General features: G+C 62.9%; 55 protein-coding genes. 26 read left to right on the forward strand and 29 right to left on the reverse strand.

The genetic code is table 11. The features are described 5' to 3' along the window. Nucleotides 1-632: 632 nt before the first annotated feature. Together AC1RPL_RS07760 and AC1RPL_RS07765 are read right to left on the reverse strand one after the other, a co-directional pair. Nucleotides 633-890 (reverse strand): hypothetical protein, encoded by a 258-nt coding sequence (locus tag AC1RPL_RS07760; protein WP_493068670.1) that lies wholly within the window; start codon nt 888-890, stop codon nt 633-635. A gap of 115 nt (nt 891-1005) precedes the next feature. Beyond that, entirely contained in the window at nt 1006-1302 is a 297-nt protein-coding gene (locus AC1RPL_RS07765; RefSeq protein ID WP_493068671.1) for a hypothetical protein, read from the reverse strand. Nucleotides 1303-1668: 366 nt separating this feature from the next. Between AC1RPL_RS07765 and AC1RPL_RS07770 the strand changes: the two genes are divergently transcribed. Continuing rightward, nucleotides 1669-1872, forward strand: coding sequence for a hypothetical protein (locus AC1RPL_RS07770; protein ID WP_493068672.1), 204 nt, complete (start codon nt 1669-1671; stop codon nt 1870-1872). Between the two features lie 223 nt (nt 1873-2095). Here AC1RPL_RS07770 and AC1RPL_RS07775 read toward each other — a convergent pair whose 3' ends face one another. Then, nucleotides 2096-2419 (reverse strand): hypothetical protein, encoded by a 324-nt coding sequence (locus AC1RPL_RS07775; protein ID WP_493068673.1) that lies wholly within the window; start codon nt 2417-2419, stop codon nt 2096-2098. A gap of 657 nt (nt 2420-3076) precedes the next feature. Further along, a complete protein-coding gene (locus AC1RPL_RS07780) occupies nt 3077-3475 on the reverse strand; it encodes a hypothetical protein (protein ID WP_493068674.1) in 399 nt (132 codons plus the stop codon). Between the two features lie 150 nt (nt 3476-3625). On the opposite strand from AC1RPL_RS07780, the gene AC1RPL_RS07785 reads away from it, so the two are divergent. Then, entirely contained in the window at nt 3626-3964 is a 339-nt protein-coding gene (locus AC1RPL_RS07785; protein WP_493068675.1) for a PilZ domain-containing protein, read from the forward strand. Between the two features lie 542 nt (nt 3965-4506). Here AC1RPL_RS07785 and AC1RPL_RS07790 read toward each other — a convergent pair. From AC1RPL_RS07790 to AC1RPL_RS07800, 3 genes are all read right to left on the reverse strand, one after another. Continuing rightward, nucleotides 4507-5799, reverse strand: coding sequence for a GGDEF domain-containing protein (locus AC1RPL_RS07790; RefSeq protein ID WP_493068676.1), 1293 nt, complete (start codon nt 5797-5799; stop codon nt 4507-4509). Nucleotides 5800-6074: 275 nt separating this feature from the next. Further along, entirely contained in the window at nt 6075-6302 is a 228-nt protein-coding gene (locus AC1RPL_RS07795) for a hypothetical protein (RefSeq protein ID WP_493068677.1), read from the reverse strand. A 438-nt stretch (nt 6303-6740) separates the two neighbouring features. Continuing rightward, on the reverse strand, nt 6741-7094 hold the full coding sequence (locus tag AC1RPL_RS07800) for a hypothetical protein (protein ID WP_493068678.1): 354 nt from the start codon (nt 7092-7094) through the stop codon (nt 6741-6743). A gap of 305 nt (nt 7095-7399) precedes the next feature. Between AC1RPL_RS07800 and AC1RPL_RS07805 the strand changes: the two genes are divergently transcribed. Further along, entirely contained in the window at nt 7400-8401 is a 1002-nt protein-coding gene (locus tag AC1RPL_RS07805; protein ID WP_493068679.1) for a methyl-accepting chemotaxis protein, read from the forward strand. Between the two features lie 69 nt (nt 8402-8470). After that, a complete protein-coding gene (locus AC1RPL_RS07810; RefSeq protein WP_493068680.1) occupies nt 8471-9427 on the forward strand; it encodes a PAS domain-containing protein in 957 nt (318 codons plus the stop codon). A 514-nt stretch (nt 9428-9941) separates the two neighbouring features. Here the strand turns inward: AC1RPL_RS07810 and AC1RPL_RS07815 are convergent. Beyond that, entirely contained in the window at nt 9942-11708 is a 1767-nt protein-coding gene (locus tag AC1RPL_RS07815) for a sensor domain-containing diguanylate cyclase (protein WP_493068681.1), read from the reverse strand. Nucleotides 11709-11897: 189 nt separating this feature from the next. Between AC1RPL_RS07815 and AC1RPL_RS07820 the strand changes: the two genes are divergently transcribed. The 3 genes from AC1RPL_RS07820 to AC1RPL_RS07830 are packed head-to-tail and all read left to right on the forward strand — an operon-like array spanning nt 11898 to nt 14130. After that, a complete protein-coding gene (locus AC1RPL_RS07820; RefSeq protein WP_493068682.1) occupies nt 11898-12407 on the forward strand; it encodes a hemerythrin domain-containing protein in 510 nt (169 codons plus the stop codon). A gap of 10 nt (nt 12408-12417) precedes the next feature. After that, the gene (locus AC1RPL_RS07825; RefSeq protein ID WP_493068683.1) at nt 12418-13611 is read left to right on the forward strand and encodes a DUF2252 family protein; all 1194 of its coding nucleotides are present in this window, start codon (nt 12418-12420) and stop codon (nt 13609-13611) included. Between the two features lie 27 nt (nt 13612-13638). Then, the gene (locus AC1RPL_RS07830) at nt 13639-14130 is read left to right on the forward strand and encodes a DUF421 domain-containing protein (protein ID WP_493068684.1); all 492 of its coding nucleotides are present in this window, start codon (nt 13639-13641) and stop codon (nt 14128-14130) included. Between the two features lie 156 nt (nt 14131-14286). On the opposite strand, the gene AC1RPL_RS07835 is transcribed toward AC1RPL_RS07830, so the two are convergent. Then, nucleotides 14287-14577 carry a hypothetical protein gene (locus tag AC1RPL_RS07835; RefSeq protein WP_493069101.1) on the reverse strand — a complete coding sequence of 97 codons (291 nt, stop codon included), beginning with the start codon at nt 14575-14577 and terminating at the stop codon, nt 14287-14289. Between AC1RPL_RS07835 and AC1RPL_RS07840 the strand changes: the two genes are divergently transcribed. Further along, complete coding sequence (locus AC1RPL_RS07840) at nt 14506-15408, forward strand: NAD(P)H-hydrate dehydratase (protein WP_493068685.1); 903 nt, start codon at nt 14506-14508, stop codon at nt 15406-15408. The two genes, AC1RPL_RS07835 and AC1RPL_RS07840, sit on opposite strands and share 72 nt — an antisense overlap. Nucleotides 15409-15611: 203 nt before the next feature. Here the strand turns inward: AC1RPL_RS07840 and AC1RPL_RS07845 are convergent, their stop codons facing one another. Next, entirely contained in the window at nt 15612-18194 is a 2583-nt protein-coding gene (locus tag AC1RPL_RS07845; RefSeq protein ID WP_493068686.1) for a sensor domain-containing phosphodiesterase, read from the reverse strand. Between the two features lie 73 nt (nt 18195-18267). Between AC1RPL_RS07845 and AC1RPL_RS07850 the strand changes: the two genes are divergently transcribed. From AC1RPL_RS07850 to AC1RPL_RS07870, 5 genes are all read left to right on the forward strand, one after another. Continuing rightward, entirely contained in the window at nt 18268-18705 is a 438-nt protein-coding gene (locus AC1RPL_RS07850; protein ID WP_493068687.1) for a MerR family transcriptional regulator, read from the forward strand. Nucleotides 18706-19811: 1106 nt separating this feature from the next. Beyond that, nucleotides 19812-20636, forward strand: a complete 825-nt coding sequence (locus tag AC1RPL_RS07855) for a PilZ domain-containing protein (RefSeq protein WP_493068688.1) — start codon at nt 19812-19814, stop codon at nt 20634-20636. A gap of 23 nt (nt 20637-20659) precedes the next feature. Then, nucleotides 20660-21217 (forward strand): ABATE domain-containing protein, encoded by a 558-nt coding sequence (locus AC1RPL_RS07860; protein WP_493068689.1) that lies wholly within the window; start codon nt 20660-20662, stop codon nt 21215-21217. A 492-nt stretch (nt 21218-21709) separates the two neighbouring features. After that, nucleotides 21710-22108, forward strand: a complete 399-nt coding sequence (locus AC1RPL_RS07865) for a BLUF domain-containing protein (protein ID WP_493068690.1) — start codon at nt 21710-21712, stop codon at nt 22106-22108. 402 nt (nt 22109-22510) lie between these two features. Continuing rightward, nucleotides 22511-22906 (forward strand): hypothetical protein, encoded by a 396-nt coding sequence (locus tag AC1RPL_RS07870; protein ID WP_493068691.1) that lies wholly within the window; start codon nt 22511-22513, stop codon nt 22904-22906. Between the two features lie 1094 nt (nt 22907-24000). Here the strand turns inward: AC1RPL_RS07870 and AC1RPL_RS07875 are convergent. After that, complete coding sequence (locus AC1RPL_RS07875; protein ID WP_493068692.1) at nt 24001-24411, reverse strand: low affinity iron permease family protein; 411 nt, start codon at nt 24409-24411, stop codon at nt 24001-24003. Nucleotides 24412-25149: 738 nt separating this feature from the next. Here AC1RPL_RS07875 and AC1RPL_RS07880 point away from each other — a divergent pair. After that, nucleotides 25150-25407, forward strand: coding sequence for a GlsB/YeaQ/YmgE family stress response membrane protein (locus AC1RPL_RS07880; RefSeq protein ID WP_493068693.1), 258 nt, complete (start codon nt 25150-25152; stop codon nt 25405-25407). A gap of 1208 nt (nt 25408-26615) precedes the next feature. Here AC1RPL_RS07880 and AC1RPL_RS07885 read toward each other — a convergent pair. Next, nucleotides 26616-26936, reverse strand: coding sequence for a hypothetical protein (locus tag AC1RPL_RS07885; RefSeq protein WP_493068694.1), 321 nt, complete (start codon nt 26934-26936; stop codon nt 26616-26618). Between the two features lie 722 nt (nt 26937-27658). Between AC1RPL_RS07885 and AC1RPL_RS07890 the strand changes: the two genes are divergently transcribed. Both AC1RPL_RS07890 and AC1RPL_RS07895 read left to right on the forward strand, forming a co-directional pair. Beyond that, entirely contained in the window at nt 27659-28012 is a 354-nt protein-coding gene (locus AC1RPL_RS07890; RefSeq protein WP_493069102.1) for a CGNR zinc finger domain-containing protein, read from the forward strand. A gap of 681 nt (nt 28013-28693) precedes the next feature. Next, nucleotides 28694-28873, forward strand: a complete 180-nt coding sequence (locus AC1RPL_RS07895) for a hypothetical protein (protein ID WP_493068695.1) — start codon at nt 28694-28696, stop codon at nt 28871-28873. Nucleotides 28874-28939: 66 nt separating this feature from the next. On the opposite strand, the gene AC1RPL_RS07900 is transcribed toward AC1RPL_RS07895, so the two are convergent. From AC1RPL_RS07900 to AC1RPL_RS07940, 9 genes are all read right to left on the reverse strand, one after another. Then, entirely contained in the window at nt 28940-29440 is a 501-nt protein-coding gene (locus tag AC1RPL_RS07900) for a DUF1543 domain-containing protein (protein WP_493068696.1), read from the reverse strand. Then, nucleotides 29437-31116: an FAD/NAD(P)-binding protein gene (locus AC1RPL_RS07905; protein ID WP_493068697.1), complete on the reverse strand. Its 1680-nt coding sequence runs from the start codon at nt 31114-31116 to the stop codon at nt 29437-29439. Before AC1RPL_RS07905 ends, AC1RPL_RS07900 begins: the two co-directional genes overlap by 4 nt. A 370-nt stretch (nt 31117-31486) precedes the next feature. Continuing rightward, nucleotides 31487-31753: a hypothetical protein gene (locus AC1RPL_RS07910; RefSeq protein WP_493068698.1), complete on the reverse strand. Its 267-nt coding sequence runs from the start codon at nt 31751-31753 to the stop codon at nt 31487-31489. A gap of 11 nt (nt 31754-31764) precedes the next feature. Beyond that, nucleotides 31765-33108: an HlyD family type I secretion periplasmic adaptor subunit gene (locus tag AC1RPL_RS07915; RefSeq protein ID WP_493068699.1), complete on the reverse strand. Its 1344-nt coding sequence runs from the start codon at nt 33106-33108 to the stop codon at nt 31765-31767. After that, a complete protein-coding gene (locus AC1RPL_RS07920; RefSeq protein ID WP_493068700.1) occupies nt 33105-34934 on the reverse strand; it encodes a type I secretion system permease/ATPase in 1830 nt (609 codons plus the stop codon). The genes AC1RPL_RS07915 and AC1RPL_RS07920 overlap by 4 nt, the downstream gene beginning before the upstream one ends. Beyond that, nucleotides 34931-35803, reverse strand: a complete 873-nt coding sequence (locus AC1RPL_RS07925; protein WP_493068701.1) for a hypothetical protein — start codon at nt 35801-35803, stop codon at nt 34931-34933. The genes AC1RPL_RS07920 and AC1RPL_RS07925 overlap by 4 nt, the downstream gene beginning before the upstream one ends. A 63-nt stretch (nt 35804-35866) precedes the next feature. Next, nucleotides 35867-36127: a hypothetical protein gene (locus AC1RPL_RS07930; RefSeq protein ID WP_493068702.1), complete on the reverse strand. Its 261-nt coding sequence runs from the start codon at nt 36125-36127 to the stop codon at nt 35867-35869. A 250-nt stretch (nt 36128-36377) separates the two neighbouring features. After that, nucleotides 36378-37286, reverse strand: a complete 909-nt coding sequence (locus AC1RPL_RS07935) for a helix-turn-helix domain-containing protein (RefSeq protein WP_493068703.1) — start codon at nt 37284-37286, stop codon at nt 36378-36380. A 64-nt stretch (nt 37287-37350) separates the two neighbouring features. Further along, on the reverse strand, nt 37351-38121 hold the full coding sequence (locus tag AC1RPL_RS07940) for a Crp/Fnr family transcriptional regulator (protein ID WP_493068704.1): 771 nt from the start codon (nt 38119-38121) through the stop codon (nt 37351-37353). 178 nt (nt 38122-38299) lie between these two features. Here AC1RPL_RS07940 and AC1RPL_RS07945 point away from each other — a divergent pair, with 178 nt between their 5' ends. Genes AC1RPL_RS07945 through AC1RPL_RS07955 form a run of 3 tightly spaced genes read left to right on the forward strand, consistent with a single transcriptional unit; the run spans nt 38300 to nt 41619 of the window. Then, nucleotides 38300-39250 (forward strand): ferritin-like domain-containing protein, encoded by a 951-nt coding sequence (locus tag AC1RPL_RS07945; RefSeq protein ID WP_493068705.1) that lies wholly within the window; start codon nt 38300-38302, stop codon nt 39248-39250. Nucleotides 39251-39275: 25 nt separating this feature from the next. Continuing rightward, nucleotides 39276-40268: a ferritin-like domain-containing protein gene (locus AC1RPL_RS07950; protein ID WP_493068706.1), complete on the forward strand. Its 993-nt coding sequence runs from the start codon at nt 39276-39278 to the stop codon at nt 40266-40268. A gap of 1 nt (nt 40269) precedes the next feature. Next, the gene (locus tag AC1RPL_RS07955; RefSeq protein WP_493068707.1) at nt 40270-41619 is read left to right on the forward strand and encodes an Nramp family divalent metal transporter; all 1350 of its coding nucleotides are present in this window, start codon (nt 40270-40272) and stop codon (nt 41617-41619) included. 318 nt (nt 41620-41937) lie between these two features. Here the strand turns inward: AC1RPL_RS07955 and AC1RPL_RS07960 are convergent, their stop codons facing one another. Next, a complete protein-coding gene (locus tag AC1RPL_RS07960; protein WP_493068708.1) occupies nt 41938-42639 on the reverse strand; it encodes an anti-sigma factor in 702 nt (233 codons plus the stop codon). Continuing rightward, nucleotides 42632-43177, reverse strand: coding sequence for a sigma-70 family RNA polymerase sigma factor (locus tag AC1RPL_RS07965; protein WP_493068709.1), 546 nt, complete (start codon nt 43175-43177; stop codon nt 42632-42634). Before AC1RPL_RS07965 ends, AC1RPL_RS07960 begins: the two co-directional genes overlap by 8 nt. 407 nt (nt 43178-43584) lie before the next feature. On the opposite strand from AC1RPL_RS07965, the gene AC1RPL_RS07970 reads away from it, so the two are divergent. The 4 genes from AC1RPL_RS07970 (at nt 43585) to AC1RPL_RS07985 (ending at nt 47797) form a co-directional block, all read left to right on the forward strand. Continuing rightward, nucleotides 43585-43869 carry a hypothetical protein gene (locus AC1RPL_RS07970; RefSeq protein WP_493068710.1) on the forward strand — a complete coding sequence of 95 codons (285 nt, stop codon included), beginning with the start codon at nt 43585-43587 and terminating at the stop codon, nt 43867-43869. Further along, a complete protein-coding gene (locus tag AC1RPL_RS07975; protein ID WP_493068711.1) occupies nt 43869-45119 on the forward strand; it encodes a YihY/virulence factor BrkB family protein in 1251 nt (416 codons plus the stop codon). Before AC1RPL_RS07970 ends, AC1RPL_RS07975 begins: the two co-directional genes overlap by 1 nt. Before the next feature lie 439 nt (nt 45120-45558). Next, on the forward strand, nt 45559-45849 hold the full coding sequence (locus AC1RPL_RS07980; protein ID WP_493069103.1) for a PEP-CTERM sorting domain-containing protein: 291 nt from the start codon (nt 45559-45561) through the stop codon (nt 45847-45849). 16 nt (nt 45850-45865) lie between these two features. Then, nucleotides 45866-47797 carry an acyltransferase family protein gene (locus tag AC1RPL_RS07985; protein ID WP_493068712.1) on the forward strand — a complete coding sequence of 644 codons (1932 nt, stop codon included), beginning with the start codon at nt 45866-45868 and terminating at the stop codon, nt 47795-47797. A gap of 244 nt (nt 47798-48041) precedes the next feature. Here the strand turns inward: AC1RPL_RS07985 and AC1RPL_RS07990 are convergent, their stop codons facing one another. Together AC1RPL_RS07990 and AC1RPL_RS07995 are read right to left on the reverse strand one after the other, a co-directional pair. Then, the gene (locus tag AC1RPL_RS07990) at nt 48042-50072 is read right to left on the reverse strand and encodes an ATP-binding protein (protein WP_493068713.1); all 2031 of its coding nucleotides are present in this window, start codon (nt 50070-50072) and stop codon (nt 48042-48044) included. 679 nt (nt 50073-50751) lie between these two features. Further along, nucleotides 50752-51021: a hypothetical protein gene (locus AC1RPL_RS07995; RefSeq protein ID WP_493068714.1), complete on the reverse strand. Its 270-nt coding sequence runs from the start codon at nt 51019-51021 to the stop codon at nt 50752-50754. Between the two features lie 183 nt (nt 51022-51204). Here AC1RPL_RS07995 and AC1RPL_RS08000 point away from each other — a divergent pair, with 183 nt between their 5' ends. Then, a complete protein-coding gene (locus tag AC1RPL_RS08000) occupies nt 51205-51531 on the forward strand; it encodes a hypothetical protein (protein WP_493068715.1) in 327 nt (108 codons plus the stop codon). A 6-nt stretch (nt 51532-51537) separates the two neighbouring features. Here AC1RPL_RS08000 and AC1RPL_RS08005 read toward each other — a convergent pair whose 3' ends face one another. Continuing rightward, on the reverse strand, nt 51538-52131 hold the full coding sequence (locus AC1RPL_RS08005; protein ID WP_493068716.1) for a hypothetical protein: 594 nt from the start codon (nt 52129-52131) through the stop codon (nt 51538-51540). Between the two features lie 61 nt (nt 52132-52192). After that, nucleotides 52193-52621: a hypothetical protein gene (locus AC1RPL_RS08010; protein WP_493068717.1), complete on the reverse strand. Its 429-nt coding sequence runs from the start codon at nt 52619-52621 to the stop codon at nt 52193-52195. 172 nt (nt 52622-52793) lie between these two features. Between AC1RPL_RS08010 and AC1RPL_RS08015 the strand changes: the two genes are divergently transcribed. Beyond that, on the forward strand, nt 52794-52991 hold the full coding sequence (locus AC1RPL_RS08015) for a hypothetical protein (protein ID WP_493068718.1): 198 nt from the start codon (nt 52794-52796) through the stop codon (nt 52989-52991). Nucleotides 52992-53548: 557 nt separating this feature from the next. Continuing rightward, nucleotides 53549-53947 (forward strand): hypothetical protein, encoded by a 399-nt coding sequence (locus tag AC1RPL_RS08020; RefSeq protein ID WP_493068719.1) that lies wholly within the window; start codon nt 53549-53551, stop codon nt 53945-53947. A 196-nt stretch (nt 53948-54143) separates the two neighbouring features. Here the strand turns inward: AC1RPL_RS08020 and AC1RPL_RS08025 are convergent, their stop codons facing one another. Continuing rightward, the gene (locus AC1RPL_RS08025; protein WP_493068720.1) at nt 54144-54380 is read right to left on the reverse strand and encodes a hypothetical protein; all 237 of its coding nucleotides are present in this window, start codon (nt 54378-54380) and stop codon (nt 54144-54146) included. A gap of 271 nt (nt 54381-54651) precedes the next feature. Further along, the gene (locus AC1RPL_RS08030; RefSeq protein ID WP_493068721.1) at nt 54652-55623 is read right to left on the reverse strand and encodes a mechanosensitive ion channel family protein; all 972 of its coding nucleotides are present in this window, start codon (nt 55621-55623) and stop codon (nt 54652-54654) included. Nucleotides 55624-55705 lie beyond the last annotated feature (82 nt).

Here is a 55705-nt window from a genome sequence, read left to right on the forward strand (position 1 = left end):
GCTATGTGCGCCAGCTTCTGAAGCTTCGAGCCCTCCTCTAATCGTGCTGCCAACCACGTGGCGTGATAGCTATGGCTGCCAAAACCTTCGGAGGCTTTGACGGCGCCGTCCATGTTTTCTCGGGCGTTCTCTGTCGGCTTCGCGCCTAACCCGGAATGGGGTGCGATAGTGATGGAGGAATTCGATGCCGGCTCGTCCGCAATCCTCGGCCACTGGGGGCGGAAGTCAAAATCGAAGCTTCAATCCGCACTTTCCCGGCCGCCGCCTCGGTGAAGCAGCGCGGGTCCTGACGGCAAGCCATGACCGCAAGCTGTGTCTATAGCGACCCGACCCCATCAGTGACCGAGATCGCTGGAGATCGGGCGTATGAAGCTGTTTAAAACGCTGGAGGAAGATCCACGGCGTGGACCGAAAACCCTATCCGGCTTCTGGCTCATTCAGCCGCTATGGCTTCGCATTTCCGTTGTCGCGGCCGCTACCACGATCGTTGGCTATAATTTCCTTCCAGAGCCTATCCCAAGGGTACTGGCATTCATGCCGTTTTTCTTGTGCCGCTTCTATCAGCAATCTTCATGTTGCTGGATAGAATGCATATGTGAGCGGGACGCGAAAGCTGTATGCCTAAGCGCGTCTCAGGCGAATGGGCTCACCCTATTGAATGCCGCCAAACTGGTCGTCACGGTCTGCAAGTCGCTCCAGGTCCTCGGACAGCTCTCGTAGTGCAGACTGGTCAGGGTCAGCTGAAGGATTTCGTGCTCGCCCGTGCGCAACTGCTCCGTCGTTGTTGGGTATTTGAGTTGGAGAAGCCCGCGCATTGGCGACGCGCCGACGCGCCAGCCCTTCAAGGGGCAGACCAGGATATCCCCGTCGGACGTCATCCAATCGTCCATTTCTCGCCCTTCCCTCGTGTGAGATCAAGAGCTTAGCCTAAGGAAGCCCAGCCAAGGAAGGGGACGGCACTGCCGATGGTCGACGCCATGATTACGACGAGCGCGCCCGCTCGCGTCAGGAGGGCAGCATCGGGCCTTGTTTGAACTGGGTCGCGGCGATCACGACGTCGATCTGATCGAAGAGCCTGTCGAGATGATCGGCAGCCTGCGCAAATAGCAATCGGCTGATCTCCCGATCTTCATTGTTCCCCGGCGCCGGTTGATCAAGAAGCTGCCGCTTCATTTCCTCGCGAACCGCGTTAGATGCCGCCATAGGGTCGGCTTCCCGCAGGAATCGGCTGGCATAAATCTGGGCGATCGCAATGCGCGAGGCGAGCAATGCCCCCGCCATTTCCAACCCGAAATCGTTCATCATACCCTCCTCACTCTTGATCCGCGGCCTTCGGGGAAGCCGAACGTCCAACATGACCTTCTCCCACAACGCTGGTTCCGAAGGATTTGCCCAAATGCGGAGCGGCAATCGCTTACCGATTCATGGCGTGGCCAAGACCCACGACGGCGCAACCTGTTCGAATGTCCCGATCGGCGAATGCGCCGCTTGCACCGATGCGCCCCTTCGAGACTTCCGGTGCACTCCATGGCCCTCATGATGTAGATCAGCATCGCAGCTGCAACGTCAGTCTAATGCACCGGCTCGTCGCAATCATCCACTCTATCGCGATCTCGCTCGCACCGAATTACGCTGGCAGCGGGTTGTACAGGCCGAAGGAGAGCATACATGGCAACTACCCCCCCGAATGAAGAGCCCGGCTTCGAACGCGATGAGGATGAGCTGCCCGACGATCGGGACAACGCCTCGCCGGACACGCTTGAAGACGGCCCGACCGAGGACGATAATGCCGACGGTACCGATACCGGCGTCGATACTGACGAGGCGCGGGACCGGGATACCGAGCAACCGCAGCAAGGCGGCTACCAGTGAGGGAGCGGCGAGCACCAAGCTCGTAGTGTTCAGCTTTTTCGCTTCAATAGGCAGATTCGCTTCAACAGACAGACAGGCGCGCCGCTCTCTCACAGGGCGGCGCGCTTCGCGTGCTGCCCGAGCCGCAGAAATCCTACTCGGCCAACTTGGGCGTGGGCGCTGCGGTAGCGGATTTAGCGTTCAACTATTGTCGCCGGAATAAGCTGCGCAAAATCCCACAATATCAGTGGCTAGGTGGAGCCTGATCCTTCGTTTCCGTCGAGCGAGCGATGTTCTCGGTGTCGGCGGCGCCCTCCTGCTCGACGGTCACGGCGTCCGACATGTCATCTCGGGATTCGTTCTCCAGCGTCTCGCGGCGGGCGCCATTGGCGTAGGCTGCATCCGAATTGAGGATCTGAGCCTCTTCCGCGAGATGTGTGGCACGCGTGTCCGCATCCTCGATCGTTTCATCGGCGGCCACGGCCCCATTTGCCGCGGTCTGGTCGGCATCCGGATGATTGCATGCCGAAAGCAAAAGCGCTCCTGCCAGGAAGCTCGTAATGCGCAATGATAACACTGGCGCCCTCGCTTTTAGTGCTACATAGGCGTTGGGAGGCGTGTACACGTGTCCTGTCCGCAACCTCGGGACGATAAGCATTAAAATGCTTGAAAAATCATGACGATGTCCCTGCGGCTCATCTGCCCCGCGCTGAAGCATGTGTACGTAGTTTGGCTGGCACCGACTACGGCGAGACTCGGTTGCGTTAGCCTAGCAAAAGGGGGATCCCGGCCCTTCTCAATTGCCGCTCTTTGAATGCGCAGTAAAGCTGAGCGATGGATGACACGCGCAAGTTCAGGAAGTCGGGTGGCCTGCCTCGGCAGTTTCGAGTTCCTCCGCCTACCGTGAATGGAGCCATTGCGCTTCCAGCGCGACGGCGGATTGCTGGAACGCGCTTTCCCGCGCCAAAAATGTCGAGAAGGGTGGCTCGGGGTTCGAGTGTATTCCATACATCAACGAGGGCGGCGTCATAGTGCGCGATCCGCATGGGTGTGAGGTCACAGGCATCCATGATAATTCGGAGATCATCATCGACAAGGAGGGCAGTCGAGCGTCTGGGATATCAACCTGGGGCGCTCAACCTGCACATGAGCGCATTCATTCGTTATATTGACATTCGTTATATTGATTTAGTCACTGAGGCACGAAGTGGCCCCCGGCTCCTGATCAAGGTCGCTCGCGATTGCCGGCCTTGAGCCACACCACGATTTCCTCCGCGTGCCGACGATCGCAGTTCGGCTCACGAGCGAGGGTGATCACGGCTCTCATATGATCCTGCGCGGCAAGCACCGCCAGTTCGTCCAGCGACTTGGGATACCTGCGCAGGACGAGAATGGCTCGCATGCGCAATCCCTTCTCCTCCTCGACCCGCATGACCAGCGCGCGCTTGTGGATCACTGCGGCCCTGGCCATGCTAACGCCGAGCGCATCCCCGATGGCGTGGTAAGTCGCGCCTTCCTTGCGCATCTGAAGCGCTGTCTCGTATCGCTCTATCATCCGGCCTTTATAGATGGCTGGGCAATGTGTGTGTTGGGATAGTATCGCCGTGGCGGTGCCAACCGTCACCAAGCCAGCGCCCTGGCTCTGCTGCGTCTCATCCAACGGGTGGGCCGCCGCCAGACCGTGACTTTAAGCCTTCGGCAATATCGAAGGCATATGCCAATTTGAGCGACGGCGTTCTCACAACCGTTCAGCACCTGATTACGAAAGACGCGAGTGGAACATTTCAATCCGGCCCAGGCACTACGTGCGAGCAAGCTGACACCGCACGGCCTGGACGGCCGAAATGGACTCCGGTTGCGCGTCGAACTGGAAGTGGTCCTGAGCGGCTCGCGAATTGGGCGAAAGACGGTCGAGCTGCGCGACCTCTCTTCCTCGGGCTGCCGGATTGCATGCGTTTCGAACTACGCGGTGGGAACGAACGTGATTGTTACCGTGCCGGGCCTATCGCCAATCGGCGCGCAGGTCCGATGGTGCGACCTGGCTTCCTGCGGACTCCAGTTCAATCGGCCGATGCATCCCTCCATCGTCGAGCGCATCGCAGAAAAGACTTAGGCTCAGCGGCGAGCGGCGCGGGGGCGCCCGTGGGTTAGACCGGAAATCTGGCGACGCTGGTAATAACCAGCGCCCCATATGGTCAGAATGGCCGGTTCTCATCATTCTGATTGTTCTTGCGGGCGGGACGTTCTCGCCTGGCAGCCCGCTCATTCCTCCGCGTCCAATGATTGTATCGCACGTACCAGGCGGTAGCGACGGCCGCGACGATCAAAATGGCGATGATCGCATACGCGATCTCCTGTCGGGGCTCGATGGTAAATACCTGGCTTGTGAGGACTAAAAGCGAAAAACGCATAACCCTGGTACAGTGTCCATGCAGCCGACGAATTACTCCGGTGCGACTCCGGCAAACCTGTTCGCCTCCCACTATGTTCGGCGCTTGCCGTGTTGATTGGGGTTGGCGAGTTTTTTGCCCGTTTCAGGCTTGTACCGTGTCCTCCGAAGGGAGACCCCGCGAAGTGATGGCTGCTGACAGAAAGCACCGGATCGAGCTTCGGTGCAGGGTCCGCCCCAACCGCAGGTATCGACGGCAACGATTGTCAGGAAGCCATCGCCAACTGGCCAGGCGGCGGGAGGAAGGCATGCGTGATTCCATCGATCACAGTCGCGCCGCAGATGCGATTTCGGCCGCTATGCTTGGCGGCGTAGCAGGCCTCGTCCGCACGCTGCAGAAGCGAAATCAACGAGTCTCCCGGCCTCCATTCCGCAACGCCGCCGCTAAGCGTCGCTCGTGGGAGCCCGTTCTGGGCACTCGCCAAGGCGACTCGGATGACCTCGGCTTTGAACCAAGCCGCATCGTGTCCGAACCCCGGAAGCATCAGGGCAAACTCCTCGCCGCCGATGCGACCCACCACCGCGCCTACGGGTGCCATGCGGCGCAACAGTTCACCGAAAGAAGCGATCAGCGCGTCGCCTATGGCATGGCCGTGGTCGTCGTTGATCCGCTTGAAATGGTCCAGGTCGAAGAGCACCGCACACAGCTGAAACTGCCCCTCGCCGGCGCGAGGGATCAGAGTTCGGGCGCGGCGATCGAAGCCGCGGCGGTTTGAGAGCATGGACAAAGCGTCCGTCTCGGACGCGCTCTGTTCGTCTCCCACCGCCTTCTGCATACACAAAAGAAGGATCCCCAGCCCCGCCGCGACCAGCAAAACAGCGGTGCTTGCCTGGGACAAGACTGCATAGGGGCTGTGCACATAGTCCGTAGCGGTTTTCCCCGAGCCGAAGGCTATGGCGATGAAAGGCTTGATGAGAAACTGGATGGCGATTGCCGCGAACAGCCATGCCAGCGCCGTGCGCAACGTTGCCTGACGCCAGAATCCCGCAGCCGTGCGCGCGGCTAGCAGGGCAGCAAGCGTGAAAGGCAATTGGTAGGCCAAATCATAGGCGAGCGTGTTGCGAGTGCCATGCCAGATTCCTACGCGCAGCAACAGGCCTGACAGGAGAATGACGAGAAAGGCTTTCCAGGGCCGAGGTTCCCCGTAGAGCGCCGCGAGCCCGATCGGGATTAGCAGCGGCCCCCCGAGAAAGCTCGCATAGCTCGTAAATGCGAGGACTTCCGGGGACGGAGAAAGAGGCAGCAGGAATTCGCTCAGGGGCGTGAGAAGTCCCACCCCATATGCCCCGGCGAACCACAAGGCTGCTCGCTCGCCCGATGCGATGAGCGCGATGGCGATGAAGGCAAGGGCGAAGAATCCGGTAACTAGGACGTTGACGAGCAACAGCAATGCAGCGCCGGTCATTGGAAAATCCACGCAGAAATTTGCCCCGCCCTTCTTTCCCACGATCTCGTTACCGCTTTGTAAAGAAGGCATGCGAAGCAGCGGCGGCTTCACTCGTGGCCCGGCCGCGGCAGCGCCCCCCCTTCAGCCTTCACATTTACATGATTGCACATGCGGGATTTTATCCCATATGCGAGTTCGGGCATGTTTCCAAATCGCATGGAGTCCCGCGGATTCTCCCTGTCGATCCTTGTAGAAGTCGCGGTTCCGGCCTGAAAGCCTCGCCGAAATGGGACCCGCGGCGCATCTCTTCAATTGGAAAGCCGATGCTAAGCTTCAGGCCGCTACCTTGCCGGGATCATTCAGGGTTGCGCATAATTGGCGCCGCATCAACGAAGCGTCCGCGTGACTAGGGCGCCACGATCGGCGTCGGTTGCGCGGGGCCCTTGGTCCCCGCTTAAGGAGCGGCCGATCGCCTTGAAGATATTGCCGACTGCCTTCACCTGCTTGGACAGAATGACGCTTGGCGCACGCAAGGTTCCGCCGACTGCCACAGAACCGGGCAGGCGCAGCACGGATTTCTGCTTTGGAGCGCCGGTTAGCGTCAGCGCCAGCATCTCGCCGGGAAAGCTTAACGTACCGGTGCCAATCGATTGACTGAGTGTCGTGTCTATAGTCAGGTCGGCCCGCCCCCGTGCCATCATTGACCACGAAGCGGGCGACGGCACAACGCAGCCCGGCTCGCTTGTCCTCACCGGTCGTCACCCCTCGCGCGATGTCGAAGCCGAGTAGCGAAGCGATTTTGGCAGGCAGCGCGCCGTCGCGTGCAGCGCGCCCGATCGTGCCATGGGCGTTGCCGACCGCTTCGCGGATCGTGCGGCCGGGCCCGGTCAGCCGGACGCGACCGTCAGCCGGGCATCAACATCGCTGCCGCCGGCCAGCGCGCCGAGAGTGCTGTTGCGCATGGCCAGTCAAGCGTGACCACCGGGACCGTGCGCGCGCCTCGCTGATCGACCGTCACTGTCCCGGCGATCATACCCCGCTTCAGGCAATAGTCAGCGCACCGTCATAAACCGATGGTCGATCGTCACCTTGCCCGCCACGCTGGTGAGCGAAGACGATCGCCGCTCGTTGACCAATTGTCGCACCGCGAATCTGATCGTGCCATCCGTGTTATTGAGCTTCCCGAGGTTAATGTGTGTATTGGGCACGATCTTGAGCCCTTGTGACTGTTCCAACGCAACCGCCCGGGCATAGCCGGCACCGAAAGCGAAATCGTCTAAGCTCGCCCGATTTGAGATGACAGTCCCCTCAAGCTTCGCCCGCCTTGCCAATATTTCAAATCGCCGGCGCGATTTTATTTCATCGGAATGATCCAGGTTATCGTATTGCGGGATCGATTCAGGCACTGTCCGCCCAGCCCGCCCCAGAGGCGTGTGGCCGGAAGTCCCTCCTCCCATTGCTCCGGCCACTGTTCCCGGCACTGTCCGTGGAGCCGCTTTCAGATCGGCTCGAACAGACGCTGCACGGGCGCCGACCGCCGCTCCCCGCACCGAATGAGCTAATGCAATCGCCGCTCGCCATGCGCAAGCCGGCCGCGACGTATCGCGCAGGCCGCCAACGCGATGGTGAAAATGAATTAACCAAGTAATGTTAGGTGCTTAGCGAATCAAGAAAGCACCATATGCCTCGACGTATTTCCCGCCTCCTCACGATGCTTCGCGACGAAGTCCAGCAATTCGCGGCCGAAAGCGAGGAGATTGCCGGCCGCACGAACCTGCTCGCCTTGAACGCAGCCATCGAAGCCGCGCGGTCCGGTGAAAGCGGACGCGGCTTCTCTGTCGTGGCGCAGGAGGTCAAGGCGCTGGCCGGGCAGGCAAAGGTCTCCTCTGTCAAGTTTCGAGACCAGGTCTTGCAGCGACTGGCCCTGGGCTCCCACATTGCCGAAGAACTCGTCGCGGAAGTGGAAGGCGCACGGTTGCTGGAACTGGCGCAGTCCATCATCCAGACGATCAGCCGCGCATTATACGACCGATCGATAGATATCCGCATGCTGGCTGACGATCCCGCCGTCGTGGCAGGAGCATTGGAAGGCGACCGCGATGCGGCGAGCGAGCAGGCCGCCCTATCGCGCCTGCGGGCTCTGCTCGGCCACTCTCCCTACTTCCTCAATGCATTCATTACCAACCGGAAGGGCGACATACCGGTCTGCGCGCACGCAAATGCCGCGGTCCGCGGTGAGAACCTCGCTGGCGCCCCGCAATTTACACGTGCGCTTCATGCGGCTCCTGATGAACATTGGTTCACCGACGCGGTCTGGGCCAATCCCTGGTCGGGCCACCGAAAGGTCCTGATCTACGTGGCGCCGATCCGACAAGATCGTGAAGTAGTCGGAGTGCTCTATCTCGAATATGACTGGCAAGGCCAGGCGGAAGAGATATTGTCCGCAGTCCAGCGCAAGACATCCTCTGACATGACCGTTTCGATCGTCGATACCGCAGGTGGCGTCGTCGCGACTACCGGCCCCTATCTGTTCGAGCAGAAAATCCCGGGCCGCATCGCAGGAGCGCAAGACGAAGGGGCACTGGTCATCGAGGCCGGCGCCGAACCTTATCACGGTTTCGGCGCGATGGGCCTGCGCTGTGTCATCGAGCAGAAATTGCCCGACGCCCAAGCGATCGCCTCGGCCCTGCGCTCTCCGGGCACCTTTGCTTGATCCAGTTACTTGCCGAACCGCCGCAATGGACTAAGCAACACTGATATTTGGGTTTTTTAGGAAGTCGAATTGGCGGTTGCTCAAGGGGTCCCGGGAGAGGAGCGTGAGACGCTGCTCGCAGCGCTGCTGGAGCGGAGCGACGCATGCATTGAACTACTCGACGCCTCAGCGGAGGTGCTCTTCGTGAACGAAACGGGCCGCAACGCCATGCGACTCGATTCTGCCAGAGACGTCATTGGCCGACCCTGGGCGTTGGAATGGCCCGAGGCGGCGCAGCCACTTGCCGAGGCCGCCCTGCGCGAAGCGATGGAAGGGCGTGCCGCCCATTTCTCCGCCTCGCGGCCTGTCGACCTGGAGCCTGTTCGCTGGTGGCATGTCACGATGACGCCCATCCAGGCGCATGGCGCCGTGCGGTATCTCGTGATCTCGCGGGACATAACTGCGGAGAAAACCGAAAAGGACCGCATCGTCGCGATCAATGCGGAGATGCGCCATCGGCTGAGAAACGCCATGACCATCGCTTCGGGAATCGTCGCGCTCGAAGCGCGTGCGCAACCCCAGCACCGGTCCTTCGCACAGGCTGTCAGCAAGCGCTTCGGCCAGCTGGCGCATGTACAGGAACTGGTGCTCGATCCGATGCGCGACAAGTCCCTTCCCCAGGTCCTGCCCCAGCTGGCCGCTGTGTATGGCGGGGACAGCTTGTTGAAGATTGGCTCGCTTCCCGACGTCCGGCTTGGCGATGCTGCAACCCAGGCACTGGCCCTGACCTTCGGTGAACTGGCGACAAATAGCCTAAAATATGGAGCGTTGGGCGCCGCCAGGACCGTGCATGTGGAAGCAGCGCTTGCTGATGGCTCGCTGGAGTTTGCCTGGCATGAGCCGACGGACTTTGGAGTGCCCCGCGAGGGAGCGCAGGGGCTCGGCTTGATGGAGCGCATCGTCGCCGCGGTGGGAGGCAAGGTGGTCCGTCAAGTCGAGCCCGGCCTGCTGGTGGTGCGGGTGTCGTTGCCGGACAAATCGAGCTGAGCAAACTCGCTGCGGAGCGTGCCAAGCGAGTAGGGACGAGGCTCGAGCCCGAAGCCGGAGCCTATGAGCGGTTCGTCGAGCGCTTCCCCTTCGCCGAGACACCCGACCAGGCGCGCACGATCGCAGCGGTGCGCTCGGACTTTGTGTCCGGCAGGCCGATGCAGACCGGGACGGCTCCGCCGCCGGACTGGTTGAGAGAAACGACGCCCGCTGCTCACCGAGGCAATTGCAGACCCGAGCGATCGCCTGGATCGGCTGAAATGAATCCTCGAGTCGTTCCTCCCAATGGACTGAGGCGCTCGTTCGTTGCCGCCAACTGCAGCGAACTGTCCATCGTTTCGTAGGGTGAGCGGTAGCTTGAAAGCACCCCGGGGATGGACGGGTGCGAATTGATGAAGCTCTCGGGATACGCGCCAGGTCCGTCGCCAGCGAGCCCATGGCCAACATCCGGCCTGGGTCAGGGTTGCGCAGCAGGCAGCGGGCTCGCCACTCCTCGACGACACCCAAGGAGACGTCAAGCCGCCAGCGCGAGCCTGTCGCGTCCCCGCGCCTTTGCGTCATAAAGCGCGGAATCGGCATTCGCGAGCACGAGGCTCGGGGTCATCCCCGCGCGATACCGCGTGACGCCGCCGCTGACTGTCACCTGGATCGAGGCATCCTCGAAACGTACGGCCGCCTTGGCGACCGTCGTCCTCAGTCGTTCGCAGATCAGGCGCGCCTGTTCCGGGGAGGCGTTAGGGAGGATGATCGCGAACTCCTCCCCTCCCAGGCGGGCGATGAAATCGCGCTCGCGAATGCAGCTGCGCGCCAGATTGGCGAAGCACTGGAGAACGGCATCCCCGGCGGGATGGCCATGCAGGTCATTCACGCGCTTGAAATGATCCAGGTCGAACAGGGCCACGCAGCCGCCGGTCTCCTCCGCATTTTCGATATGGCCCAGGAGCGCGACATCGAAGGCGCGCCGGTTCGCAAGCGAGGTCAACCCATCGGTCATCGCGGCGTGCGCAAGACGATTCTCCAGCGCCTTGCGGTGGGTGACGTCGCGCACAGTACTGACCACGCCGACCACTTGTTCACCATCCAGCACGGCCCGGCTGTGATTCTCGAACCATCGCGCCTCGCCGGTTGCAGTGACCGCGCGATATTCCACCGTGAACGTGCGATCCGGATGGCGCACAGCTGCCTGATGCGCCTGCCGCGCAGCGTCCACATAGTCGGCATCGACCAGGTCCGCGGCATTGCGTCCGAGCACCTCCTGGACGCGAAATCCCCCGATCTGCTCGATCGAGGGCGAGGCGAACCTGATCGTCCCGTCCACGTCGAGGTTCAGGACGATATCTGTCGAGTTGTCGGCAAGAAGCCGATAGCGCGCCTCGCTGTACTGCAGGCGCCGGAAGATTTCCTTCCGCCTGGCAAGCTCCCCGGCCACCGGAAGCACCGCCAGGACCGTCGCCGCCAGATAGAATTGCAGGAACTGGACGCGCACCCCGAGCGGCGCTTCGATCAGGCTCACTGGCCCTTCACCGCGGAGAGTGAACGAGGCGCCGATGATCGTGAGCACGATCACCGACAGCGCCGCGGATATTCTCCCTCCGCTGAAGGTTGCAAAGATGATCGGGAGCAGGGGCAGGAACAACAGCGGAAAATCCCGTTGGGAAAAGACGATGAGGCTGACGCCCGCCACGAGCGCAAGCAACGCCATGGTCTTCGAGGTGGCTGCCATGCTCGCGCGCCGCAGCCACGCCGCCGTTTCCCCTCTCACGAAATATACCGCGATCGGCGTGAAGGTTATCGCGCCCAGCGCGTGACCCGCAAACCAAGCCAACCAGTTGCCGACATAGGTCCCGGCACCGAAATTGGTGGCAATGGCTGCTGCGGGCAGGCCACTCAGCGCCGGCGCGGCGACGCCCGCGCCCAGGATGAAGGCCAAGAGCCAGGAGTGGTTCTCAAACCCGGCAGCCCTGCCGGCGAGGCGCCGGATGAGCAGCGCGCCGGCCAGGGACTCGGCCAGGTTGGAGAGAGCCATGGGTACCGCGGCGGCCGGGCCGAGACCAACCAGTGCGGTAACGACGACCCCGGCAATCCCACAGGCTGCCAGCGAAGGCCACCAATGGAGCGGCCTCAGCACCAATAGTCTGGCAAGAAGGAGCGCATTGGCCACCCAGACAAAGGCAACGCCGCCCTGGAAGCGGGTTGCCAGGACCGCCGTGGCAGCCAGCGCGAAGTATGCAAGACCAGTGACAGCGCACACCCGGAGCTGATATTTCGCTACGGAATTCATGGGTCCAGCTTGGACGCCGCAGGTAAACGGCACGTTTATCCGCATGTGCGGTGAACTACCGAAGCTCGCACGTCGACCCAGAGCAAGCATTTGGAAACGTACGAACTCTTGGTTCTTGCAATCGATTCGCAAGCGGAACCGTTACCACCCTCCGTGATTGGTACGCAGGTGGTGGACGGGAGACGGATCATGGCTGAATTCATGGATGCGATCGCGTTGCTAAAGGCTGATCACCGTAAAGTCGAAGCGTTGTTCGAAAAATACGAGCGCGCCAGCGGTGCAACTACAAAGAAGAAGCTTTCCCACCAGATCTGTGTGGAACTCAAGATCCATACTATGCTGGAGGAAGAAATCTTCTATCCGGCCTATCGCGGCAAGATCGAGGACGACATGCTCGACGAAGCCTATGTCGAGCATGACGGCGCCAAGGTGCTGATTAACGACATCGAGGCCGGCAGCCCGGAGGACGATTTCTACGACGCCAAGGTGAAGGTGTTGTCCGAAGAGATCGCGCATCACGTCCATGAGGAGGAAATGCCCGCCGAGGGCATGTTCGCCCAGTGCCGCAAGGTCGAGGAAGTCGACCTGGTGGCGATGCGCGACGCGATGCTTGCCCGCAAGGAAGACTTGCTCGCGCAGGAGGAAGCAAACGGGCTGCCGCCGGCCGAGCCGCGTGCAATCAACCTGCTCACTGCCTGACGGTCATCCCATGCTCGCACCGACTGATCCCGCCGACCGACTTGAGCAACTCGAGGCGTGCCGGCTGCGCAAAATGTCGCGGTCGGCACATGCGTTTGTTCGTGGCAGTACCGAGCATTTCTACCGCTGGCTGTCAGTGGCGGACATCGCGCGGGACATTCCCCAGGGGCCATCCGTCTGGATTTGCGGCGATTGCCATGTTGGCAACCTGGGCCCGGTTGCCAACGCCGAGGGCGCAGTCGACATCCAGATCCGCGACCTCGACCAGACCGTGATCGGCAACCCTGCCCACGACCTCATCCGGCTTGCGCTTTCGCTCGCCTCCGCGGCGCGTGGGTCCGACCTGCCAGGGCTGGCGACCGCCCGGATCGTAGAGGCAATGATCGACGGCTATGTCCGCGGCCTCGACCAGCGACGCGAAGTCGATGAGTCGCTCCAGCCCGAGGTGGTGCGGTCGGCCCGCAAGCGGGCGCTGGGCCGGCGCTGGCGCCATCTCGCCCGCGAGCGCATCGCCGATACGCGTCCCCATATCCCTCTGGGCAAACGTTTCTGGGCTCTCGGCGACGACGAGCGCCAGGCGATCGAGGGGATCTTCGCCCAAGCCGCCATGGCCTCGCTGCTTGCGCGCGACGACGATGGCGCCACGAACGTTCGGCTGCTCGATGCAGCTTACTGGGTGAAGGGGTGCAGCTCGCTGGGCGCCGGGCGCTATGCGGCGCTGGTTGCGATCGAAGGCGTAAGGGGCAAGGAGGCGATCGCGCTCGTCGACTTGAAACAGGCAGTCCCCGCGCTGGCGCCGACTGCACGCGGGGCACGCATGCCGCGCGGCGCCGCCGAACGTGTCGTGACGGGCGCCTGCTCGCTTTCCCCATTTCTCGGCAAGAGGATGGCGGCAGTGAACCTGCTCGGCGGGGCATTCGTCCTGCGCGAATTGCGTCCCCAGGACCTGAAGATCGAAATCGACCAGTTCTCGCGGCCCGAGGCGATCCGCGCCGCGCATTACCTCGCCTTCGTGCTGGGTCGCGCGCATGGCGCGCAGATGGATGATGCCGCCCGGAAGGGATGGGCGCGAGAGTTGCGCGAGCCCGGTTTCGGCAGCCTTGATGCGCCGCCCTGGCTATGGCGCAGCGTCGTCAAGCTGATGGGCCGGCACGAAGCCGCCTATCTCGAGCATTGCCGCATCCATGCGGTCGCGGCGCGCTGACGAGCATGCCGCGCAGTGGAGGACGTCATGGATTTCATCCGTCTACTGATCGGGCCTGACGACGGTGCGACCGTGCTTCAGCTTTGTATCCGCACCGTACCGCTGCTCGCCTTCGGAATCCTGTGCGTGCGGGTCGCCGGCCGGCGAACCTTCGCCCAATATTCGCCGCTCGATATCGTGGTGGCCTTGATCGTAGGCTCCAATATCAGCCGCGTCATGATGGGCAAGGCACCGGTCGTCGCGTCGCTCGCGGTCACCCTAGTGCTCGCCATCCTGCATCGCCTGCTGGCCTATGCGGCGATGCGATGGAATTGGCTCGCCTGGCTGGTCAAGTCGCGGCCGATCCACGTCATCGAGGACGGGCGTGTCGATTCCCGGGCATTACGACGCGCCAACCTCAGCGAAAGTGACTTGCTCGAAGCCATTCGCATGGAACAGGTGTTGACTCCTCAGGAAGTAGCCAGGGCGGTTCTCGAGGGAAGTGGAAAACTGAGCGTGGTACCGAAGCGCGATCGCTGAGCCTGCACAGCTATAGCTCGACCGCTTCGCGCAAGCGCCGGGCATAGGCCCTGGCGAGCCGAAGATGCGCGCTCGCCACGGAGGGGTCATCGGCAAGAGCGGCGACTTCGCGTTCGCGTCGCTCTCGCCGGGCGAAATAGAACCGGTCCTCGTCCGTCATGCGTTGTCGCGCCTTCGTGGGGTCTCCCAGCCTTTTCTCGCCGCCGCGGAGCGATCGCTCGTGCTCCGGCTTTCGCCTGCGTTGCGCGAACTGGAATGGCCTTCCTTCCTGCCGCGGCCGGAGCCCGATTTCTTGCCGCCGCCGGATTCCTTATTTACCGTCGCCCAGGCTCGCCGCTCGGCCGTCGAGCCCGACCGCGCCGTGGCGGCACGCGGATGATCGGGCTCGACGACGAATGGCTGGCCGCGAACCCGCTTCCCGAGGTTAATCTGGAGACCGATAAGAATGCACGGGGTCGCGTGCTGGTGGCGGGTGGCTCGCTCGCCGTGCCGGGGGCGCTGCTGCTTACCGGCGAGGCTGCGCTGCGCGCCGGGGCCGGCAAGATCCAGCTGGCGACCGTGGAACCTGCGGCACTCTCCCTTGGCCTGGCCATGCCGGAGGCGGCGGTCTTCGGACTTGCTACCAATGGCGCAGGCGAAATGGGCGCGGATGCCGGGGCAAAGCTGCTAGAGTTGCTATCCGCCTGCGACACGCTGGTGTTCGGGCCTGGCATGAGCGAACGGGCGGCGACGGCCTCGATCGTACGCCGACTGCTGGCGGAATTGCCCCCCGGTCGGTCGATATTGCTGGATGCCGCCGCCATAGGGGGCGCGCGTGGATGTGCCGATGCCTTGCGATCCCATGCCGGCCGAGTCGTGTTGACCCCTCATCCAGGCGAAATGATGCAGTTGATGGGATGCGACGAAGCCGAGGTCCGCAACCGGCCCGAGGCATTGGCCCGCGCGGCTTCCGAACGATTCGGCGCGATCGTGGTGCTCAAGCGCCCCGAGACCTGGATCGCGGCCCCCGGAGCGGACATGCTCTGCTATGGCGGGGGCGGTCCGGGGCTCGCCACCGCGGGATCGGGTGACGTACTCGCCGGTGTGCTGGGCGGGTTGCTTTCGCGAGGTGCCGAGCCGCAAACGGCGGCGGCGTGGGCAGTGTGGCTGCATGGTGAAGCGGGCCGCCGCCGTACCAAGGTATCGGGCGAGATCGGTTTCCTCGCCCGGGAGTTGCCGGGTGAAATACCCCGCTTGATGGCGACCGGCCAGGCTGGCGTGCTTCCCCTCGCCGGTTGAACGCCGGCTCAGGTGCTGCGATCCTGCAATATCCGTATCCGGCGTTGTCCGACGCGAGGCGGGGACTGGGCTTCCAGCCGGTTAGGGGTCAGTCACGCGGGAACGCCGTTCCCACCGCCTGCCCGAGAGGTTTCGACTGTCCCGGGCGATCTCTAACCCGAGAGCGCCGCCTTGCACCTGCGTCGCCCGGCAGCGCCGGAGAGTCAACCATGCGCGGAGCTGTCCGAATCCGTGCCGGTGGCCCCGCCATGCGGCCGACTTTTCAGGATATGCGCGAAGTCTGCCGCCGGGCGCGGCCGACTGAGAAGATAGCCCTGGAGGTGCGTGCAACCGATATCCACCAGCGCCTTCATCTGGGCCTCGGTCTCGACGCCCTCGGCCACGATGCCCATGCCCAGCCGCTTGCCGAGCCAGACGACGGCCTCGATGATCGCGACGGAGACCGGAGACTCCAGCATCTTCGATACGAAAGAGCGGTCGATCTTCACCTTGTCGAAGGGAAAGCGCTCGAAATAGCTCAGCGAGGAATATCCCACGCCGAAATCGTCCATGAGGATCTGGATGCCGAGGCCCCTGAGCTGCTCGAGGATCGAGAAGACATGATCGACGTCACGAATCACCAGTCCCTCGGTCACCTCGAGCTGCAGCCGATGCGACGCGAGGCCGGTGCGATCCAGCACGTTGCGTACCGTCGCCACCAGATCGCCGCTCTCGAACTGGATAGGTGAAAGGTTAACGGCGACGCTGAGATGCGAAGGCCATGTCGCGGCCGCCCGGCAGGCGCTCTCGAGCACCTGCTCGCCGAGCATGGGCACGAGCCCGCACTCCTCCGCGATCGAAATGAAGAGATCGGGCGGGATGGGGCCTCGTTCGGGGTGGGTCCACCGCGCGAGCGCCTCGAAACTCGTCGTCTGCCCCGTCGCGGTAGCGACGACAGGCTGATAGACGACTGCGATCAGGCCGGACGCGACGGCCTGCCTGAGATCCTTTTCAAGCATGCGTCGGTCGCGTGCGGCCTGGTCCATCTCCGGGCTGAAGAAGCAGGCGGCACTGCCCCCGCCGGACTTGGCACGATACATGGCGAGATCCGCAGCCTGGCGGAGAAAGGCGATATTGGCGCCGTCATCGGGTCCAATCACGATGCCGATGCTGGCGCCGGTATGCGCGACGAAGCGCTCCAGGCGATAAGGAACGCCAAGCCCGCGCACCAAGGCTTCCGCGAGGCGGCGCGCCTCGTCGGACGTGTTCGGGCCGGTAAGCAGCAGGGTGAATTCGTCGCCGCCAACACGCGCCACCATAGCTTTGCCGCCTGCGATCCGGCGAAGGCGATTGGCAACTTCGACAAGCACCTCGTCTCCCGCGAGGTGACCGAATTGGTCATTGATGGCCTTGAACCGGTCGAGATCCACGGTGAGCACGGCAAAGCGCTCGCCGGACTTCATAAGACTGTCCAGCTGCTCGAGAAAACTGGCCCGGTTATGCAGGCCCGTCAGCGAATCATAATGCGCAAGGCGCAATATGCGAGCCTGCGCATCGCGCACGTCAGTGACATCCTCGCTCATTCCCAGGATGAATTGCCCCGGCGCGTCGGGACCGTCGACGACGATGCGCTTGGTGCGCAGGCGTATGACCTGTCCGTCTTCCCGCGTGAAGTCGCTCTCATAGGACTGTATCCCGCCCGCCGAAAGCACTGCCGTGTCGCGTTCGTGATAGGCATCACCGCTTTCCGGAAACAACTCACGATCGGTTCGGCCCACGACCGCGGACGCAGGCAACCCAATGAACTCCTCCCCGGTGCGATTGAGCAATTCGTAGCGCCGGGTCTCGCTATCCTTGACGAACAGCATGGCAGGAAGGTTCGCGATAATCGTGTCCAAGAACAGGCGAGTCTGCACGTTCTGGCGTTCCTGCAGCTTGCGGTCGGTCACATCCCGGATGATGGCCGCATAGCCTTGACGATGCGTCCCGCTATCCGACTCCAGCCGAGCGACCGACAGTTCGATTGGGAAGCGTTCCATCGACTTGCGCTGGGCTTCGAGTTCGAAAGTTTTTCCCGCATACACGGGATCCCGCGCCAGCGAGCGCAGAACCGAACGACAATATCTGCCGGTCTTCGCGTCGCGCGGCACGATCAGCTCGATGTCACGGCCGAGGGCCTCGTCGAGCTGATAGCCGAACATCGTCTCGGCCGCACGGTTCCAATAGGAGATGCGCCCGGCGGCATCGACACAGAGAATGGCATCGGAAGTGGCATCGACCATCTTCGCGGTGATCTCGCCCAGCCTTCGGTCGCGCATCCCCTCGATCCGCTCTACCGCGACCTGCGCCAGATCTGTCAGCGCCCCGCGCTGCTCCGCCGAAAGTGGCGGGCGCGGCTCGGGATCGAACACGCACAGCGTTCCCAGGCACTGGCCGGACGAAACGATCAGCGGGGCGCCGGCATAGAAGCGGATGCCGCCTTCGCAGGTCACAAGCGGATTGTTGATGAAGCGAGGATCTCTGGAGGCATCGAGGATCTCGACAAAGGCGTGCGCCGCCACGGCGTGGGCGCAAAAGGCCTGATCGCGCGGCGTCTCGCAAAACGGAATTCCGATCCGCGCCTTGAACCACTGCCGCTTCTCATCGATCAGGCTGACAGCCGCGCATTTCGTGCCGAGCAGCATGCTCGCCAGACGCGCGATCTCGTCGAAACGCTGTTCCGGTGGCGTGTCCAGCAAGGCGAAACTTGCCAGCGCACGCAAGCGATCCTCTTCTTTTCCTGCCCGTGCCGCCATGATACTCACCACATCAGAACGGATATAATACGTTCATTTCCTTTGGAAATCGTTAGTCAGGCGTGGCGCGCACGGCCCGCAAGGCATGATGCATTCTGAACTTGCCGATCGCACGCACCTTCGTTCGGCTTCGGGTTTCCGCTCCTCCCGCCGGGCGCACACCGGAATCGCCCCGACTAACCTGGAGCACTGTCTCCCGATATCGAAGCTGGTATGCGCGATGTTCGGCAAGGGCTGGATCAAGATGACCGAAAAAGCTCCCGATGCACTGCGAACGATCGGGGAACTGGCGGCCGAAACCGGCTGCCCGCAACACATATTGAGATATTGGGAGGCCCATGTTCCACAGCTACGGCCTTTGACGCGGGCCGGAGGACGCCGATATTATCGCGTGCACGACGTGGCGCTGGTACATCGCATAAAGCAACTGGTCTATGATCAGGGTCTTTCCCTCCGCGAGGTAAGGGAATTGCTCGCTGCTGAACGACGCGACGACGTGCGTGGCAAGAATTCGACAGCCTGATGCCCTTTCCCATTGACCTGGCTGGCTTCTTCACTGGCCTGGGACGTTCGACCGTGCTGCAGTCAATGGTGAAAGAGACAGGGGCCCCGACGCTCGGCACCCCCGATAGGTACGGAACGTCCGAGCCCTGCGGAAAGTCATGGCTCGGGACAGGCTTCCCCAACCCCGAGGCATGGCACCGAGGGCCAGGATAAGGAACAGCAGCGCGACCAGGACCTACCTGACCCTCAGCTTGGGCGACCCGCCTGGGCGACGACGCGCAATGGAGGAAAATTTCATCGGACGACAATGCGACATTGCGGGCGTTTCTCTGCCCTGGGATTGTCCGAGCGTCCAGACGCCGGAACGAGGCCCTTTGCAGACCGTCGCCTGCCGGTGCGACCAGGCGGGCAGTGGTCCGAATTGCCAATGCCGGGGTGCTCCGGGATACATCGACACCGGGCACTTTGCCGGGACGGTCGCCGAGAGACGCACGCATGCCGCGTCTTTACTACTGTCGCGTCGGATCGAGTTGCTCGGCTGACCCGGCCGTTAGCGGCGACTGGCGAGCCTCCATGATCCGGCAGCGGCATTCGAGCGCGACTTTACTGCCCCCGTCGCGCCGCCTTTCCCTGTCGGCCTGTCGCCCAGGTTTCGCGCCGAGCGTGCGTCCGAAGTGGCCGGCCGCCTCGCCAACGGCGCATACTTCCTGCCGAACGCCCGATGCGCCATCGATGCGTGCGCATCCATGACCATCCATCATGCGCTCCAGGCTGTCGCGTTGTGCAAAATAGAACGACCCGACTTCGGCCGTGGCGCGGCTCCTCCTGCCGGATACCCATAACAACGACCGGTTGGCCGCTTCGATTCCTCATGCTTTGTATTAGTCTTAGGAACGTGGATATTCCGACCCTGCAGCAGATTGCGCCGATTTGGTTCATTCACCAAGTACAGATGTATGATGTGGAGAGAATTTACTTTTTCTACACGCACCCGTGCCAAAGACATCGGTATCGCGCCTGGTTGACCGGGCGCTTAGTTCGGTGGATGCGTGAGACGCGCCATCGTTCGGCAGGGTCCGGGGAGGGCCGGCGATCGCGGCACACGCTTCCGGATAGGAGCGAATGATGTCGCAGGTCTTGATCCCCCCTGAACGCGCGCCAGCCGGGACGCGGCGCAGCATGGTTGTTTGCCGGCCCGAGCGCACCGATCCAGGGGATGCCACGCTTCATCGTATGCGGGATTGCCTGGCGGTCGCATTCCCCCCGGCCGGAGTTCGCACCGCACCCGCCGCCAGTCTCTGGTCACCGGGAAAGGCGACCCCGGAGCCCCCGCTGACCGAAATCTCCTTTGAGCCTGCCATCCCGGCGCGCCCGCCCGAACGGCGGGAAGAGGCACGCGACAAGATCTCCGTCTACCGGACGGCCACCCTTTACCGGGAGGCGGGAGAAGCGCTTTGCCTCATCCGGAACATCTCATCCGGCGGCCTGATGGGAAAGGTCGCCGACAATTTCATGCCTGGCGATCAGGTCTCCGTGGAGATAAGATCCGGTTCCTTGATAGACTCACATGTCGTCTGGACAGGCGATGGGCTGATCGGCCTCGCATTCGACACGCCTATCAAGGTGCTGGAAGTCCTGCAGGCCCCCGTTTCCGGCGAGTCCGGTCTGACGCAACGCATGCCGCGGATTCGCGTCGCTTGCGCCGCCAGCCTGATCGTGGATGGCGCACGTCAGCAGACGACGCTCGTCGATATCTCGCAGGGTGGCGCCAAGCTCGTCACCGAGCTTCTCCGCCCCGGTGAGACCGTTCTGGTCACCGTGCGCGGGCTTGATCCGCGGCGCGCCACGGTCCGCTGGGCACGTAATGGCCGCGCGGGCATTGCCTTCCTGAACGCGATCGCGTTCGACGTATTGGCGCGCTGGGCTGCCGAGCGGCAAGAGGAGCAGTAAGCTCGTACCAGGTGGTTCGGATCATGGGCGCAGCACTGGCCCGTGTCAGCGGCATGCCTGTCGGCAAAAGCCTCGCCACAGAGGCTTCTTGCGCAAATCGATTTGCCTCGTTTCAAATGATGCTATGGCAGCCCGATGACCGACGCGTCTGTATACCATGCGGAATCTTCCCGGCGCTTCACCCAGTCCTGCAGGCGCCTTTTCGAGTGAAGCCGGCCGCTGGATCGGCAGCCCTCGCTCTTCTCGCCACCCTTGGCGATCGAGGCGCCAGTGTCGATCCGATTTCAACGCCGGCCTCCCTTGCGCGCTGGCTCGCCGAAACGGGCTTGCTTGCGGCCGGCCCACCCGTCGATATCAGTCACGTCCGCAGGGTACGGGAACTGTGTGCGGCAATGGCCCGCTGTGTCGCGGCCATCCTGGCAAGCGAGGTGCTGCCGGGCTCGGATGTCGACGTCATAAACGGGTTGGCAGCCATGCCGGGTTTTCGCCCGCAACTGGTGCAGGGGCGATTCATCGTCGCTGCCAGGAATCCCGAAATGCGGTCCTCTCGCATTTGGCGGCCGATGCGATCGAAGCCTTGACGGTACGGCGCGAGCAGCTACGCCGCTGTCCCGGTTGCGAACTGATTTTCGAAACGTCAATTTTGGAGCCTCGCGACCGCTGTGGTTCGGCAGAGTGTCCGCATTGCGTCGTCTAGCCTCCGCCTCATGCGACCGGGCAATGCTGTCGATTTTTGATCCGGCCTTGGCGCATGACGAGCGGTACGGGCAGGAGCGAAGAAGGCGCGCTGACGGGATGGGCGTTTCAGGACAGTAACGCCCGCGCGGCGCGTCCGGCTACCGCCGGTCGCGCCGCGCATAGCTCGGGGCCGGTACCGGATCTCGCGATGGAGTGGCAGCTTTCCGGATCGGCGCCTGCGGCACGGGCCAGCAGGAAGCAAGCCCAGCGTGCATGAAGTGCTGCGAGGCGCCAGCAAGCAGCCGCGCTGCGCCATTGATAGGGAATGTCCTGCTCTGGATTAATTCGTTATTTATTAGCCGGATAATGCCAGTATCCGTGCGAGGAGATTCGTGATGCGGCAGCTGCTCTACATCAGTTCATGTCGGGCTTTGGAAGCTCCGCTCGATATGGATGCGCTACTGGCTCAATCGCAGCGCAAAAATAAACGCAACGAGATCACCGGCCTGCTCTACAGCGATGGAAAGCGGTTCCTGCAGGCGCTCGAGGGGCCGCGACAGCCAGTCGAGGATACTTTCCTTAGGATCATCGCGGATCCACGCCATCATGCGCTCGTGCTCCTGTCACGACGCGAGACGACCCGGCGCGAATTCGGGGAATGGTCAATGGCGCTGCGCCGCTTCGACGAACCGCCCGATGCCTTTTCCGGTCGCATCGCCGATCTCTGCCGTGATGCCTGTCCTTCGGTCCAGGGCACGTTCGCGGGCCTCGTCGGTATACGGCAAGGGGCATGATCGCCGAATTTCCCGGTCGAGTGACTTCCGGCTCTGCGCCAGGGAACCGACCACCCTTGGCGGAGCGTGGCAACGGCGACCCGGAAACCCTCGCAGGCGACCGGAATATGTGGATCGAAAGAGCGGGGACCTGCCGCTGGCGGGCCAGAATGAGCGTAACCGAGGTTGCGCGCGACACTTTTCTGGACGAGGCGATGCGCTGCGAAGCCAAGGCCAAGACCATCGGCATGCATGACGGCATGTAAGAAAAAATCGCTGAGGCCCACGCTATATTCGGCTGTATAGGACTGGGCCTCTCAGATGCATCCCGACGGAAGGGAGGACGCCGGCCCCGGAACGGCCTGCGAACAGGCCGTGGGATGCGGGTATTGCTGGCAATGGGACGGGCTTGCCGTGCGCAAGATGCTTGAGCAGATCAATGCAGCCCCGTTGACGCCGGAATTGATCCAGGCAGTGCTGGATGCGATAGCAAGAATGCCGCGGGGGCAACGACAGGACATTACCGGTCGCATCCTGGCGATTGTCGAGGTTCTGGAAGAAGGTCGCTTCGGCAAGGATCGCGCGGCACTCGGGCTCGCCATCAATTTTCGCCTTCTTGCGCTAGCTCATCTGATGTTGACCGATGAGATGGCTCCCTTTCAAACCATTGGTATCGAAGGGGCGGTATTCTCGCAGGATGATGTCCTGCGCGTCGCCGCAGAGCTACCGCTGACTATTCTCGACGGAAACTTCGCGTTCGATCCGGTGATATTTCGCGATCGTTTGCTTGCGATCGCCCGGCCCGCGGGAAGCGCCTAGCATTGCAGACAATTCAGTTGTGATTTCGAGACGTGGTTCAATGCGGTCGCCCCGGTTGGCCGATCGGTCGTCGCTCCGATGCTGTCCTGACCTGGTCGCTGCCTGATGGAGTTTAGCGCGTGCGCCCGCTTTCAATGATATTCGTGCCGGCATGTCCTTGTCTCGGATACCTTTCTGCCTGTTCGGACGGCACGAGCGCTCCCGAGGGAGGGCGCGCGAGATAGAGGGCCATATGGAAAGCGTCTGCCGCCATTGCGGGCGGCCCATGGAGAAAATTGGCATGCGCTGGCGCGCGAAGCGCTGACCCGGAAAGGCGGCGGGCGTGCCAAGGGTTTTCAACCGTGCTACATGTCAGATCCGGACACGGCTCGCCCGGAGGAGCGGTTAGCCGTCCGTTCTCCAGGCTGGCCTGAGCGGTCGGGCGTCGAAAATGCCTCGTGCGTCAGCAGATCAGGGCCCTGCCGGTCGCGGAATTACTCTGCGGATTGCCCGATTTTAAAGACCGGGACTCGTTGGTACGTGGATATTTCAGTTGAATGCGCATTTACACCATAACGGACCGACCATGAAGCGAGCAATATTGGGCGCGTTAGCCACCCTGTTTCTTTCCGCATGCGGCGCCGGAGGGAATTGCACCTACAGGACGGGTGATGGCATTTGCGTCGACGACCATGTCACGAACGATCTGGATGGTGCCCCGTCCAATAGCTAGAACGAGCTGAGGCCGACAGCTTCATCCAGGCGCGCTCTCCTGAGCTGGAGGCATCGCCAGCGGCCGGGTAGTCTAGACCAGAACCGCGAATTGACCCGTTCGGCTATGCCGCAAGGGGAGCCGAAGGATGCAGTCCGTTCGCCGGCGCAGCTGAGATCAAGCCATATTGGAAAGCCGGGAGCAGAGGCAGTCGCAACGCCCCTGGGGCCTCCTCAAACAACCGGAGGGCCAGCGCGTCGGTGCCCAGGCATACCGGACGGGTCGCAAGGGCAAACTATACGCCCGTCCGGCTGCAGGCGGCGACATTCGCCGTCTACCTCGGCAAATCCTCTTCGAAAAACGGTCCACGCGAGCGCGGGGTTCCATCGCGGGTCCGCGGCGCCTAATATCGTGCGAGCAATCGCTCCACCGTTGGCCGGGTCGTCGTTTCCTTGCCGTGGTCCTGGGCGATGTCGTGTTCGAGCGCATCGCGGATTTCGCAGATCTGCGCGTCAGTAAGATGCTCGATCCCCACGAATTCGCCGCGGGCCTTGTCGACGGCTCGAAGCAGTTCGTCGAGCTTGGCCTGCATCGCCGCGCCGTCTCGATTCTGGCTGTTCTGGATCAGGAATACTGCGAGGAAGGTCAGCACCGTCGTCGCGGTGTTGATGATGAGTTGCCACGTATCGGAATAGTGCAGGAAAGGCCCGCTTGCCGCCCAGACCAGGACCGAGCCGGTGGAAATGATGAAAGCGAGGGGATGCCCCATCAGCGAAGCGGAGCGGCTCGCAATCCTGGTGAAGAATTCGTCCATGGGGCTCTCCTTGAATGCATTGAGCGCAACGAGCGGCCGCGGGCTTGTTTCCCAGATATGCCAGACCTCGACGAAATGATTGTGGCGTCGGCACAGGCCCTTTCCCGCACACCAGGACGACCGAAGCGACATGCGATGGAAGCCTTCGCAGAAAGCCCGCCGGCTCGCAGAGCCGGCGGGCGAATTCTTCAGGGCCGAGTCGCGGGGTTAAACACGGTTCCTTGGCATGCTCGAGCAGATCAAGAACCGCAGATTCCTGCCGGCTCGGAAAATGCGGGCCCAGCAGAGCGAATGCCTGTTGGAACGCATGGAATATCCCGGACCTATCGTTGGAGCTGCTGCGCCTCCCCGCGATGCGAGGCTTTCGCTGGCACCCGATTCCAGATTGATTGGCCAGACGCCCAAACTGAAAATGGCGGTCGGTCTGCCAGCGAAACCGGGGCCGTCGAACTTGACGAGAGCACTAGTGCCCCGGCGCCCTTTCGGGAACTACGAAAACGATAGAGGGACCGACCAGTTCCCTTGAAGCGGGACCATACTCTACCGAAAAGCCAGGAGGGACCGGTGCAATGCGGCGTCCAGCCTCTGCTGGCGCATGGTTGGCGAGTGTCTACCGGTCGGGTCGCGCGGGCGCTGTCCCAAGTCCGGGATGCCGCCGCAGGTTGGCCCGGGATCATTGCGCTTCAGGAACTTCCTCCTGCCTTGGGCGTCTCCCCTTCTCTCAGGAGGAGAAAGATCGTGGGATTCATTCTTTGGCTCATTGTCGGGGGCGTGATTGGTTGGCTGGCAAGCATGATCATGCGCACCGATGCCCAGCAGGGCATCATCCTGAACGTCGTCGTCGGCATTGTCGGCGCATTCATCGGCGGGCTCCTTATCAGCGGCGGCTCGATCAACAACGCGCCCCTCACCGTTACGTCGTTCCTGGTGTCGCTCGCCGGCGCGGTCATCCTGTTGGGGATCGTTAATCTCGTTCGCCGCGGCAGCGTCCGCTAGACCATCGCGAGGCAGGAAGACACGCTCGAATCGGTAAGGGCCGGCGTTTCCGCCCCGGCAAGCGCGCGGGGATAGGCAGCCCGCGCGCGCTGGACAACCTTGGCCGCGCGCCTCCCGGCGCTTCAAAGGATTCGGGTTCCGGAGCGTCCACGCCTGTTTTCGATTGCCTGCCCTTAGGCCTTGAGGGGCGAGCGTCGCAACGCGTTCAGACGCGCAACGCCGACGAACGCGCGTCCTGCCCAGGTCAGCTCGCGCAGCGCAAGCCGCCCATCCGGACGCCCCTTCCATTGTCGTGCTTTGTGCGCCGGCTCAGCCGAGTGCGGCGACCATGGTGGCAGCCATGCCCGAGCGTCCCGTCACGTCGTGACGATAGTCATGAGCCCGCCCTCATTGCGGTGAGGCCACGTGTCGCAGATTATCCGTTGTGCCATCGCAAAGGCACAGTCGCGGTGAAACAGGGTCCGCACATATCCCACTATCGGAAGAAGCAAGTCGCAGCTGACGCTGGGCCCGTCGGCGGCAGACCCGCAAATCGGGCATTGTGCCTGAGTCTTGAAGGGCGAGGCCGCTCCGGCGGCGGCAGGGTCTCGATAGTATGTCACTGTCTTATATAGACGATTTTACTGTTCTGCTTGCGCAAGAATTGCACGGGGGGCGCCCTTTGCGAATTGGTGGCCCGACTCACGGGCACCGGAGCCAACAACGTCCCCGGCGAATCGCACGCGACCAATCGCGTGGCTGCTCGTCAATGCCTATCGGCGGGGCAATCGCGGCGCCTGTGGCCGCGTTGGCGCTCATGCCGGTGCCCTCGTCCCTAAGGCTGCAATATGGCTTGGCCTGGATGCCGCATGACCGGGGCACCGTTGCCATTTCGCTAATGACCGGCAGCGTTACCGGGCAGCGCGTATTCTGCCATGAGCTACCTGGGACGTGCCATGGACCCCGAAAAGGCTGGATTCCCTGGCACAGCTCGGGCACGGCTCAACCATGGATTTCTGGCCTGTGGCGAGCGAGAAGAACGTCGCAACCGCCCGAAAATACTGGGCATCGGCGACTCCATTTGCCCAAGCACCTCGCCAGCTTGGTGAGGGCGGACTCGGTCAATTCGCAAGGCGGCGGCAAGTACCTGGCAGGAAACCTGGACTCTTCCTACCGACGCGGGACGAAAGGCCTTTGCAAGTCACGTGGCCACAGCGTTCGCGTCGATGCTAGGAGCCACCAATGCCATGATATCGAAGGTAGTTGGCAAACCGCCCTTCTATTTCGCCCAGGGCTGCGCGCACCGTCTCCCGGCTAACGCTTTGCACGCTGTCGTTCAGATCGTCCCGCAAACCACGGGCGCTTCGAGCGGCGGAGCCCATGGCGAGGACCTGTATGGCATCGATCATCCTGCTCAAATGAACCAGGATTGCCGAGCGATCGACATGGGCCAGGGAATCGGCAGGATCGCGGGCCGCGTCCAGTAACGCCTGGATTTGGCGCAACTCGTGAACTGCGAGGAGGAACGTCCCGACGTTCAGGTCCGGCATCGCTTTAGCTGGAAATTCGGGAGAGTCCCGGCAACCGCCTCTCCATATTCCTTCAGACGGCAAAGGTCGGCGAGGCAGGACATGGTTCGAAAATATCACTTGGGTGCGGCGGTCGCTAAACTACATCAATGGCCAGCGATTTCGCTTCGGCCGTGCCGGAGTTCTGCAACCCCAGGCCTGGACGTGGCAGGCATCCACATTTGCTGTCGGCCCATCCGCTCTCCGTGACAAGGCGAAGGCCCGGCATTGCTGCCTAGCCTTCGCCATGCATCAGGGTCGTACCACCATCTCAAAACGGGGCGCGGCGAGCCCGGCTGTGATTTTTCCAGTGCTTTGCGTGCGGCAGGCAAGCCGCCTTTGGCCGAATCTCCCCCGTCCCCACTCGAGTCTACCCGCGCCCACTCGAGGCTCGCATAGCATCGGTGCAAATCATTTCCAGACCAGGGGAAAGTCTCGAATACCCTTGTTCTAACGCCCTAGCTCGTCCCCATCCTCGATCTCGGCGGCCAGGAGTTCGAAATGCCGGGCCAGCTGGAAGCATTCGTTCGACGACAGCACAACACGCAAGTTTTGTTCTTCTGCCAGCGAGCGCCCATCTTCCTGGAGAACCCGATAAAAAAGATCGACGATTCCAAAGGGGAATTTAGGATGTCTTTCGATCCTCGAAAGGCGAGCGGGTCTCGGAAGGTGAATTTGCGATTGCGGCATTGGTCTTGCTCACGGTGACAGGGCTATGCCGATCCCTAGTCGAAACCAGCCCCGCCCTCCATCCTTACCCATCACGCCGAACACCGTTGTATCCTATCAGGCAATGCTGTCCTGATAGACCACGACGGCTTTCCTGGGCAGAGTCAGGCGATGCAGCCCGGCGCCCTATCCGCATTTGCGCTGGCCAGGATCGCGGCTGGTATTTTCTGGACACCTCGAAGGCGGGCAAGCGGCGCTGGTGTTCCGACGCGGCTGTGGCCTCCGTGTGCGCTGCATGCATCATCGAAACGTCTGGCGAACTAGGTACCGACTGGGTCGGGCCGCCGCGCAAGTGCGACTTTCACGGGGATACGCAGTTGCGCGGTTGACCGCCGCTGGGCTTCAAACCCTCCGTGGCGGGCTTCGCGTCGGAATCTCCCCGCCGGACCCACGGGCGATCGAGCGGCGCTGCGGGGCTGGCAAGGTCTCCCATGCTCGGATTCGATCCGGCGCAGCCGACCAAGTGCGGGCCCGTGGGGCGAGGCCGATCTGACAATGATGAGGAGGCTGCGGCGGCCGGCAAATACGCGACCGCAGGTCGTGGCATCGTATCGGCCGCGGCAGCCCAGACTCGCTGGTCGTCGGGGCCTTTATCGGTTCCGTCTGCGGAGCGATCGGCGGGCGGCTCCGCGACCTCCATCCTTAGTCGAGATCATTGGGCACCGCCCCTTCGGGTGCTGCCGCTTCATATCAGCCAGCGCCCCCACGCATGCCGCCCTCGACAGGTCTGGTTTGCCGTAAGGCAGGCTGGCAAATTCGCTGCTGAACCGAACTATTCCGGTGATATTATGCGCCCGGCGGCCTTGTTTCGATCGCCGCAGCCATCCGTCCGCTGAGCTTCATCGGTACGCTTGGTTGCCCCGACGGCGTCGCCGGCGAGTCGAGAAAGCGGGTCACGATCAACCGGACCGGAGAAACCCTTCTGGCGCTTTCCGAGCGGCCCGCGAGGAACGACGAGGCTCGACAAGGGTTTCCGCAATGATCGAATTCAGTGAACCAAGGAGAGTGACATGAGCATCGAAGGCAAGATCAAGGAAGCCGCCGGCTATGTGAAGGAAGAAACCTTCGAGCACGGCACGTCGGCCGAGAGCCAGGAAAAGGCTCAGGAAGGCCGCGAACTGCGCAACGAGGGTCGCGTCGAGGACGGCAAGGCGCCCAAGACGACCGAGCCGGGTTCCGGCGCGAAGTAATCCTACGCCCCTGTATCCAGGAAGCGCCGCCCGGCAGGGCGGCGCTTTCCGCTTGCGTGCCAGCGATCACCCGAGCGGGGTGTAACGGCAGGTGAAGCTGGGCCCAGTTGCGCCCTGCTTCGGCGTAAGGTGAATGTGCAGCCGGTCGCCGATCCTGGCATCGAGTGCGAAGGCCAACTCGGCATCGTAGATGTCGTCGCGGTGGGTGTCGCGCCAGTCCCGGATCGTGGCCAGCGCGCGCGCCTTGGCTTCCTTCATCGAGGCCGCGACGACGAAAAGATTCCTGTGCTGCTCGGCAAAATCCCGGCCATCATACCCGCCCAGGTTGACGAACCATAGCTTCTCTCCCGCCTTCGCCGGTTCGGGCCGCAGGGTCACCTCATACCCGTCGGCCCGGTCGACCTCGGCCCAGCAATCGATGTGGAGCGTACCGGGTGTCCCCCACCACTCGGCGCGCAGTTGCGCGTAGGTGTCGCGAATCGTCTCGGCGACGATGAATCGGACATCGTGGATCTCGATATGGGCCGAGGGGTGCTCGCCTCCGACATAGATTGCGAATAGCTTCATGGCGCCGTCTCCCCGGGCTTTGTCGATTCCGCGTGGAAATCGGGAGCGATGTGCCCATCCACGATTGCCGCCAATTCCCTCCCCACGACATTGCCCATTTCATGCGAGCTGGTGATGCCCTGGATGAAAGGGTGTCGTTCGAGGATGAAGGGGATGCTCAGGCAGAACAGGCGGTCGCGCGCAGGATGCTCGCTCACCGGGTGGAACTGCCCGTCGACGACGATGCCCTTGATTCCGGCGGCGTCATCCTCGGCAGCGTCGCGCACCAGATGCTGCTCGAGCAGCGTCGGGAACGGGAAGGCCTCGGCAGCGAGCGGGCGCTGGCCCGTAGCATCGATGAATGCCGGGAAATGGCGACGCCGGCCATCGATGTACACTACTGCGCCCGGCTCCTTGCCCTGCGTGTCGACGCGGTAGCCCTCGCCGAGCGCGATCACGTCGAGATGCCTTGCCCGGTGCAGCGCTAGCAGCCGCTCGACCGAGAGATGTGGCACAGTCGCATATTCGTCGACGAAGACGGGCTTGAGATAACGATTGAACCGCGTGAGCGCTTCTTCCTCGAGATGAGGCACGATCAAGCCGAGCACCTCGTGCATGCGGAGGATCGCATAGCGCCAGGGAACGGTATATTCGCTAGCGAAATTGGTGCGCGCCTCAGCGAGATTGATCCTCGCCCATTCAAACGGATCTGCGGCGATGCGATCCGCAAAATAGCGCTCCGCGAATTCCTCGAGCGAAAGTCCTGACAACTCGACCTTGGCCGCATAGACCGGATCTGCAGCGGCCAGCTCGGCACGGAACAGATCATATGACCGATCGAGCAAATGTGCGCAGTCGTCGGCGATCAGCTTCTCGACCGCCTCCGGCGTGCAGATCGACAGCGGCTCGAACGGGATCGGGTAATAGAAGTCGGCTTCGGGCAGCAGGCCCTTACGCGACATCATCGTGATGCGGAAACCCTCGGCGCCAGGATGGATGCGATAATCGATCGCATCACCTTCGGTCTCGATCAACGTGCCGTGCGAGACCGCCAGCGCGACCGCCGCATCGATCGCAGTCAACGAACTGCCGCGGATGGCGACCGCGACCGGTGGAATACGCTGGAGCGCGGTGGCCGGCCAAGGGCTGAGGAAATAGCCCGGCCGCACTTCGGGCTCCTCGGGCCACTGGTGCCCCGTCGCCAGCACGACGCGATCATGGCGCCGCTCATATGCCTCGCCATGCCGAGGCGCGATCGAGAGGCGCAGTCCGTCGCCTGCGGCACGGATGTCGGTCACCCGGCTACCGGTCGCGATCTCTACGGCAATGCCTCGCCCGCGCGCTTCCTCGATAAGGCCGTTGAACTGGTCAAGGAAATATTCGCCCAGTGCCAGTCGGGGATAAAAGCCGTGCTCGTCGATCTCGTCCGGATCGATGCCCAAGCGAACCAGCCGGGCCCGCGGCTGGCGATCGAGCCACTCGATCAAGGTCTCGCCAATCGGGGGAATCTCTATACTGGCGATGTTGGACAGCATTGCCGGGTCGTTCCAGCCCGGGCGATAGGGTGTACCGAGCCCGGCACGCGGCTGCTCTTCGTAGATCGTCACTTCCGCAGTGCCGGAAAGTGCGCGGAGAAGCGCACAAAAGGTATAGATCGTGGTCGGGCCGGCTCCGACAAAGGCTATGGACAGGAACATCGAAGCTATAATCCCTGGCGCGTCCGCTAGTGCCGCGGCTCCGCATTTCTGCGCTGAATACCAGGAAGTCCGCGCGATGCTTCAGCGCGGCGCCGAACGGCAGCGATCCAACTGTCAGGGCATCTCGCTTCGGGTTGCTCGATGACGAGCGCCATAACGGTAAACGCTCATTTCCTGGCCGGGGCTCAGCGAAGCAAATTGGCGGCGCACCGCCTACTATGCGCTGAGGAGGCAAATAGCTTGTCCTTCCAGTCGATCGGCTTCAGCGTCAGAAGCCCCTTCATCATGTAGGCCAGTCGCCCGGGCCAGCGGCACCAGTCATGATGCACGACATCGCTTGCCTGACCACGATGAAGGTACGGAGCCAGACTTAGCTTTCGGCGTCTGCCTGGTCGAGCCACCCCGCCACTCCGAGTGCCGCATCGACATCCCCTGTCAGGGTAAAATCCGAGTGGCTGCTCCACTCGCCCGTCGAGCCATCGGAATTCTGATAGCTGCCGCTGGCATCCTGGCTGATGCTCACCGTGGGCGATAGCTCAAGGCCGGCGGCACCTGCGTCATGGTCCTGCGTGGTCTGGCTGGCCGGACCCTCGCCCTGGGTATCGTCGCCGAACACGTTGCTGAGCAGTCCGGGCATTTCCTCTCTCCTTATTCCTCGCGCATGCTGCGGCTAATTGCGTCGCCGAGAGGGGCGATGAGATAGTCGAACAGCGTGCGGTTCTTCGTCTTGATGTTTACCGATGCGGGGATGCCTGGCTGAAGCGCCAGGCCTTCGCGCTGGGCCCCTTGTGGGTCCTCGAGCACGACCTGCGCCTTGTAATAGGATTGTCCGCCCGCTTCGATCCGCGCCGGCGACAAGGTCATCACCCGACCCTTGAATGCGGTCCGGCCATGCGGATTGACGCTGGAGAAGCGCACTGTCGCTTCTTGCCCGACGCGGACATCGTCGATGTCCTGGGGCTTAACCCGTGCCTCGACGATGAGTGCCCGGCCATTTGGAACTATCTCCATCAACGTGCGCCCGCCGCCGATCACCGTCCCCGGGCCCATCGAGGTGATGCCGGAGACCCGCCCGGCGGCGGGTGCGCAGATCACATCCTGGTCAGCGACGTAGCGTGAGAGGTCGAGCTGCGGCTCGACTTGCGCCAACTGGTCCTGGACCTGGCCCAGCTGCGCGGCGACGTCGAGATCCTGTGCGTCGCGAACCCGGCCTGCGGCGATCTCGGCCTGCTTCACCGCCGCCTCTCCGGCTACCGTGTCCGCCTTGAGCTGCGCCTGAGTACGTTCGAGCGCACGCACCGTCGTCAGGCGCGCAAAGCCCCGGCGATAGAGCATTTGATAATCCTGGAGCTCGTCGCTGATCAGGGCGAGCTGCTTGCTCGACGCCTCGAGCTTCGCCTTGGCTGCAACAAACGACTCATCGGAGCTGGCACGATCCGCCCCCAGCACCGAGCGATGCTGGGCAAAAACGCGGTGCTGGCTCTGCATCGCCTTGGCCACCTCCGGCTCGGCGGCGCGACGCATCAGGTCCTGGGGGAATACCAGCTCGGCCAGTCCGTCTCGTTCGGCGAGCAGCCGCGCCTCAAGCGCCTTGAGCGAATCCCGCCGCGCCTGTGCTTGGGTGAGCTGCGCGCCCGAGCGGACGCCATTCAGCCGGACCAGCGGCTGTCCCGCCTGCACCGCCTGGCCCTCGCGCACCAGCACCTGGGTGACAATCCCGCCGGTCACCGGCTGCACCACAATCTTGTCGCCGCTCACCATCACCTCGCCCGGTGCGATCGCGGCCGCCGAAAGTGGCGCCAGCGCCGCGTAGAGAGCGAACAGCAGCACAAACACGCCCGCAGCGATCAGCCCGAAGCGGATCGCATGGTTGGCATGGTCGATCGGCTTGATATCGAGCTGGCGCATGCGCGCCTCGATCGCGTGGCGCGGCAGCGGGGAATCGGTTTCGGGACCGGAGCCTCCTCCGAGCGAGAAGAAGTCGAGTTTCATACCGCCTCCACCGGTTCGCGCGCGATCGAGCGGACCAACTCGGTCTTGACCTTGCGGAAAACGCGTGCCCGCGGCCCGTCGAGCTGAAGCTCGCCCTTGCATATCACCAGCACGCGATCGACATGCGCGATCGGGTTGAGCCGGTGCGCGATCAGCACGATCGTCGATCCCTCTGACTTGAGTGTTGCCAGCGCCGCGGCCAGCGCCTCCTCGCCATCCGCGTCGAGATGGGCATTGGGCTCGTCCAGTACGAGCAGGCGCGGCGATCCGAACATGGCGCGCGCCAGCCCAATGCGCTGGCGTTGGCCACCCGACAGGCTCGAGCCGCCTTCGTCGACCTGCGTCTCATAGCCTTCGGGCAGGTTGAGGATCATGTCATGGACATTGGCGCGCATCGCTGCCTGGACGACTTCCTCGTCGCTCGCCTTGGTAAAGCGGGCAATATTCTCCCGGATCGTGCCGGGAAACAGGCCGACACTCTGTGGCAGATAGCCGACCGTCTTGGCGAGATTCTCTGGCGTCCAATGCTTGCCTTCGATTCCGCCGATCGTGCAGCTCCCCTGGCTGGGGGTCGTCGCGGCGACAAGCAGGCGGGCAAGACAGGTCTTCCCCGCGCCGCTCGGGCCGACCACACCGATCACTTCGCCGGCGGCAATGTCGAGATCGATGCTGCGCAGCGCCGGCTGGCGTGCGCCGGGTGGCGTGAAGCTGACGTTCTCGAGATGGATGGCGACGTCACGCTTGGGCAGCTCGATCTTGCTGTCGCGCGCCGGTGCCTGGCTCAGTGCCTTCTGCACGCGGCGTCCGGCCGATACCGCGTTGCCGATCGTCCGCCATCCGACCACGGCGAGCTCGAGCGGCGCCAGCGCACGGCCGAGCAGGACGTTGGCGGCGAAGATGCTCGCCGGCAGGATCGCGTTCTCGATCACCAGATAGCCGCCAATGCCGATCATTGCGCTCTGGAGGCAGAGGCGGAGAAACTTGATCGCCGCGCCCATGTCTGCGCCGCGATCGCTGCCCTCGGCCTGGCGGCGCATCATCGTCTCGCGATCGATATGCCAATGCACGGCGAGCGCATCTTCCATGCCCATCGCGCGCACCGGCCCGGCGAAGCGCGCGACTGCATCGGTGAAGCGGTAACTGCGCGTGGCGGCGGCCTGGGCAGTCTCGGCGGATTCGCGGGTGACGCGGTTATTGAACACCGCCATCGCCAGCAGCGTGATTGCGCCGGCGAGGCCGGTGAGCCCGAGGATCGGGTTGATCAGGAACAGCACGATCAGGAACAGCGGCATCCACGGCACGTCGAAGAAAAATTGCGCACCCTGGCCGGCAAGTGCGCTACGGAACTGGTCGAGATCGCGCAGCATGTTGGCATTGCGTGCGACGGCGCCGTGATGCGAGGACAGCTCGATGATCGCCTGGAACACGCGATGCGCCAGGATGCGGTCGAGCCGGGCTGCGGCGCGGATCAGGATACGTCCCCGAACGGCGTCGAATATCGCCATGGTCGCAAGCGAGATAACCAGTCCGATGCTGAGCGAAATCAGCGTCGGGATGCTGCCCGACGGGATCACACGGTTATAAACTTCGGTGAGATAGATCGGCGAGGCGAGAAACAGCAGGTTGACGCCGCCGCTGAATGCCGCCGCCGTCCAGATCAGCCGCTTGCACTGCCGCAATGCCGAGGCGAACTCGTCACCATGCTCGAGCTCGGCGGCGCGCTGGGCGCTGTCGAGCGCGATGACCTGCGCCGCGGCCTGTTCGGCTTGCTCCTGCGCTTCGCGAATATCGGAAGGCGTGGTGTTGGGCGGTTCGGTGGCGCTCATAGCAGACCCAGCACTCCGTCATGATGATCGTGGTCGGGAAGAACCGTGTCGACGCCATGCTCGACATCGCCGAGCAGCGGCCCCGCCACTGCGTCGTCGGCGAGCGCATCGACGATGGATCCGGCGGCAGCCACCTGAGGAATGTCGAGCCCGCTATGGGTGAGGTCGAACGCATCGGCGGAATCCACCATGGAAACCAGCGTCGCGACGCCGCCCACAGGATCGCTGCCGAGGAAGCCGTCCATTGCGGTGAGGGGGCTGGCATCCAGCACGGTATCGGCAATGTTCGGCAGGGCATCGACCAGATGCTGCGTGTCGGCGAGCAGGGTATCGGTGGCGGTGCTGACCGCGTGGATCACATAGTCCAGCGTCTCGACCGTGCCGAGCGTCGGCGCAGCCAACCCGCTCGGGGGTGCCAGCGACGGTGCTTGGATCTCGGACTGTTCGATCGCCAGGATCGGCGGAGTGAGGTTGGCGGGCTGTATCGCCGACGCCTGAAGGATCTCGACGGGAAATCCCGGAGCTCCTGAACCCGTGGCGATGGGAAGAGCTGAGTCAGCCCAATTGGCGTGGGTAATGCCGCCAGACTGGATGGGAGCCGGCGCGAACGGCGCGGCGTGAAAAAGACTCGACGCTTCGGCAAGAGTCTCCTGCACATCGGGGGCGATTTGCTCCTCATGCGCGGGATTGGCTTTGCCAGCGGAGCTATTGGCTGCGGCGGGGTCTGCAATGCTCAGTCCGTCCGAAAGGGCGTAGGGCGCGGCCGGCGCGCCGATGGTTACTGCGGCCTGACCGCCATAAAGGCTGAAGTCGTTCGTCGACCAGCTGAGCACGCGATTGCTGGTATCGATAAGGGCGCCGCTGGGCATGGGCATCACCTAAAACAAAGCGTGGGTGCCGCGTCGCCGCGCCACCCACCTGTGCTTCGTGGGTTACGAGCTGCTCTCGTCGCTCGAGTCCATCAGATGGCCGACGCCACCGAGCAGGCCGTCGGTGCCGGTGTCGAGGCTCAGGCCATTGTCGCTCGTCGAAGATTCGGTGTTGCCGTCTTCGTCGGTCGAGTTGTGAGTCTGCGAGGAATTGGCATCGAGGCCGAGCGTGCTCTCGACATCGCCCATAATGCCGCCATCGGCATTCGAGTCGCTGCTGCTGCTGTTGTCGTCGCCGCCGAAAATGTTCGAAAGACCGGGCATGGTGTTTCTCCTAAGACTTGATTTGATTGGGTTAACGACCTCGGTGGATCGTGAAGCTAGAACCGCCCGGAACCCAGCGCCGTTCCTGTGCTAAGCCACAGGAACACCAGCGAAAAACGGTTCGCTCGGTCAATCATGAACCGTAACGATCCGCAGAAATCTGGGATTCGATAGGCGTTCGCCGCAAATCGTCGCGGACCATATTTGAGCAGCAGAGGCACGCTTTCTGGAACGCTGAGGCACCGGCGGATTAACCTTTCGGCGCATCCCCGGAGCGGTCGTCCGCGCGGTAGCTGCTCGGATCCTTGCCGAATGCGGCGCGGAACGCGCGCGAAAAGTGGCTGCGGCTCGAAAAGCCGCTGCGTTCGGCGATCGTTGCGATCGGCAAAGCGGTCGACATCAGCAGCGCATGCGCTTCCTCGAGGCGAACCTTCTGGACATATTCGGCCGGGCCGATCCTCATGATGCGCTTGAAATGGCGGATGAAGCTCGAGCGGCTCATGCCCGAACGGATTGCGAGCCGCTCGATGGTGTGCGCCTCGCCGGGTTGCGAGCGGATGGCAGCGATGGCACCGGAAAGCAGGCCCCGGCCGCCGGTATCGGGTTGGCCGTCCGGCGCCCGATCGATCGCGCGGCGCAGGCCCTGGATTACGCAGGCATGCATCAAGGCGTTGGCCAATGCTGCCTGGCCTCCATTCTCGCATTCCGCGCGAAGCAAGGTCAGAAGCCGTTTGCCGATCGCGCATTTGACAACGGCAGTTACGGTCGTTTCCGCCAGTCCTTCGGGCCCACTTCCCATGATCCTGCTCGCGCCCACTACCAGAGCCGATGCGCGCCCGCGCGTCGCGTCCGCCAGCATCCAGCCGTCGCGGCTCGCCAAACAGTCATGGCTAGCTAGCGTTGCGGTGGCTGTCGCATCGGGAGAAAGGCTGGCCAAACTACCCGCCGGCAGGAGCACCAGCCGGCCCTGCTTGACGGTACGCGGTTGTTCCCCGGCGATATGGAGGTGCATTGTGCCCGAAAGCACCAGCAAGGCGACGACACTGTCTATCTGCGGGGTCGACATCCGAACCGCCCCAGGCACGCGCAACAGCGTGAACGGCGGCGTGCAAGAGCCGAACGTCGCGAGAAGCGCTGCAAGGCTCTCGCCGCCGTTCATCGCGTTGCCGGCTTGAATGTCCGCGCCATAGGACGATGCCGTTTGCCCACCGGGTACTGCATGGCTAGAGCGCGGCTTCGGGACTGACCGTCGGATTGCTCGCCTTTCCGAAGGGTGCAATCTCCGATCCGTAGCGCGCCTCGACCGAGCCATAGGCCCCGCCGGCAACCCGTTCGAGGCGTGCCCGATCGCGAACGATAAGCCGTCCTCGCATACACCGGACGATCTGATCGCCCTCAAGCACGTGGAAGCAATCGGTGACGCTTGCACGGCGTATGTAGAGCGCGCTCGCGATATGGTCATGGGTAAGGTCGAGCGTGTCACCTTCGCTGCGATCATGGAGCATGAGGATCCAGCGGGCGATGCGGCGCTCGACGGTATCGGCAGCGTTCGACCCGATGGTCGAAGCCATCTGCAGCATGAAATTCCCGGCATAGCGAAGCAGCGTGGTGCGCAACGTATCGCTTGCTGCGCTTGCCCGGTGGACTTGGTCGGCTGCGATTGCGAGCGCTGTGCCGCCGTGCATCTCGGAAGTGGCGAGAAAGGGTGAGCGCGGCGCGCCGAGCAGGGAGGTCCAGCCAGACATACCTTCCAGCCCGACCAGGCCCAGGGCGGGCTGCCGATCCCCCCGCATCCCGTCGCGCACACATAGCACGACCGTTTCCGGAAAGTAGATCGTCGAGAGCGCAGCATCAGGTGCGACCACAATTTCGCCGGCGCGAAGATCGACACGTTTCAGATGTGGCACGAGCAATTGCGCGTCGTCAGGCCCCAGTGAGCGCAGCAGGAGGTTACCGCGAAGACTGGGCGCATAATTCGAGCTGGTAGTGAGCACGCCCTGAATTATCCTCGCCGAAATAAAGCATTAGCTTCGTTCGTTTCGGCCGAACGGATGCACGCGCGCGCAAAAATCTTCAGCATTGGGTACGACAGCGTACGGTTGCGTTAACGATCCGGAACATGCCCTGCCCGCGCCCTGTTCTCCGCATGCTTCAATCAGGGAGGCGTGCCCCATGAATCACGACACCGAAGTGCTCGAGGCGTTCGAAGCCAGGGCCCAGCGACGCGTAGAGCGCCGCGATTTTTTCAAAGCATTCGCAATGACGGCGGTCGCCGGTGGCGGCCTGGCGATGGCAACGCGGATTCCGCAAGCCGGCGCGCAGGCGACGCTGACCGACGGGGACGTCCTCAACTTCGCGCTCAACCTCGAATATCTCGAGGCCGAATTCTATTCCTATGCGGCGACCGGTGTGGGGCTGACCCCGGACCTGCTGACCGGGACTGGTCGGCCCGGCGTCGCGCTCGGCGGGCGCCAGGTGGCGTTCAGCGACCCCGCTGTCGCTGCCTATGCACGTGAGATCGCCGCCGACGAGAAGGCGCATGTCGCCTTCCTGCGCAGCGCGATCGGCAACACTGCGGTTGCCCAGCCGCAGATCGACATCAGCGTTTCGCCGACCAGCGCTTTCTCCAACGCCGCACGCGCGGCGGGGCTGATCGGCGCCGGCGCGAGCTTCGATCCCTATGCCAGCGACGAGAATTTTCTGCTTGGCGCCTTCATCTTCGAGGATGTTGGCGTCACTGCCTACAAGGGCGCATCGCCGCTGATTACCAACAAGGTGTTCCTGGAGGCTGCCGCCGGCATCCTGGCGGTGGAGGCCTATCACGCCGCGCTGGTGCGCACGACGCTCGATGCCAAGGGCGTGGCTGCGCCTACACTGATCGATGCGACCGAGGCGATCTCGAACGCGCGTGACAGCCTTGATGGCGCCAGCGACCTCGATCAGGGGATCCGTGCGATCGGTACGGCGAGCAATATCGCGCCGCTCGATGCGAACGGCATCGCCTATAGCCGCTCGGCCGCTCAGGTCCTCAACATCGTCTACCTCAACCGCGCCGCCGTCACCGCCGGGGGATTTTTCCCCAATGGCGTCAACGGCACCATCGTCACCAGCGCTGCGAACTGAGCGCGGGCTCCAACGGGAGGTTCACATGAATCACGATATTGTCCTCGAGGTGCTCGGCGCGTGCGACAAGCGTCGCGAAGAACGCCGCGCCTTCATGAAGAATGCCGGGCTTGCAGTCGCGGGCGCAACCATGCTGGCGGCGTGCAGCGACAATGACGACTTCGGCTCGGTGGTCACGCCGACGCCGTCGCCGACGGCATTACCCACGCCTACTCCGACGTCGAGCGATCAGGATGTCCTGAACTTCGCACTCAACCTCGAATATCTCGAGGCACAATTCTATTCCTTTGCCGCCAACGGAACCTCGATCCCGGTCAGCCTGCTCTCCGGCACGGGTACGCCGGGTGCGCCGAGCGGCGGCCGCCAGGTGACGTTCACCGACCCGGCCGTCGCTCGTTATGCCCGCGAGATCGCCGCGGACGAACAGGCGCATGTCGCTTTCCTGCGCAGCGTGCTGGGCAGTGTCGCCGTAGCCCAGCCGGCGCTCGATCTGTCCGCGGACGTCAACGGTGCCTTTTCCAGCGCCGCCCGCGCCGCCGGCCTGGTAGGGCCCGGTGCCGCGTTCGACCCCTATGCGAACGATCAGAACTTCCTGCTTGCCGCGTTCATCTTCGAAGACGTCGGCGTGTCGGCCTATAAGGGCGCGTCGCCGCTGATCACCAACAAGACCTATCTCGAGGCGGCCGCCGGCATTCTCGCGGCGGAGGCCTATCATGCCGGCCTGATCCGCACGACGCTCTACCGCAAGGGCCTCGCCACGCCGTCGATCATCGACGCGACCGAGGCGATCTCCAACGCGCGCGACAGCCTCGATGGCGCCAGCGACCTCGACCAGGGCGTGCGCAACATCGGGACCGCCAGCAACATCGTGCCGACAGACTCGAACGGCGTCGCCTACAGCCGCTCGGCGGGTCAGGTTCTCAACATCGCCTTCCTCAACAAGGCCGCGGTCGACCGCGGAGGCTTCTTCCCGGTCGGCATCAACGGCAATATCCGCCTAAGCGCAGCGAGCGGCTGACATGCCGCCGTTCGAGGGGGACGCCGCAAGCTACGGCGCGGCAAGCCAGGACAAGTTAGTCCCCAGCCTTCCTGGCGCTTTTCGGACCATCGCGGTTCCGAAGGGCGTCGGGAATTTCTGGCGCAAGCTCGGCGCCTTTGCCGGGCCAGGCTATCTGGTCGCGGTCGGCTATATGGACCCGGGCAACTGGGCCACCGATCTCGCCGGCGGATCCGCCTTCGGCTATACCTTGCTTTCCGTTATCCTGCTCTCCAACCTGATGGCAATGGGGCTCCAAGCGCTGTCGGCCAAGCTAGGGATCGTCACCGGCCTCGATCTCGCCCAGGCTTGCCGCGCACAGTATTCCGCACCCGTGCGGATCGCGCTGTGGCTGCTTTGCGAACTGGCGATCATAGCGTGCGATCTTGCCGAAGTGATCGGCACCGCGATCGCGCTCAACCTGCTTTTCGGCGTGCCACTGGTCGCGGGGGTGCTCGTTACCGCGGCGGACGTGCTGCTGATCCTGGCGCTCCAGCAGCGGGGTTTCCGCCAACTCGAGGTGTTCATCGTAGCATTGCTGCTCATCATCGCCGGATGCTTCGCGGTCGAGCTTGCCTGGGCGCAACCGAGCATCGCGGCGATCGGCAAGGGGCTGATCCCCAGCGCCGAGATCGTGACGAACCCTGCGATGCTCTATATCGCGATCGGTATCCTAGGTGCCACGGTGATGCCGCACAATCTCTACCTCCATTCCTCGATCGTGCAGACCCGCGCGTTCGAGCGGAGCGAGGCCGGCAAGCGCGAAGCCGTAAAGCTCGCCACGATCGACAGCACCGTGGCGCTCGGCCTCGCGCTGTTCATCAACGCGGCGATCCTGATCCTCGCCGCTTCGACCTTCCACCGTTCCGGCCAGACGCAGGTCGCCGAGATCGGCGATGCTTTCGCGCTGCTCGCGCCAACGCTCGGCGTCGGGCTCGCGAGCACGCTGTTTGCGGTCGCGCTGCTCGCCTCGGGGCAGAACTCCACGATCACCGGCACGCTCGCCGGACAGATCGTGATGGAGGGGTTCCTCGATCTGCGCCTGCCGCACTGGCTGCGGCGGCTCGTGACCCGCGGCCTTGCGATCGTCCCCGCCGTGATCGTTGCCGCGCTCTACGGCGAAAGCGGTACGGCCAAGCTGCTGGTACTGAGCCAGGTGGTGCTCAGCCTCCAGCTTCCCTTCGCGGTCGTGCCGCTGGTGCGCTTCACGAGCGACCGGGCCATCATGGGCGACTTCGCCAATACCGGCTGGCTGCGGGCCGCCGCGATCCTGATCACCATCACCGTAATCGGCCTGAACAGCGTGCTGCTGTTCCAGGTTTTCGGAGGCTGAGACATGTCGAAGATCCACCCATATTCGCTTCGACTCTGGATCGGTGCCGCGATCAATTGCACCGGCATCGGCATGCTGCTGCTCCGCGCATTCTAAGACCTCCATCGGCCCGCAAAGGAAAGCCGCTGCCCAGGAATACCGGCAGCGGCTTTCACAGTGCGCCCGCCGGCGCTGGACGATGGGACAAGGCCGGCCCGCAGGCACGATCCGGCACGAGGAGGATCGTGCCGGCGCCGGCGCGCGCAGCCGGTCTCGTTCGGCGCTCACACTCCAGCGCGGCAATTACGGCAGTGGCCGGCAGGCGGATGCAGGCGAGGCTCAGATAGTGGAGATTTTGCCAGTGGCGATCGGCGTGGTGCTCGGTGCCTTGTGCGGTGCGCTGTCGCGCCGCTCGAGCGAGATCGCCAGGGTTGCGCCGTCCTTGAGCAGCGCACGATAGGGCGCATCGACCGGAACCCTGGTCACGCCGTCAGCGGCGATCATGCCGAGCGAGCGCGGTACGCCGTCGGCGGGGATCACCCAGAGCTCGGGCGCGAGCTTGCTGTCCGGCAGGCGCAATACGCGGATGCGCAGCACGCCACCGTCCGGATCAAAGGTCGCGGCGAGCAAGGCAGGCGCTTCGCCACCGCCGAGTTGTGCGATCGCGGCCCTATCTGGAGCACGCACGATCTCCACCGGCGCGGGGCCGGGGCGCAGGACGAGGATCATGGCGAGCGAGGCTGCCAGTGCGCCGCTGCCGAGCGCGCCGATCCGCCAGCGCCGCAGCGAACGCCGGATATGATCGTTGTCCGCATTGCGGAGCCGCCGCTGGATGGCCGGCCAGAGCGCCGGCGAAGGCTGCTCGTCAAACCGCTCATACAGCGGCTCGAAGCGCCGGCTCCAGGCCTCGACGGCCTCGGCGAAACCGGGATCGGACAGTCGCAGTCGCATCGCATGGGCGCGCTCGTCGCCCTCGATCAGTCCGAGGGCGAATTCGGCGGCGAGGATATCGCGCTCCTCGGGGCTCATCGGCTCAGGCATCGCCCAGGCATCCCTTGAGCTCGATCAGACCACGGCGAACCCAGCTCTTGAGCGTGCCGAGCGGCACCACCATCGCTTCTGCAAGCTGCGAATAGGTGAAGCCATCGAAAAACGCCGCGCGGATCGCACGACGCGGACGCTCTTCCAAGGCATCCAGGCAGTCGTAGATTCGCGCCCGCTGGGCCGCCGCGTCTATCATGTCGGGTGCCAGCGGACCTTTATCCGCGACTGCCGCTGCCGCATTCTCGGGCAGATATCCCGCGCCCCTATTGGCCCGGCACCAGTCGATCGCGGTGTTGCGGGCGATCGCGGACAGCCAGGTGATGGGACTCGCGCGCTTGGAATCGAAGCGCCCGGCATGATCCCACACCTTGAGATAGACCTGCTGCAAGATATCCTCCGCCGCTTCGCGATTACCGGCGATACGGAGACACACGCCAAAGAGTTTCGCTGACGTGGCATCATAAACCGCGCGTAACGCTCCCTCGTCGCCTTGGGCAACCTGCCCCAGATCGGCAATGAGCTGTTCCCTCTTCATATATTCGTGCCCAGAAGACCATCGTCGCGATTCTGTCGGAAACTCGATCAATCGCTCAGCTTCCCACGGGCGTTGAGGTTCCGTCTCCGAGGCGATTTTCTGGTCCGGTCAGGACTTTGACACGAAAAGCACCTGTGCGGGCGGCAATACTGAAACACAACCGGGCGCCAGACCATCGAATTGCTCGAACTGGTGGATTTAGCGGATAAGCGCGGCATACTTGTCGAGAAGCCGAATGAGCGATCCAACATATTGCCTTCCGCCAGTTGCATATCTCCGTCGTCATCTTCGATGCATGCAGCTTCGCCGCAGTGAGGGAATCAGCCGGAAACGTCGACGTGCCGACACTATCGGCAGTGCGCATCGATTTCCTGGCTCGTCCGTTCGAGCAATCCAGGAGATCGCGCATGGAAATCGTAAAGCTCGCGCCCGGTGTTCTCGCCCCCGCGGACACCGATTGCATCAAGATCAACGAGATGCCCGATGGCAGATACACGCTGGTAGCCTCCGCACTCATGCAATGCGCTGACGAAAACAATTCCGAATCTGTCGCGCTTGTCGGCAGCGATCCCTATCCGACCTACGACGCTGCCGAATCCGCTGGCCTGGCCTGGGCAGAATCGCACTGTGTCGCACGGATCTTTATAGAGATCGGCGGCAATACCGAGCCAGTCAGATCGCACGACCAGTGATGCGCGCAGCGCCCGGCAACTCAGCCGCGCAATCCGGTAGCGAGGCTTCCACGCCGCTCGCGATGCCATGGCCGGCGCTCAAGGCAATCGTGCAAAGAACGTGGCGGGAAGCTGGAGACGACAACATCGGCCTGGTGGCCGCGGGCGTAGCTTTCTACAGCTTCCTTGCGATCGTGCCGCTGCTTGGCGCCATCGTGCTCAGTTACGGCATTGTCGCTGAACCTTCGACGGTGATGCGCAACATGCAGCAGCTGACCTCGGTCATGCCGGCTGAAGCTGCGCAGCTTATCGCCGAGCAACTGATGAACGTCGTCAAGGCGTCCGCCGACAAGAAGGGCTTTGCCTTGATTCTTGCGCTTGCGATCGCGCTATTCGGCGCGCGCAACGCTGCAGGAGCTATCATCACCGCGCTGAATATTGCCTATGAGGAGCGGGAAAAGCGGAGCTTCCTGCGCGTCAATCTGATTGCCTTGGGAATGACCCTGTTGGCCGTGATTCTCGCGATCCTTGCCCTTCTGGCCGTCACCGCGCTCGGGTATCTGGAGGACATGCTTCCCATGCCTGACTGGACGGCGGCGGTCGCCAAGACCGGATCGTATCTGTTGCTCGGCGCTGCGGGCGCCGCAGGTGCTGCCACCCTCTACCGTTTCGGACCATCGAGGGAGAAAGCGGGCTGGGTCTGGCTCAGCCCAGGCTCAACGCTCAGCGCATTGCTGTGGCTGCTCCTCGCGCTCGGGTTCGGCATTTATGTCGCTAATTTCGGAAATTACGATGCGACCTATGGGTCCCTCGGAACGGTGGTGGTTCTGCTGACCTGGCTGTATCTCTCGAGCTACATCCTGCTCTTCGGTGCGGAACTGAATTCGGAGTTCGAACACCAGACTGCCGTCGATACCACCGATGGGGCGCCCGCACCGCTCGGCGAGCGAGGGGCCTGGGTTGCCGATCATGTCGCCGCAAACCCCGGGCCCACGTCCATTGCACCCGCGCAACATGATGCCACGCAGCGGATTGCTGCCCGCACGGTTCGTTCCTCCATGAGCACCCCCGCGACATTCATCCAGATTCGAATTGACGCCCTGGCGATACGGGGCGCCGCGTTGGGAAGGATCGGCCTGATGACTTCCGCACTGGCAGCTTATGGCCTGGCGCGGTTGCGCCAGGCCGGCAGGGCGCGCCAGGGCGCAGTATCTCTCGCGGCGGCAGGCTTGTTAGCGTGGATGCTTCGCAACCATCGAAGCCCGAAATGACGCACCAGGAGAGAGCCTTTGCTGTCCCGGCGGAATCCAGGCGACGGCTCCGTGCGATGGAGGGCTCCCAGCAAGGAGCGGCCCGGCTCGGGCCAGCGCCGTCCCGCGTCGCTTAATCCAATGTCCAGTACCACAAGGCTTCTCGCTTGCCTTGGTCTGCATATTTCAAGCGGCGGGGACGAGGCGATGCCGGAAGCCCGACGGGCCGGTGACGATGCGGGGCGGACCCCGCCCACCAACAGCGGAACATACTATGCCCGGTGTCGGTAAATCTGACAGCAACCAATATCCTATTGGAATGATTAACCAATCAGGAGCGTAGTTTCCCGCCATTTTTCGTCAATCGGCATTGTTCGTGCGTGGTCAATTCCAACCACGTTAGGGGGCTGACATGCGATTTCTCGTCGGGATTGGTGTGGCATTACTTGTCGCTTGGCCGATGGCAGCTTTAGCTGCAGATTCCACCTCCGACACCCGCAGACCAGTGCAAAGCGGCTGGAGCATCGGGAGCGGTGGAGGTGGCGGTCGCGGCCATGCTACTCCATCGTCCAGTTCCGTGCTTCCCGGCGGCAGCGGCGGCTGGGGTTCGGGCGGCGTCTGGCATCGTCCTGATGACTATGTGCCCGGCGGCAGCGATAATCCCACCCCGGTTCCGGAACCCGCGACGGCCGCGTTGATGGGTGCCGGCATCGCCGGTCTCGCTGCGATGCGCCGTCGGCGCAGGCGCTGATCGCCCAGGCCGGAGCATGGATCCGATGCTGCCATCCGCCACCGGGGACCTGGGCGCTGGAGGCGCTGCGGCGAAGTCTTCCGATTATCAACCGCACATAGACGGACTCCGCGCGCTGGCGATCATGCCGGTCCTGCTGTTCCACGCCCGGGCACCGGGATTCACCGGCGGGTTTGTTGGCGTCGATGTCTTCTTCGTGATCTCGGGCTATTTGATCACGGGCATTCTGACGCGTGAGCTCGATAGCGGCGAATTTTCGATCGTCCGCTTTTACGAACGGCGTGCGCGACGGATATTACCGGCGCTGTTCGTGATGCTTTTATCCGTGGTCTTCGCGGCCAGCATTCTTTTCCTGCCGGGCGATTTCGAAATCGTTGCAGCATCCCTGCTCGCAGCCGCCCTGTTCATCTCCAATATCTTCTTTTTCTCAGAAATAAGTTATTTTGACACAGGGGTCGACGTCAAGCCGTTGCTTCACACCTGGTCGCTCGGGATCGAAGAGCAATTCTATATCGGCTTCCCGATATTCTTGCTCCTTATCGCGCGTTTTGCTCCACGCTGGCGCCGGCATCTGGTGGGCGTTGCCGCGATGGCCTCGCTGGCGCTCGCAATCCTTTACCAGGGCGACCGCACGGGGTTCGCCTTCTATCTTCTTCCAACACGGGCCTGGGAACTGCTTGCCGGTGCTTTGCTGGCGTTGGGAGCCGTTCCTGCAATTCGCGCGGCCCGGCTGCGCGAAGCGATTGCGGTAGGGGGCATGGCGTCGCTCCTCTGTGCGACCATCGCCTATTCCAGCGCTACCTCGTTTCCCGGCGTCACCGCCTTGCCTCCGGTACTCGGGGCGGCTGCGCTCATACATTGTGGCGCAGGGACGCGTGTCGGCCAGCTGTTGAGCTCCAGGCCGTTGATCGGCATCGGCGTCCTCTCCTACTCGCTGTACCTTTGGCACTGGCCGCTGATCGTCTTCACCGAATATGCAATCGATCGGCGACTGGACGGTAGCGCAAGAATTCTGGTCCTGTTGGCGTCGCTGGCTATCGCGATACTTTCATGGCGTTTCGTCGAAATGCCGTTCCGCAAGTCCGCGATGATCGGGCAACGCGCCATATTCTCCGGCAGCCTTGCGGCCATCGCAACTGCTAGCGCGTTGGCGATGGTGATGTTGCCACTGGGCGGATGGTCAACGCGCTTCGCGCCCGAGGTGGGGCGAATGGCAAGCGGCAAGTTCGATGTGAGCCCGCAACGCGCACTTTGCCACGACACTGCGTCGTCCAAGCGCGATCCCTGTACCCTGGGAACCGAGAACACCCCTCCTACGGCTCTGCTATGGGGGGATAGCCATGGTGTCGAACTTTCCTATGCCCTCGGGCAACTAGCCGCAACGAAGTCCCGTGCGATCATCGAGCGTACCCAGTCAAGCTGCCCACCGGTCCTTGATTACACCTCCCCCGCCGCGCCAGCCTGCGCCACTGTCAATCGAGAAGTGCTTGAATCCATACACTCGAATCCGCAGATCCACACGGTCTATCTGGTCGGCTTTTGGGCAAGCCCCGCTTATCGCGGCACGGCCACAGGACTGAACGCGGTAATTGCCGATCTGCTGGCGCATCGTCGGCGTGTCGTTCTGATAGGGGCGATACCGCCCAACAAGTTTGACGTTCCAAGACGGCTTGCAAGACTGGCACGGTCGCACAGTCTGGAACGGGCGGCTGGCGCGAACCTCCCGGATATCGCGGATTCCGAAGCGCGGATGGATGGGGTTTCGCGGCGTTGGCGTGGCTACGACTTCCTGTATCTCGATCCTGCCAAGGTGCTGTGCCCACGAAGCCAATGCGCTCTGCTCGCACAGGGGCGCCCTCTTTATTTTGATTACCACCACCTGAGCGTTGCCGGCGCATCGACGCTGTTGAGCAGCTTTTCGAGGATCGCTTCCTTGCCACTGGACTAGAACGATGCCGCCTGGTCCCGTGAATGGGCCGCGCCGCCATCGCCCGGCAGGCGCGCGTGGTTGGCGGGATGTTTTATCAGCGAGCGGCAGCCTCTTCAAATCCATTAGAGATGACGGCGAGCCCGATTTCCTCCGTCGCTTCGCGATTTCCGGCGCGTCGATACGCTAACGCGCGCCGTCCCATCCGGAGGCAGGCATATCCTGACGCTCGATGCGCTTCGTCCCGACGATCATTCGCCGGCGATCACGCCGGAGGGGTCGGAGGCGCCAATGGGAGTGTAAAGCTGAACCGCGCCCCGCCCCTCACTTTGTTCTCTGCCTTCAGCTTGCCCCCATGCGCCTCGATAATAGAGCGGCATATCGGTAGCCCGAGACCGGTGCCGTTCTCCTTGCTCGTGCGGAAGGGCTCGAACAAATTCTGAAGGAGATCATCGCTCATTCCCGGACCCGAATCGTCGATCCGCACCGTTACGTCCTTGCCCTTGACCAGGGTGGTCAGCGACACGTTCCGCCGCGAACAGCCCTGGACCGCTTCCACGGCGTTCCGCAGGAGATTGGAGATCACCTGTTCGATCTGGACGGGATCTCCGATCAGGCGGGAAGGAACCGCCTTGATGCTGCAACTGAGGTGCACGCCCTTCGCGATGCCCAGCCTGGCGACCGCAGCGCACGCCGCCTGGGCGATCGCCTCAAGGTCAAGAGGGGTCGATGCCACTTCGCCGCTCACGGTGAAGGCGCGGATCCGGCGGATTATGTCGCCTGCCCGCAGGATCTGCTCGCGCGACTGGGCAAGGGCCTCCAGCACGGTCGTGTCGGCCCGGTCCGCCATACCCAGGCGGAAGCGTGCGCCTTCGAGAAAATTCGCGGCTGCGGTCAGCGGCTGGTTCAGCTCGTGCGCGAGCGTCGACGCCATTGCCCCGACGGCGGTCAATCGCGCCGCCCGCAGGAGCTTGTCGTTCAAATCCTGGAGCTTCGCCTGCGCCTCGATGTCGCGGGTAACGTCGATCGAGAGCCCTAGCAGGCGCGGATTGCCCTCGTGCGGATCATACCGCCCCTGCAGGCTGATCCAGCGCCTTTTGCCATCGGGCAACGTCACCTCGAGCAGCATTTCGAGGGAGCCCCGCTTCTGCGTTGCCTCCCGGATCGCCAGACGAAGCGCGGCGACCTGATCCTCTCCCAGCAGGGCGTCGAAATCCGCCAGTCGATACGGCTCTTCGCGGCTCTGCAAGCCGAACATCCGTGCGCTCCCGGCCGAGTGTCGCGAGCCGCCCTTGACGAGGTCGATCTCCCATACGCCAACGCCCGCCGCCTCCTGCGCGAGGCGCAGCCGTTTCTCGCTTTCCTCGAGCGCTAGCTGCGCTCTCACCCGATCCGCGTCCGCCTGACGCAGCTTCTTGCGTCCCCGGCGTTCATCGGCATAGGTGGCAAGCAAGAGCATGGTCGCGGCGGTGACCGCCATGAACATCTGGGCGAAGGCCGTTCCCCTGCCCGGGTCGTCCATCGCGAACGGACCGAGCCGCGCGCCGGTGCCCCAAAGCACGATAGTCGCCGTGGTTGCCAGCCCCAGCGTGACGCCGCGCAAATGCCATCCCAGTGCGGCCAGTATCAGCGGCGGGGAGACGGCCCACGCGATGGGCACGTATCTGGGAGTCAGGAAGACGGCACTGGCCGCGCCGCCGCAGAGGATTATTGCGGCGAAGAGACCGAGCCACTTGCCCGCCGGCCATCTTTCGGAAGCCGGCATGCCCCAGGCCAGCACCAGTGGGGCCGCAAGCAGGGTGCCCAGGCCGTTTCTGGCAAGGTGTCCAAGGAACTCCTGGGGTAGCCCGGTCATCCTGCCGGCTACGATCAGACTGGCCACCGCAAGCAGGGAGATGACTGTAGCACCGGTTACGGCGGCCGCGAACACGGCGAGGAGTGAACGCGTCTCAAGGGTCTCGCTCGACCGAACATCCAGCCTGCCCATCAAAATGATCATGCAGCAGGCGCCCGCGGGGATCGCGACCGCGACTTCCGCGGCGAGAACGAGCGGATGCGCCGGCTCGACGAGCCAGAGCGCGGCGAGGCCGCCGAGCGAGGCCATGAACCACCATCTCGGCCCCGCCAGGATAAGACCACCGACCACAAGTCCGGCAGAGAAGCTGATGGGCGAATAGGTTCCCGTCAGGCGCAGCCACCAAAGGCAGCCGGTATTGCCGGCCAGCGCACCCAGGAACATCCACCCGCCGGGAAGGATCGTTCTTCCCCATCGATCCCACCAGCTCTGCAAACGCATTTGCGATTTCATAGCTGCCGGCTCTGGAACGAGCCGTGGCGCGCGATGGGGCATAAGGAAACTGCTCCTCCGCGCGCGAGATTGTCTCGCAGTCGCCAAGGGAGATCCTCCGATGGATAGGCGAGGCACAGTTCCCCGAAGATCGACATCGGCGCGATTCTCCTGGCAGGGGCTACATCTCTGCCGGGGTTAAGCGCTTCGTATGAGGCGATAGTTCCGCCACCGAGACGACCAGTTAACCATCAGCGTACATGGGCAGCCGGATACTTGCCGGGTTCTCCCATCGGCCGGGTCGTCGCCCGCGTCTGGGCGCTGTCGCTATTTTGCTATCGAGTGGAAGTCCCGGATTGATCCGCGTCCGATATGCGATGCAAACCTGGGCAACACACCGCCACGGCCATCTTCGCCGTGGCGCCCGCGATTTCGCGCGAAGAGCATTCGACAGGTTCTCACACAGGTTCAGCCGCTTCCCCGGCGGTTTGCGGGGGCCGGTATCCGCTTCAGCATATCGGCGAATTAAAGCCGGACCTCGCCCCTACGCTTATGGACGATGACCGGCAGGGCACAAGTCGAGTTCAACTTCGGCATTTGCGCGTGAAAAGGGCGCCCGCTTTCAAGCGAGCGCCCTTCTAGGCCGGGCTGCCTGCGTGGGAACAGCCCGGCCCCGTAGTCCTTCAGCCTAGATACCGTTTGCCAGGTTCGTGTCGGCGTCGTGGGTCCGCATATCCTTGGCCTGCTCCTTGCCGGTCTCCCGGATCGCGTCCGCCTGATTGTGAAGGTCATCCTTGGTCGTGGCGCTCGTCACATTGTCGGCCGCGGCATCGAAATTGTCGGCAACGGCATCTGCGTTCGCCTCGATGTTGTCGGCGGCCTGCTCGCGCGCCGTGGTATTGCACGCCGAAAGGGCGATCAGGCTGGTCGCGGTCGCCAGAACAAACAACTTCTTCATAGCATGTCCCTATCTCGTGACTGGAAAGCCGTCGGCTCCCTGCACCAACGCACGAGTATCGTAACGGTTGCCCAACTATCTATCGATCCGGATCCGACCTGCCCTATCTCAGCCCATCTCGCTGTCTCCGGGCCCCAGCCCTCGATCCTGGGCATGCATAGGCGTGTAGATAGGGGCGCCGGCATGGCCGGCATCGTTCGGAACGTATTCAGGATGCGCCGGTTAGGAATGGAGCGGATCACCAACGAGATCCGAAAGGAATCCGCAGTGCTCCTGATTGAATTGCCGGAACGGGTGATGGCCGCCCGCCTGCCTCCGGGCGGAGAGCGCGAGGGTTGGTCCCAAGCCCTCGCGTTCTGCGACGAGCATGGAGAAGATGGCCCTGACGTTCTCGGCGGTTACCTCGAGGAATCGCGGCGGCTGGAAAATGACGGCGCTCTGGGGTACTGGACGAGCATAGGGCGAAGGCTGACGGAAATGCACCTGGCGGGTGCACGCCCTTGGCATTGAATATGGCTAGACGGCGTTCGGGCGGGGCTCGATGACAATTGTGCTGTCTGCCCAGCAATATGCCTGCACTGACGGCTTCCCCGGCCTGGTCTCGAGAGCCTCGAAAAGCGCGTTCGCATTGGAAATCTCATAGTCGGCGAATATCGCGCCTCGCGCGGCCGCTTGCGCTCGAACCCAGGGCTCGACGTGATTGCAGGCGCGCAGCAGGTTGCTCATCAGACGATACGGATTTGGCAACTCTCCGCCCGCGGCTCTCACTTCCTCGAGGCGCTTCCGGGCTTCCGCCAGCTGGGCGTAGAAGAAGCCGAGCCGATCGATGGAATCCAGCGGTAGCGCGCCCATGGCCTGCGCCGCGCCGGGATAAAGAAGCGGGGCCGAAAGACGCCATTGCCAAAAGAAATCCGCATCGAGCGCGGTGCCGGCGACATGCCGTAGAGCCAGCTCTTCCGCGAACGCCGCGGCCTGCTGGCGCAGCGATGCGACCTCCGGGTATAATGCCCGCTCCAACCGCCGGGTTTCGTGAGTCCGCCTCCGGCCTGCCAGCCAGAGAAACACTCCGACAAACACGGCGACGAACAGGGCAAGCTGCCAGATCGGCATGCGCGGCATCCTATCTCTTTCGAATCCAGAATGCCGCTGGCGATGGGTCTTGTCACCTGTATCAGTGCTCGGTTTCGTTACGTGGCTGACGACGCTCCCCGCTCATTCTGGCTGGACGTCGCGCTTCACGCCGCATGGCCGGGATAATGGCCGCAGAACAGAAGATGCCGGACAGATTGGAGAAACGGATCGACGCCGCGCCGGTGTCTGCCCTGGTTGCTCTCGCTTTAGGCGAGAGAATGGCAGGACCGATGCCCAGCCGTCCGGCATAGAGAATTTCGCACCGCCCCTCGACCGCCGTCCACCGCGTCAATCGCTCAACGTCGAAGCAATCGGCAGCTTGGGATGCATGAAGATGACGACATCGAGGAAACCATTTTCTGTAGCGCTGCCTGCCCCGGTAGCACCCTTGAAGCATGCCGGCCCTCCCGGCCAGCGCCCGGCATTCGCCGATGAGGCGCGGGCCGGCGTATGCGCGGCGTTCGCGCATCGCATATCATACCAACTGGAGCAGCACGCCGAGCACGGCTTTCGCGTAAAGGAAGTTCCCCGCCCCCGACTTCTCGATTCCGAGCGTGGCGCAACGGGATGGCAACGCGCCCAGGCTCGCAGCATGTTCGAAGCGAACGGCACTGGAATAACGCACGCACGTTTGTGAACGCATGGAAAACAATGCGCATGAGCCGATCGTCGGGATTGCATTGCTGACCCAGCGGGATATCGAGCGGGTCGGAGCCGTGCTGCAGATCATTCCCGTCCCGGCGGACGATATTTTCGATGGCCTCCTGACTGAACTTGATCAAGTCGAGGTCGAGCCGTGGTATCAAGGCGTCGTTTTACGAGCGCCTGAGACGATTTGATACAGCGCGGCGCAGATATTTTCTGCAGGACATTTTGCGCAAGTCGATCCGAATTGGATCATCCTATTTATATTTAAACATCGAGCACGAAATTGCGCTAGCTAATACATTGTCAGGCGTGGAAGCCAGGGACAGCAGCTATCTGCGTTTGATCGCGTGCCGCTCCGCCAGGGAGCGGCACGCTGGCGTATGGCGAAGCATATCGGCTTCCATTGCCGGCACCGGATTACGCCAATTCAGTCATTTTGAGTACAAACTTCGATCAGCGAGGTCCCCATGGGAAACACGACAGGAGAGGAAATCGTACTTCTCATCACGTGGACGGACGAGTTGGGTGATTCATGGATTTTTTCCACCTCGAACCTCGATCGCGCGGATGCGATGCTCGTGGAGATGAAAGCCAAATATGAGGACGTGCGCATTGACACACGCTGGGCGTGCAAAAGCGAGGAGTAGCACAGCACCACTTATTTAATGGCTGCCAGCCGTTCCACGCTAAACATGAACATCGATGCCGCTGTGAGTACTCGGTTAACCCATCGATAGTAAGCAGGGGCATGCCTGATCACGACACCCGCTACTTTAGCGAACTGGCCGAGCGGGCGCCGACCGACGCACAGCATCTGACGTTCAGAGAGTTCCTGATCGATACGCATTTGCCGGAAGTCGGTCGATGTCATTACAATGCTGCAAAGGTGGCGGAGCAAATCGGGGGTTTGGTCGTCCCAGGATGGCTTATGGATACCATCGCTTCCCGTCTGATCGCTCATGCAGCGGTGCAGGACGCTCGGGGCCAGTTGTACGAGGTTACCGCCCCGCACAATTTTCGATTTATCCGGCATCTGGGCGCCCATGAGCAGTTCGAGCGGATGAGAGCAAAATATCCTGCCATATTTTTTGGGATGGGGCCGGCCCGCGAGCCCGTCGCAGATCGCGCGACAGTGCGCCGCGAATAGCCGCACCAGAGCTTCGTTTCGTCGAACAGAGGGAAATTTTTGGGCAACGCAGGATTTCGGCTGAATGGAAATTTGCATCGACCCGTCCCGACAAGCGGAGGAGCTTGTATCTCGTCACGGCCACAAGGCCATGCAGGCTGTCATCGACCAGATCGTGGTTGCAGTGAAAGCGGGCAGAGACGAAGTGGTGCTGGAGTTAGACCTGGTTCTTCGAGCCGTCGAACGCATCCTCAGCAAATAGCTTGAACGCTGTCAGATACTCGCCCGGCGCAATGAGCGCCTCGTGGTACCGCGCCATCTCGATATGACTTTCCCGCGCGACAGGGGACCCTGCTTTTGCGGCCATTCGATATTCCTGCGCTGCACGCGCCGCGTGCGGGCAGTTCGGCAGGCTGCGGAAGAGGTGGGCGGCGGTGCTTTCGAACGTATCCATACACATTCTCCGCGATCACCATGTCATAATAAAAGTTAATCCTTTCGGATACTTAACTAGGTAATGTCCCGGATGCGACAAGCAGCTGCCAGCAACCATTGCGCTGCTGGCGAGCGCTATCCAATCGCTTTGCGAGAGACCCTAGAGATGTATGGACTACGCGGCCTGCCAATAGGCTCATACGATAGCCGCTGAATGGAAGACGTCATCGAGATTTGCGCCAACGTCGCGGAGCGTAGCGGCAATCCCGGTTAGATGGCCAGCTTGAGAGCTAGCTGTCAGCTTGAACTTGGTATTCGCTGCCCGTCGCCGGCGAGGATTTCCGTAGTCGCTGCTCACCGCGATCATCCTCGTTTTTTCCCGACTGATCATGAAGCAGCACGATTTGCGTGGGAAACGGCAAATCGACGCCGCCTTCGCGAAATGCCTTCAGGATCGCCTCTACCACTTTCGCTCGGATATGGACTACGTCGGTTTGCTTCGACGATGTCCACCAGCGTGCCCGCGCCAGCACGTCCCCGTCGCGGAACTCGATCGGAATGGCCTCCGGCGCCGGGTTATCTAGCACGCCCTCGACCGACTTTACGGCATCGACGATAAAACGCGCGGCGTTGGCCAAGTCGTCATTATAGCCGATGCCGAGATCGATTTGGGTGCGGCGGATTGGGAACGCCGTGTTGACCGTCACTGGGGCAGTATAGATGTCCGCATTGGGAATTATGACGCGGCGGCCGTCGAACGTCTTTATCAAAGTCGCTCTGCTTTCAATATGCTCGACCGTGCCCTCATAGTCCTTGACCTTGATTTGGTCACCACGGCGAAACGGACGGTTGATTAGCAGCAGCACGCCAGCGAACAGGTTCTGCAGAATATCCTTGAATGCGAAACCCACCGCGACTGACCCGATCCCGAGGGTCGATAGAACATCACCCGGCTTAACACTGGGAAAGACGATCATCGCCGCCACTAGGAGCGCTACCAGTATAATTGCGCCGAACGTCATTGAGGCAAAAATAGCACCAAGATCGTGTCGATCGCGACGAAGCGCGAGCCGGCGGACCAATGCCGATATTCCACGTGCCAACGAATATGCGACCAACAGGAACAAGACAGCCGCAACGATGCTAGGCAGGGTTTTGACCGCGTTGTTCCACCAGATGTGCATCGTGGCCGTAACGGTTGATACCGGATCGAGTACGGGCGGCTGCTTCACCGGCGTCAAGGTGTTCTCCAACAACATCATCCGCGAACGCGGGCCTCAAGCGGCGGTTCCGGCTTCTTGCCCATCGACAGCAAGGCACCTTAATTCCTATTGAGCGCAATTA

Source organism: Sphingomonas sp. GW821-FHT12D09 (assembly GCF_058807215.1).

Bases quoted from the DNA above. Each gene is read 5' to 3' on its own strand.
- AC1RPL_RS07990 (WP_493068713.1), bottom strand. From the start codon at position 50,072: ATGCGTTTGCAGAGCTGGTGGGATCGATGGGGAAGAACGATCCTTCCC.
- AC1RPL_RS07975 (WP_493068711.1), top strand. From the start codon at position 43,869: ATGCGCGCAGCGCCCGGCAACTCAGCCGCGCAATCCGGTAGCGAGGCT.
- AC1RPL_RS08000 (WP_493068715.1), top strand. From the start codon at position 51,205: ATGGCCGGCATCGTTCGGAACGTATTCAGGATGCGCCGGTTAGGAATG.
- AC1RPL_RS07980 (WP_493069103.1), top strand. From the start codon at position 45,559: ATGGCAGCTTTAGCTGCAGATTCCACCTCCGACACCCGCAGACCAGTG.
- AC1RPL_RS07910 (WP_493068698.1), bottom strand. From the start codon at position 31,753: ATGCCCGGACTGCTCAGCAACGTGTTCGGCGACGATACCCAGGGCGAG.
- AC1RPL_RS07930 (WP_493068702.1), bottom strand. From the start codon at position 36,127: ATGCCCGGTCTTTCGAACATTTTCGGCGGCGACGACAACAGCAGCAGC.
- AC1RPL_RS07905 (WP_493068697.1), bottom strand. From the start codon at position 31,116: ATGTTCCTGTCCATAGCCTTTGTCGGAGCCGGCCCGACCACGATCTAT.
- AC1RPL_RS07935 (WP_493068703.1), bottom strand. From the start codon at position 37,286: ATGAACGGCGGCGAGAGCCTTGCAGCGCTTCTCGCGACGTTCGGCTCT.
- AC1RPL_RS07865 (WP_493068690.1), top strand. From the start codon at position 21,710: ATGCGGCAGCTGCTCTACATCAGTTCATGTCGGGCTTTGGAAGCTCCG.
- AC1RPL_RS07805 (WP_493068679.1), top strand. From the start codon at position 7,400: ATGCTTCGCGACGAAGTCCAGCAATTCGCGGCCGAAAGCGAGGAGATT.
- AC1RPL_RS07855 (WP_493068688.1), top strand. From the start codon at position 19,812: ATGTCGCAGGTCTTGATCCCCCCTGAACGCGCGCCAGCCGGGACGCGG.
- AC1RPL_RS07995 (WP_493068714.1), bottom strand. From the start codon at position 51,021: ATGAAGAAGTTGTTTGTTCTGGCGACCGCGACCAGCCTGATCGCCCTT.
- AC1RPL_RS07900 (WP_493068696.1), bottom strand. From the start codon at position 29,440: ATGAAGCTATTCGCAATCTATGTCGGAGGCGAGCACCCCTCGGCCCAT.
- AC1RPL_RS07985 (WP_493068712.1), top strand. From the start codon at position 45,866: ATGGATCCGATGCTGCCATCCGCCACCGGGGACCTGGGCGCTGGAGGC.
- AC1RPL_RS08005 (WP_493068716.1), bottom strand. From the start codon at position 52,131: ATGCCGATCTGGCAGCTTGCCCTGTTCGTCGCCGTGTTTGTCGGAGTG.
- AC1RPL_RS07795 (WP_493068677.1), bottom strand. From the start codon at position 6,302: ATGCTGGCGCTGACGCTAACCGGCGCTCCAAAGCAGAAATCCGTGCTG.
- AC1RPL_RS07825 (WP_493068683.1), top strand. From the start codon at position 12,418: ATGCTCGCACCGACTGATCCCGCCGACCGACTTGAGCAACTCGAGGCG.
- AC1RPL_RS07950 (WP_493068706.1), top strand. From the start codon at position 39,276: ATGAATCACGATATTGTCCTCGAGGTGCTCGGCGCGTGCGACAAGCGT.
- AC1RPL_RS08020 (WP_493068719.1), top strand. From the start codon at position 53,549: ATGCCTGATCACGACACCCGCTACTTTAGCGAACTGGCCGAGCGGGCG.
- AC1RPL_RS07770 (WP_493068672.1), top strand. From the start codon at position 1,669: ATGGCAACTACCCCCCCGAATGAAGAGCCCGGCTTCGAACGCGATGAG.
- AC1RPL_RS07830 (WP_493068684.1), top strand. From the start codon at position 13,639: ATGGATTTCATCCGTCTACTGATCGGGCCTGACGACGGTGCGACCGTG.
- AC1RPL_RS07820 (WP_493068682.1), top strand. From the start codon at position 11,898: ATGGCTGAATTCATGGATGCGATCGCGTTGCTAAAGGCTGATCACCGT.
- AC1RPL_RS07955 (WP_493068707.1), top strand. From the start codon at position 40,270: ATGCCGCCGTTCGAGGGGGACGCCGCAAGCTACGGCGCGGCAAGCCAG.
- AC1RPL_RS07875 (WP_493068692.1), bottom strand. From the start codon at position 24,411: ATGGACGAATTCTTCACCAGGATTGCGAGCCGCTCCGCTTCGCTGATG.
- AC1RPL_RS08025 (WP_493068720.1), bottom strand. From the start codon at position 54,380: ATGGATACGTTCGAAAGCACCGCCGCCCACCTCTTCCGCAGCCTGCCG.
- AC1RPL_RS07965 (WP_493068709.1), bottom strand. From the start codon at position 43,177: ATGAAGAGGGAACAGCTCATTGCCGATCTGGGGCAGGTTGCCCAAGGC.
- AC1RPL_RS07850 (WP_493068687.1), top strand. From the start codon at position 18,268: ATGATGCATTCTGAACTTGCCGATCGCACGCACCTTCGTTCGGCTTCG.
- AC1RPL_RS07885 (WP_493068694.1), bottom strand. From the start codon at position 26,936: ATGCCGGACCTGAACGTCGGGACGTTCCTCCTCGCAGTTCACGAGTTG.
- AC1RPL_RS08010 (WP_493068717.1), bottom strand. From the start codon at position 52,621: ATGCGCGAACGCCGCGCATACGCCGGCCCGCGCCTCATCGGCGAATGC.
- AC1RPL_RS08015 (WP_493068718.1), top strand. From the start codon at position 52,794: ATGGAAAACAATGCGCATGAGCCGATCGTCGGGATTGCATTGCTGACC.
- AC1RPL_RS07970 (WP_493068710.1), top strand. From the start codon at position 43,585: ATGGAAATCGTAAAGCTCGCGCCCGGTGTTCTCGCCCCCGCGGACACC.
- AC1RPL_RS08030 (WP_493068721.1), bottom strand. From the start codon at position 55,623: ATGATGTTGTTGGAGAACACCTTGACGCCGGTGAAGCAGCCGCCCGTA.
- AC1RPL_RS07870 (WP_493068691.1), top strand. From the start codon at position 22,511: ATGCTTGAGCAGATCAATGCAGCCCCGTTGACGCCGGAATTGATCCAG.
- AC1RPL_RS07960 (WP_493068708.1), bottom strand. From the start codon at position 42,639: ATGCCTGAGCCGATGAGCCCCGAGGAGCGCGATATCCTCGCCGCCGAA.
- AC1RPL_RS07920 (WP_493068700.1), bottom strand. From the start codon at position 34,934: ATGAGCGCCACCGAACCGCCCAACACCACGCCTTCCGATATTCGCGAA.
- AC1RPL_RS07915 (WP_493068699.1), bottom strand. From the start codon at position 33,108: ATGAAACTCGACTTCTTCTCGCTCGGAGGAGGCTCCGGTCCCGAAACC.
- AC1RPL_RS07925 (WP_493068701.1), bottom strand. From the start codon at position 35,803: ATGCCCAGCGGCGCCCTTATCGATACCAGCAATCGCGTGCTCAGCTGG.
- AC1RPL_RS07895 (WP_493068695.1), top strand. From the start codon at position 28,694: ATGAGCATCGAAGGCAAGATCAAGGAAGCCGCCGGCTATGTGAAGGAA.
- AC1RPL_RS07945 (WP_493068705.1), top strand. From the start codon at position 38,300: ATGAATCACGACACCGAAGTGCTCGAGGCGTTCGAAGCCAGGGCCCAG.
- AC1RPL_RS07815 (WP_493068681.1), bottom strand. From the start codon at position 11,708: ATGAATTCCGTAGCGAAATATCAGCTCCGGGTGTGCGCTGTCACTGGT.
- AC1RPL_RS07860 (WP_493068689.1), top strand. From the start codon at position 20,660: ATGGGCGCAGCACTGGCCCGTGTCAGCGGCATGCCTGTCGGCAAAAGC.
- AC1RPL_RS07765 (WP_493068671.1), bottom strand. From the start codon at position 1,302: ATGAACGATTTCGGGTTGGAAATGGCGGGGGCATTGCTCGCCTCGCGC.
- AC1RPL_RS07760 (WP_493068670.1), bottom strand. From the start codon at position 890: ATGGACGATTGGATGACGTCCGACGGGGATATCCTGGTCTGCCCCTTG.
- AC1RPL_RS07840 (WP_493068685.1), top strand. From the start codon at position 14,506: ATGATCGGGCTCGACGACGAATGGCTGGCCGCGAACCCGCTTCCCGAG.